This is a genomic window from Streptococcus sanguinis (assembly GCF_026781265.1).
Taxonomy (GTDB): Bacteria; Bacillota; Bacilli; order Lactobacillales; family Streptococcaceae; genus Streptococcus; species Streptococcus sanguinis_T.
Genome location: NZ_JAKUVC010000002.1, coordinates 288,358 through 346,028, shown reverse-complemented (window position 1 = coordinate 346,028; position 57,671 = coordinate 288,358). Strand labels below are relative to the sequence as shown.

The following is a 57,671-nucleotide window of genomic DNA, read 5'->3' as shown; positions in this document are numbered from 1 at the left end:
AAGTCATGGACAGTTTCTAAGGACGGTCTGACCTATACTTATAAGCTGCGTGATGATGCTAGATGGTACACATCCGATGGTGAAGAATATGCAGAATTGAAGGCCCAGGACTTTGTGACTGGCTTGAAGTATGCAGCAGATGAAAATTCTGAAGCTATTTATCTAGTTCAGGATTCTGTGAAGGGCTTGGATGCTTATATCAAGGGGGAAGATAAGAATTTTGACAATGTTGGTGTCAAGGCTATTGATGACCATACCCTGCAATACACTCTGGCTCGCCCTGAGCCATATTGGAACTCTAAAACGACCAGCACGATTCTTTTCCCAGTCAATGAAGAGTTTCTGAAAGCAGAAGGAAGCAACTTTGGATCAGTCAAGCCATCTAGCATCCTCTATAATGGTCCTTACTTGCTTAAGTCTCTGACTTCTAAGTCTGTGATGGAATTTGTCAAGAACCAAAACTACTACGATAAAGATATTGTCACTCTGGATAGTATCAAGCTGACCTATTATGATGGAAATGATCAGGAAGCACTGATTCGTAACTTCAGCGATGGCGTTTATAGCACAGCTCGTCTCTATCCGAATAGCTCAGGCTTTGCTTCAGTCAAGAAGAAATATGCGGACAATATCGTATACAGCCCGCAGGATTCTACTTCTTATTACTATAATTTCAACTACAACCGTCAGTCCTACAATCATACTTCTAAAACAACAGACGCTCAAAAGTCTGCGACCAACGAAGCAATCATGAACAAAGACTTCCGTCAGGCTATCAACTTTGCTTTTGATCGTACATCTTATGGTGCGCAAGGGAATGGTGAAGACGGAGCGACTAAGGTCTTGAGAAATACCTTGGTACCGCCTAGCTTTGTCCAAATTGGCGACAAGGATTTTGGAACTGTTGTTGGGGAAAAATTAGTTAATTATGGCAGCCAATGGCAAGGAATTGACCTCTCTGACGCTCAAGATCCTTACTACAATCCTGAAAAAGCTAAGGCGAAATTTGCAGAAGCGAAGCAAGCCTTGCAGGCTAAGGGAGTTGAATTCCCAATTCACTTAGATATGCCAGTGGATCAGTCTAGTACGATTGGTGTTCAATGGGCTAGCTCAACCAAGCAGTCTATCGAATCGGCTCTTGGAGCGGAAAATGTCGTCATTGACCTGCAAAAGATGAGCACAGACGATCTTAATAATATCACCTATTTTGCTAACTCTGCTGCTCAAAAAGACTATGATATGTCTACTGGTGGTTGGACTGGTGACTATCAAGATCCATCTACCTACCTTGATACTCTCAATATCAAGAACGGCGGAAGCTTGCAAAACTTTGGTTTTGAACCAGGTCAAGACAATGATAAGATTAAAGAGTTAGGCTTGGATACTTATACTAAGATGCTGGAAGAAGCCAATGCTGAAACCAACGATGTGCAGCTGCGTTACGAAAAGTATGCAGAAGCGGAAGCTTGGTTGCTAGATAGCGGCTTGATTATCCCGACTGTTTCACAAGGTGCAACACCGTCGGTTACTAAATCAGTACCATTTACAAAGGCCTACTCACCAGTTGGTGTCAAAGGTTCAGCCTACAACTTCAAGCTGACCCAGCTTCAGAAGGATGTTGTAACGACCAAGGAATACGAAGCGGCTAAGAAAAAATGGAAAGAAGAAGCTACTGCGGCAAATAAAAAAGCCCAGGAAGAACTTGCTGACCACGTTGAAAAATAAAAAACGATTCACTTAGCGACATTGGGGCTGGATTTTTCCAGTCCCTTTTTGAATGGCTTGACTAAGGTTTTTGTAGTAAAATAGAAAGAAATACTGGAAGGAAGTGAGACGGATGCAGATAAGAATTTATAGTGCATTACCTGAGAAAGAAAAGCAGGAATTGTTTGAATTAATTCAAGAGTGTAATAAGGTGGACGGAGGATATAGACTGCCCTACCTGGATAATAATTATAATGCAGATCCTGAAATGCCAGCCTTCTTCTTGGCTGAGATGGATGGCCAGACCATCGGCTTTTTATCAGTCTACGCGGATGAACCTGGCCAAGCTGAGGTTTCTCTCTATGTTCTGCCGATGTATCGCCGTCAGGGTGTGGCTAATCTGCTTCTGGCTGCTTTTGCAAAAGTAGCTGATCAGTATGATTTGACCGAGATTGAGTATGTAGCGGAGCTGGTCTTTTTGAATGGTCATCCCGATTTTGCTAGGAGATTTGATTACCAAACAGATGAAGCGGAAATTTGGCTGGCACAGCCTGCTCAAGCTTTTCCTCTGGAAGAAAGAGAAGGGATTGAGGTTTTGCAGGGGAGTTTGGACTTGGCTGAAGAGATTGCAGCCTTTCAGTCCCAAGTCTTTGAGACACCGCTAGATGTTGCCTTGAAATACGCCAGAGAAGCCGTTAGCAGTGGTTCCAGTCTGCTTTACATCTTGAAGAAAGATGGTAGAGTTGTAGCTTCTGTGTCGGTTGATACGGATTTTGGCACTAATTATTTCTTTGGCTTGGCGGTTAATCAAGATTTTCAAGGGCAGGGGTTAGGAAGTTATCTCTTGCTTGCAAGTATGCAGGATTTGAATAAACTCAATGGACAGGAGTTTCAGATTGTCGTAGAAAAGCAGAATACCCGAGCTTTGAAACTTTATAAAAAGCTAGGCTTCAAAGAGATGACAGAGGTTGTCTATCTAAAAGAAAAATAGCAAATTTGTCTCAGATTACTCATTAACTTAAAAGGAGAAACTGGCTTCTTACAGTTGGTTTCTTTTGTTCTGCCTTGGTTTATGGTATAATGAGACGATATGTAAAGAAGGAAAATATTATGAATATTCAACAATTGCGTTATGTGGTCGCCATTGCTAACAGTGGGACTTTTCGAGAAGCTGCGGAAAAAATGTATGTCAGTCAGCCTAGTCTGTCTATCTCTGTCCGTGATCTGGAAAAAGAGCTGGGTTTCAAGATTTTTCGTCGGACCAGCAGCGGGACTTTTCTGACACGCCGAGGAATGGAGTTTTATGAAAAGGCTCAAGACTTGGTCAAGGGTTTTGATGTTTTTCAAAATCAATATGCTAATCCTGAAGAGGAGCGGGATGAGTTTTCTATTGCCAGCCAGCACTATGATTTTCTGCCACCTTTGATTACACAATTTTCTCAGACCTATCCAGAGTATAAGAATTTCCGAATTTTTGAGTCAACAACCGTGCAGATTTTGGACGAAGTAGCGCAGGGCCATAGTGAAATTGGCATTATCTACCTCAATAATCAAAATACCAAGGGGATTATGCAGCGGGTGGAAAAGCTAGGCTTGGAAGTAGTAGAGCTGATTCCTTTTCAGACCCACATTTACTTGCGGGAAGATCATCCTCTGACACAAAAGGAGGAGCTTGTCATGGAAGATTTGGCTGCTTTGCCGACTGTTCGCTTCACTCAGGAAAAGGACGAGTATCTCTATTATTCAGAGAACTTTGTCGATACCAGTGCCAGCTCCCAGATGTTTAATGTGACGGACCGGGCGACTTTGAATGGGATTTTGGAGCGAACTGATGCTTATGCGACTGGTTCTGGCTTTTTGGACAGCAACAGTGTGAATGGTATTACTGTCATCAAGCTCCGTGACAACTTGGACAACCACATGGTCTATGTCAAGCGTGAAGATGTAGAGCTGACTCAGGTCGGAGAAGACTTTGTATCGGTTATGAAAGAATATTTTGCACAGAAAAAATAAAGTATGAAAAGAAAAATTATTATTCCTTTTGCAGTCTTGGTTCTTATTGCTGTGGACCAGCTGGTCAAGTTATATATTGTCAGCGATTTTAAGCTAGGGCAGGTCAATAGTTTTATTCCGCATCTGGTGAGTCTGACCTATCTCCAGAATACAGGCGCAGCCTTCTCCATGCTGGAAAATCAGCAATGGCTCTTTACTTTGGTGACATTTTTGGTCATCGGCGGAGCTGTTTACTACCTCATCAAGCACCTCCATGCCTCAAAGTGGATGCTGACCGGGCTGACCTTGGTGATTGCTGGCGGTTTGGGGAACTTTATTGATCGGATTCGGCAAGGTTTTGTCGTGGACATGTTTCAGTTAGATTTTATCAATTTTGCTATTTTCAATGTGGCAGATATGTATCTGACCTTTGGTGTAGCTATTTTACTGTTGATGATTTTGAAGGAAGAAAAAGATGGAAGTAAAAATTGAGGCCTCAGCAGCTGGTCAGCGATTGGACAAGGCGATGGCAGAGCTGACGGACCTATCGCGGAGTTTGGCTAATGAGCAGATTAAGGACGGCCTGATTTTAGTCAATGGACAAGCCAAAAAAGCTAAATACGCTGTCAAAGAAGGCGATGTCATCTCCTATGAGCTGCCTGAGCCGGAAGTGGTTGAGTATGTGCCTGAGGATATTCCGCTAGAAATCGTCTACCAAGATGAGGATGTGGCAGTCGTCAATAAACCACAGGGAATGGTGGTCCATCCTTCTGCAGGCCATACAAGCGGTACGCTAGTCAACGCCCTTATGTACCACATCAAGGACCTCTCTGGCATCAACGGAGTTCTCCGGCCGGGCATTGTTCATCGAATTGACAAGGACACTTCAGGGCTTCTCATGATTGCTAAAAATGACCAAGCCCATGTGGCTCTGGCTGCTGAGCTCAAGGATAAGAAATCTCTACGCAAGTATTGGGCTATTGTTCATGGAAATCTGCCTAATGATCGTGGTGTGATTGAAACACCGATTGGCCGTAGTGAAAAAGATCGCAAGAAGCAGGCTGTGACAGCAAAAGGCAAGCCAGCTCTGACGCGTTTCCAAGTCTTGGAACGTTTTGGTGACTATACTTTAGTTGAGCTTCAGCTGGAAACAGGGCGTACTCATCAAATACGCGTTCACATGGCCTACATCGGACACCCTGTGGCTGGTGATGAGGTCTATGGGCCACGTAAGACCTTAAAAGGACATGGCCAATTTCTGCACGCGCGAACGTTGGGCTTTACCCATCCTCGAACTGGTGAAGTGCTGGAATTTACAGCTGAAGCACCAGCCATTTTTCAAGAAACTTTGGAAAAGCTACGACAAGGATAGCAAGTTCATTCATTATTAAAATACAAATTTTCCTCTGACCGCTTCAATTGCGGTCGTTTTTATTTTCCGTAAATCGTGGTATAATAAGACAATCTAGCAGTGTAAGACAATCTAGCAGTTAAGGAAAAGGAAATGAAAGCAAAGCGAATTGTATTTAAGGTGGGGACTTCGTCATTAACCAACGCAGATGGCAGTCTGTCACGCGCCAAGGTAAAGGAAATTACTCGGCAGTTGGCTCTCTTGCACGAGGCGGGACGTGAGTTGATATTGGTCTCATCAGGAGCTATTGCCGCAGGTTTTTCTTCTCTAGGCTTTAAAAAGCGACCGACCAAGGTAGCGGATAAACAAGCTTCAGCTGCAGTTGGACAAGGTTTGCTTTTGGAGGAATATACAAGCAATCTTCTTTTGAAGCAAATCATTTCTGCACAGATTCTTTTGACGCAGGATGATTTTGCAGATAAGCGACGTTACAAGAATGCCTATCAAGCCTTATCTGTCTTATTGAATCGCGGAGCTATTCCCATCATCAATGAAAATGACACGGTGGCTATTGAGGAGCTCAAAGTCGGGGATAATGATACACTGAGTGCGCAGGTAGCGGCTATGGTTCAGGCAGACCTCTTGGTGCTTCTGACAGATGTAGATGGACTCTACACGGCTAATCCCTCTACCAATCCAGATGCCCGCCGGCTTGAAAAGATTGAGAAGATCAGCTCTGAGTTGATTGATATGGCAGGAGGTGCAGGAACGAGCAATGGAACTGGCGGCATGCTGACAAAGATTAAAGCTGCAACACTGGCTACCATGTCTGGCGTCCCGGTTTATATCTGTTCCTCACTCAAGACGGATGCTCTGCTGGAAGCTGCGGAGGAAACCAAGGATGGCAGTCTCTTTTTGGCCGAGGAAAAGGGGCTAAAAACGCAGAAGCAATGGCTGGCTTTCTACGCTAAAAGTCAAGGGGAAATCTATGTTGACCAAGGAGCAGCCAACGCTCTCAGAAATAAGGGAAAAAGTTTGTTGGTGTCAGGTCTTGTATCTGTATCGGGTAGCTTTACCTATCAGGATACGGTGACCGTTTATGAAGAAGGCAGCAGAGCTATTCTTGGTAAAGGGCGCGTGCGTTTTGGCAAGTCAGCTCTTAAAGATATGCTCAAGTCCAATAAACCTAAAGGTGTTGTCATTCATCGGGATGACTGGCTTTCTCTGACACCGGAGTTGAATGATTTATTTGCAGTATTTTAGAAGACGAGGAAAGGAGAGGCTATGACCTCAACACAAGCAATTTTTGAAAAGGTTCAGAAAGTCAAGAAGACGATCAATACGGCCACAACAGCTGAGAAAAACCATGCTTTGGAAGAAATGGCAAAGCAGCTCTGGCTTTCTCGTGCTGATATTTTAGCGGCCAATGAATTGGATATGACCGCAGCAAAAGGTAGGATTTCAGATGTGATGCTGGATCGCATCTATCTGGACGAGGATCGGATTGCTGCTATGGCAGAGGGCATTCGCCAGCTGATTGACTTAGAGGATCCCGTAGGGCAAGTCTTGGAAAGAACCGAGCTTGATAACGGCCTTGTCATCAGTAAGAAGCGGGTGGCCATGGGCGTGATTGGGATTATCTACGAAAGCCGGCCTAATGTCACCTCTGACGCTGCTGCTCTAGCTCTAAAAAGTGGTAGCGCAGTCGTTCTCAGAAGTGGTAAGGATGCTTATCAGACAGCGCTAGCTATTGTCACAGCTTTGAAAGAAGGCTTGGCTCAGACGAGGATTTCGCCGGATTGTATCCAGATGGTTTCTGATACCAGCCGAGCTTCAGCTCAAGCTATGATGAAGGCCAAGGGCTATCTGGATTTGCTCATTCCTCGTGGAGGTGCGGGACTGATTCAGGCGGTTGTGGAGAATGCGACTGTGCCGGTTATTGAGACAGGTACTGGAATCGTCCATGTCTATGTAGATAAGGATGCTGATCAAGATAAGGCTTTGGCCATTATTGAGAATGCCAAGACCAGTCGCCCTTCTGTCTGCAATGCCATGGAGGTACTACTGGTTCATGAAGAGATTGCAGCAGAGTTTTTACCACGTTTGCAAAAGATGCTGGTGACAGATCGTGATGCTGCGCAAGAAAATTCTGTTGAATTACGTTTGGATGAGAAAGCAGCTCAGTATATCTCTGGCTCGCAAGCTAGATCGGAAGATTTTGATACGGAATTTTTGGACTATATCTTAGCGGTCAAGGTGGTTTCTTCGCTGGAAAAAGCGGTGGAGCATATTGAAGCTCACAGTACTCATCACTCGGACGCTATTGTGACAGAGAAGGCTGCAGCGGCAGCTTACTTTACAGAACAGGTGGATAGCGCAGCAGTTTATGTCAATGCCTCGACCCGCTTTACAGATGGCGGTCAATTTGGCCTTGGTTGTGAAATGGGGATTTCTACTCAAAAACTGCATGCCAGAGGTCCTATGGGGCTGAAAGAGCTGACCAGCTATAAATACGTCATCCAAGGAACTGGTCAAGTGAGGAAATAATGATGAAAATTGGATTTATCGGTCTGGGAAATATGGGCGGCAGTTTAGCCCGTCTAGTTGCCCAAGATGAAAGATACAGAAGCGATTTACTCCTGGCTAATCGCAGTCGTGACAAGGCTGAAAAGATTGCTGCGGAAGTTGGTGGCCTGCCGGTCAGTAATGCAGAAGTTTTTGCTCAGGCAGAGGTGATTTTTCTGGGAATCAAACCAGCTCAATTTGCTGACTTGCTGGCTGAGTATCAGGAAGTTCTAGAAAAACGGGATTCTCTGCTGCTGGTTTCAATGGCTGCGGGTCTGAGCTTGGAAATATTAGAAAAATTGACACCTAGCCACCATCGTTTGATTCGAATGATGCCTAATACTCCAGTAGCCGTAGGTGAGGGCGTTATTACCTATGCCTTATCCCAGCAGGCAAACCCAACGGATGAAGATTTGTTACAGGAGCTTTTGTCTTCGGCTGGTCTTTTGGTCAAACTAGAGGAAAAACAGCTGGATGCTTCCACGGCACTTGCTGGCTGTGGACCAGCTTTCGTCTATCTATTTATAGAGGCCTTAGCGGACGCTGGTGTCCGAGCAGGACTCAGTCGCGACATATCGCTTGAACTGGCCAATCAAACTCTCTTAGGCGCTGCCAAGCTAAGTCAGGTCAGTGGGCAACATCCGGCTCAACTCAAAGATCAGGTCTGCAGTCCGTCTGGTTCAACTATCGCCGGGGTAGCCAGTCTGGAAGAAAATGCCTTTCGGGGAACGGTCATGGATGCCGTTCAAGCTTCCTACAAGAGGACGCAGGAGTTGGGGAAGAAGTGATTTAGAACTTCAATTTTTTAGATTATAAGAAAGAGTGTGACTTGCGAGGACAATTTTTGTTTTTACAGGTTCACTCTTTTTTCCTTTGTTTAATAATCAAATAAGTCCTCTCTTTAAAACTGTGGTATAATAAGTACTATGCAAACCAAACCGACTTCTGCTTATGTGCACATTCCTTTTTGTACTCAGATTTGTTATTACTGCGATTTTTCCAAGGTTTTTATCAAAAACCAGCCTGTAGATTCTTATCTGGAGCATTTGATTGAGGAGTATCATTCGTACGATATCAAAAAGCTCCGTACCCTCTATATCGGTGGAGGGACTCCGACGGCTCTATCTGCGCCTCAATTAGCCTTTTTGCTGGAAAAGCTGACGGACAAGTTAGATTTATCTTATCTAGAAGAGCTGACCATTGAAGCCAATCCTGGGGATTTGGACAAGGAGAAGATTGCTGTACTTAAAGACTCGCCTGTCAATCGTGTTTCGCTGGGTGTACAGACTTTCAATGACCGCATGCTCAAGCAGATTGGCCGCAGTCACTTGGAAAAGGACATTTATGATAATATTGCCAATCTCAAAAAAGCGGGTTTTGATAATATCTCGATTGACCTGATTTATGCCCTGCCCAAGCAGACCATGGAAGATGTGAAAACCAATGTAGCCAAGGCTATTGCTCTGGACATTCCCCACATGAGTTTGTACAGCTTGATTTTGGAAAATCATACGGTCTTCATGAATCGGATGCGGCGAGGGAAACTGCCTCTGCCCAAGGAAGATTTGGAAGCGGAGATGTTTGACTACATTATAGCTGAGCTCGAAAAGGCCGGCTTTGAGCATTATGAGATTTCAAACTTTTCCAAGCCAGGCTTTGAGAGCCGTCACAACCTCATGTACTGGGACAATGCGGAATATTATGGTATTGGAGCGGGAGCGTCTGGCTATGTCAATGGTGTTCGCTATAAAAACCACGGCCCCATTCGTCATTATCTGCAGGCGGTGGAAGCAGGCAATGCCCGTGTGCAGGAAGAAGTGCTGACGCTGAAAGAAAAGATGGAAGAAGAAATGTTTCTAGGATTGCGCAAGAAATCAGGCGTGTCTAAAAAACGTTTTGAGGAAAAATTCGGTCTTTCCTTTGAAGATCAGTACGGAGCTGTCGCGGCTGAACTGACTGAGCAGGGCTTGCTAGTACCAGACAGAGATATCGTGCGCATGACCAAACAAGGCCTCTTTTTGGGCGATACGGTTGCTGAGAAATTTATATTGGAGTAAATCATGGGCTTAACTTATCAAATGAAAATGAAAATTCCTTTTGATATGGCGGATATGAATGGCCATATCAAGCTACCAGATGTCATCCTGCTGTCCTTGCAGGTATCGGGCATGCAGTCGATTGAGCTTGGTGTCAGCGACAAGGATATGCTGGAGCAGTATAACTTAGTCTGGATTATCACGGACTATGATATTGATGTTACACGTCTGCCACGATTTGCCGAGGAAATTACCATTGAAACAGAAGCTTTGACCTACAATAGGCTCTTTTGCCACCGTCGCTTCACAATCTTTGATGAAGCAGGCGAAGCCATTATCAAGATGTTGGCAACCTTTGTTCTTATGGATCGAGATAGCCGCAAGGTTCGTGCCGTTGATCCGGAGATTGTAGCGCCATATCAATCTGAGTTTTCCAAGAAATTACTGCGCGGTCCTAAGTATCCAGACTTGGAAAATCCTGTCAGCAAGGACTACCATGTACGCTTTTACGACTTGGATATGAACGGGCATGTCAATAATAGCAAGTATCTGGACTGGATCTTTGAGGTCATGGGTGCAGACTTCCTCACCCAGCACATTCCCAAGAAAGTCCATCTTAAGTATGTCAAGGAAGTTCGACCGGGTGGCATGATTGCTTCTAGCTACGACCTAGAAGGTCTGCAGAGCAATCACCAGATTTCCAGTGACGGCGAAGTCAATGCCCAGGCTTTAGTGACATGGCAAGAGTTTAAACAAGAGAATTAGGAAGAGCAGACATGACTTATAAAGGATATTTGATTGATTTAGACGGGACGATTTATAAGGGCAAGAGCAGGATTCCAGCTGGTGAAGCTTTTGTGCATGACTTGCAGAAGCGTAAGATTCCCTACCTTTTCGTGACCAATAATACCACACGCACGCCAGAAGCAGTGCAAACCATGCTGGCTGAAAATTTCAATATTGAGACGCCGCTTGAGACAATTTACACAGCGACTCTAGCTACCATTGATTATATGCAGGAGAAAAATCTGGGCAAGAAAGCTTACGTTATCGGTGATGTGGGGCTTAAACACGCTATTGAAGAATCTGGCTATACAGAAGACACAGAAAATCCTGACTATGTGGTTGTGGGGCTGGACTGGGAAGTGGACTATGAGAAGCTGACAATAGCGACTCTGGCCATTCACAAAGGTGCTCACTTTATCGGGACCAATCCTGATCTCAATATTCCGACGGAGCGAGGTCTGCAGCCGGGAGCGGGTGCTATCAACGCCCTTTTGGAAGCAGCCACTCGGGTTGAGCCCACCTTTATCGGCAAGCCAAATGCCATCATCATGGAAAAAGCCATAGAGCATCTAGGACTGGCGCGTGAAGAAGTGGTCATGGTGGGTGATAACTATCTGACAGATATTCGAGCGGGAATTGACAACGGCATTCCAACCCTCTTGGTTACAACAGGTTTTACCCTGCCAGAAGAGGTGCCCAATCTGCCTATCCAACCGACGCATGTCTTGTCCAGTCTAGCGGAGTGGGACTTCGATGCGTGATAAATTGAGATTTTCAGCAAGCGTCTTGTGCTTGCTGGCAACAGTGATATTGCTAACTATTTATCTGGCTTGGTTCTTATACCCGATGGAGATTTCTTATTTCAACCTACCAGATAAAGTTTATTTAAAATCAGAGACCATCCAGTATAATTTTAATATTTTGATGAATTACCTGACCAATCCTTTTAGTCAGAAACTGGCGATGCCGGATTTTCACTCGTCGGCAGCTGGACTGCATCATTTTCAGGCGGTCAAGTATCTTTTTCACTTGGCGCAAGCTATTTTTTTAGTTACTCTGCCGGCTTTGATCTTCTTTATCAAAAAAGTGGTTAAAAAGGGATTTTTAGGTCTCTACAGACGGGCTTTTCTAGTGATCAGTATATTGCCGCTTGTTCTAGCTGGACTGGCCATTCTGATCGGTTTTAACAATTTTTTTACACTCTTTCATCAAGTTCTCTTTGCAGGAGACAATACCTGGATGTTTGACCCAGCCAAGGATCCAGTCATTTGGATTCTGCCAGAAGAATTTTTCATGCACGCCTTTATTCTTTTTGCCTTGCTTTATGAGGGAATCTTTTTGACCTTGTATTTCCTGAGCAGAAGGGGTAAAGAGCAAACTTAATATAGGAGATTTTATGTATTATATACCCGAACCTTTAAATCCTAAAAAAGATCTAGGACGATTTTCAGCGACCTGCTTTACTTATTTATGGGTTATGCTTGGTTCTGTTTTCATTTATGCATTTGTGGCTTTTTTCGTTATCATGCCTGGTCAAGGCATGGATATTCAAAAAACGCAAGACATTGTCACCAAATTCATGGAAAAGGACGGTGGAGCCTATATTCTAGCTTCCTGTCTTGGTGTTCTTACTTTTACAGTGTCTCGAGGAAAGCAGCTCTTCAAATATGACCTTCGTCGCAAAGGACGGAAGATGACTCCTAAAGTTTTCTTTTACATGATTTGCTTCCTTTTATTCGCCCAAATGTTTACAGCTGTTGTCAATCAGATCATGCAGGCTATCATGCAACTCTTCAATCTAGATCTATCTAGTATGGAATCAGGGAGCGGCGGGTCTGAGACACTGACTATGCTGATTTATTCATCTTTGATGGCTCCAGTTACAGAGGAAATTATTTTCAGAGGTGCTGGTTTGCGAGCGTTAGAGAAGCATGGAAAGGTTTTTGCCATTCTTCTGACTTCGATTTTATTTGGCCTTTTTCACGAAAACCTATATCAGCTTTATTTTGCTAGTTTGATTGGTTTAGGTTTTGGCTATATCGCTTTTGAGTATTCGATTATCTGGTCTATCATTTTTCATGCTCTCAATAACTTTGTCATAGCAGAAGGTATAGCTTTTCTTTCAAAAAAAGCTCCAGAGCCTATAGTTAACATCTTTTTTTACGGCCTATTAATTGCTGGCAGCACAGTATTTCTTTTGCTCTTAATCTTGAAATGGCCAAAATTTAAGGAATACATTGATGCTAATCGTTCGCTCCCAGGGACCTACCGACAGGCTTTTAAATCAGTCTGGTTCTGGGTTCTGGTTGTGTTTACTTTTCTTGGAACCTTTCTGCCTGTTATGGCAGCCTATCTTGTATCCTTGATCAATAAAAGCTAATTGCCTTTTATTTGGCAGCTATGCAACGATATGAAAGGAGTTGGATATAGTCCAGCTCTTTTTTGTTCGGTAAAAAGATAGAAAATGAAAGATTTTGATAGAAAGTGCTTGACATTGAAAAATAAAGAGGTATAATAATAATCGTAAACGATTCCAAAGGAGGTGCTTTATGTTGAAGTCGGAAAGAAAGCAGGTTATTCTAGAGACAGTCATAAGAGAAAAATTTGTTTCTTTAGACTATCTAGTACATGCTTTAAACACTTCAGAATCAACTATCAGAAGAGATTTGGATGAACTGGAGAGCGAGCATAAACTGCGACGAGTTCATGGTGGAGCTGAAAGCTTTCATTTTCTGCAGGAAGAGGAGAGCAATCAGGAAAAATCTATCAGAAGCATTCAAGAAAAGACAGCTATTGCAAAGATGGCAGCAAGCTTGATTCAAGAGCATGATGTGATTTTTATTGATGCGGGGACAACCAATGAGCTTTTAGTCAATGAGCTGCATGATCCAAGAGTGACAGTCGTCACCAACTCCATTCACCATGCGACCAAGTTGGTAGAGCGCAATATCCCGACGGTTATTATCGGCGGAAAGGTCAAGCGCTCAACGGATGCCAGCATTGGCGGTGTTGCCCTAAATCAAATCGGTCAGTTGAATTTCGATAAGGCCTTTATTGGAATGAATGGCATTGACGATGGGTTCTTTACCACTCCAGATATGGAGGAAGGAGCTGTTAAAAGAGCGATTTTGGAGAACGCTAAGAAGACTTATGTCTTGGCTGATCTTTCTAAACTAGGTCAGACGTCCTTTGTCAAGGTTGCTCCTCTCGCCAAAGCAAGCATTATTACTAATCAAAATGAATCAGAAGTGATTCAAGCGCTCAAAGAAAAAACGGAGGTGATTGAAGTATGATTTATACTGTCACACTAAACCCTTCCATCGACTATATTGTCCGTCTGGACAAGGTCCTTATAGGAAGCGTCAATCGGATGGACAGTGACGACAAATTCTCTGGCGGAAAAGGAATCAACGTTAGCCGAGTTCTCAAACGTCTAGGTATTGAGAATAAAGCGACTGGCTTTATCGGTGGTTTTACTGGCAAGTTCATCACAGATACTCTGAAAGAGGAAGGGATTTCCAGCCATTTCGTAGAGGTTGAGCAGGATACTCGTATCAATGTCAAGATTAAAGCAGATGCTGAGACAGAGATTAACGGACCAGGTCCAGAAATTTCTCATCAGAAACTAGAAGAACTGGAGTCATTTCTTTCTTCTCTGACTTCAGAAGATACAGTGGTTTTCGCTGGCAGCAGTCCTAAAAATCTAGGAAATGTTGTCTACAAGGAGCTGATTGGCTTAACCAGAAAGACGGGAGCACAAGTCGTCTGCGACTTTGAAGGTCAGACGCTGCTGGATTCTTTAGAGTTTGAGCCGCTCTTGGTCAAACCTAACAATCACGAGCTAGGTGATATTTTCGGAGTCAAGCTCGAAAGTTTGGATCAGATTGAGAGTTATGCCCGTCAAATCTTAGACAAGGGTGCCCAGCATGTGATTATTTCCATGGCTGGTGACGGTGCCTTGCTGGTAACTCAAGAGGGTGCTTACTTCGCCAAACCTATCAAGGGCAATGTTAAAAATTCTGTAGGTGCTGGCGACTCTATGGTGGCTGGATTTACCGGAGAGTTTGTCCTCTCTGGCGATGTTATTCAAGCTTTCAAATGGGGAGTGGCCTGCGGAACGGCAACCACCTTCTCAGACGATTTGTCAACAGCTGAGTATATAAAAGAAATCTATGAAAAAGTAGAGGTAGAAAAAATATGAAAATTCAAGACTTACTAAGAAAAGACGTGATGTTGCTGGACTTGCAGGCAACAGAGAAAAAAGCCGTTATCGAAGAAATGATTCAAAGACTAGTGGATCATGGCTATGTGACAGATTTCGAGATTTTCAAAGAAGGGATTTTGGCTCGTGAAGCCTTGACTTCTACTGGTCTAGGTGACGGAATCGCTATGCCCCACAGCAAAAATACTGCAGTGAAAGAAGCGACGGTTCTTTTTGCCAAGTCAAATAAAGGCGTAGATTATGAAAGTTTGGATGGCCAGCCAACTGATCTTTTCTTCATGATTGCAGCTCCAGAAGGTGCTAACGATACTCACTTGGCTGCCTTAGCTGAATTGTCTCAATACCTTATGAAGGATGGTTTTGCGGATAAATTGCGACAAGTGACATCACCTAATCAAGTGATTGAGCTCTTTAACCAAGCTTCAGAAAAAGCAGAAGAACCTGCTGTTGTTGAACCTGCTAATGATGGCGGGGACTTCCTTGTAGCTGTAACAGCTTGTACGACAGGAATTGCACATACCTACATGGCTCAAGAGGCTTTGCAGAAGGTCGCAGCTGAAATGGGTGTCGGCATCAAGGTTGAAACCAATGGTGCCAGCGGTGTTGGAAACAAGCTGACAGCAGAAGATATCAAAAATGCCAAGGCTGTTATCATCGCAGCTGATAAGGCCGTAGAGATGAATCGCTTTGACGGCAAGCCGTTGATCAATCGTCCAGTTGCAGACGGTATTCGTAAGACTGAAGAACTGATTAATCTGGCTCTTTCAGGAAATGCTGAGATTTACAAGGCTGCTAATGGCGACGGTACTGCAGAATCAAGCAATGAAAAACTTAGTCTGGGCGGCGCTTTTTACAAACACTTGATGAGCGGTGTTTCCCAAATGTTGCCATTCGTTATTGGTGGCGGTATTATGATTGCCATTGCTTTCTTACTGGATCAGATCTTAGGTGTACCAAAGGAACAGCTTTCTAATCTGGGGAGTTATCATGAGATTGCAGCGCAGTTTAAAGCAATTGGTGGAGCAGCTTTTGGTTTCATGTTGCCGGTATTAGCTGGTTATATCGCTTACTCAATCGCTGAAAAGCCAGGTCTAGTTTCTGGTTTCGTAGCTGGTGCCATTGCAAGCAGCGGTGCATCATTTGGCGCTGTTGCCTATGCTGAAGGCGGTCAGAAGACTCTTGAATTAACTGGTGTATCATCTGGTTTCCTTGGTGCTTTGGTAGGAGGATTCTTAGCCGGTGGTGTTATTCTGGTTCTTCGCAAGCTTCTTGCAGGTCTGCCTCGCTCACTTGAAGGTATCCGTTCAATCTTGCTCTTGCCTCTTCTGGGTGTTCTTGTGACTGGATTTGTAATGTTGGCGATTAATATTCCAATGTCAGCAATCAATACAGCCCTGAATGATTTCTTGGCAAGTCTGAGCGGAAGCTCTGCTGTCCTCCTTGGTCTCTTAGTCGGTGGTATGATGGCTGTCGATATGGGTGGGCCAGTTAATAAGGCCGCTTACGTATTTGGTACTAGTACACTGGCAAGCACTGTTTCAACTGGTGGTTCTCCTGTTATGGCAGCGGTAATGGCAGCTGGTATGGTTCCGCCTTTGGCAGTATTTATTGCGACTCTTTTGTTCAAACATAAATTCACTGAAGAAGAACGCGATTCAGGTTTGACCAACATTGTCATGGGTCTGTCTTTCATCACAGAAGGAGCTATCCCGTTTGGAGCTGCTGACCCAGCCCGTGCTATTCCAAGCTTTATCGTAGGTTCAGCTCTTACAGGTGCTCTTGTAGGATTGTCTGGTATCAAGCTCATGGCTCCTCACGGAGGAATCTTCGTTATCGGTTTGACAAACAATCCAATCCTTTACTTGGTATATGTATTGATTGGTGCAGTAGTCAGCGGTATTATCTTTGGTTACCTGCGCAAACCACTTAAAAAATAATATTTAAAGAATCTCGCTTGTCAGTGAGATTCTTTTTTGTGTTTTCTGGCCTGTAAATTTTAGCATGGAAACTTCGCTCGATATATGGTATAATGGGCCTATCGCATATTTTTAGGAGAATAAAAATGAACATACAGCGCGAAAAAGAATTTGTTAGTCAGTACCATTTTGACGCCCGAAATTTTGAGTGGGAAAAAGAAAATGGAACACCTGAAACCAAGGTTGATGTGAATTTCCAATTGGTCAAAAGAGATGTCGAAGCCCACACAACTTCATTGATTGTGATTGTGACCTTTATGATTGTTTTTGAGAATTTTGTTATCAGCGGAACTATTTCACAAGCTAACCATATTCACGGTCGTCTTATTGAGGAACCGAGTGAATTTGACCACGATGAAGTAGAAGAGCTTGCTCGGCCTTGCTTAACCATGCTCAACCGCTTGACTTATGAAGTGACAGAAATTGCTCTGGATTTGCCAGGCATTAATTTGGAGTTTTAATCATGAAGTTAGCGGTTATCACAGATTCATCGGCCTATCTGCCGGCTTCGCTGCTGGAGAATGAAAATCTTTTTGTCTTGGATATTCCAGTCGTGATTGCAGGTGAGACTTATGTCGAAGGCAGAAACTTAACAGCTAGTGAATTTTATGAAAAAATGGCTCAGTCAGATGAATTGCCCAAGACCAGTCAGCCTAGCATTGCTGAGTTAGAAGAGATTCTCACTATTCTAGACGGAAAGAACTATACCCATGTTCTGGGGCTCTTTCTATCTAGCGGTATTTCTGGTTTTTACCAAAATATTCAGTATCTGAAAGATGAGTTTCGTGGTTTGAAAATTGCCTTTCTGGATTCTAAGATTACTAGCGCTCCGCTCGGTATCATGGTCCAATCAGCTCTAGAGTGGGCAGCACAAGACTTGGAATTTGAAGCAATTTTAGACAATGTCCAGAAGCAGATAGATGGCACCAGCGCTTTTATCATGGTGGACGATTTGGACCACTTGGTCAAAGGAGGACGCCTTTCTAACGGTGCTGCTATTCTGGGAAATCTGCTGAGTATCAAGCCTATTCTGTATTTTAACGATCATGGTGTAATAGAAGTTTTTGAAAAGATTCGGACGGAGAAGAAAGCTATCAAGCGTATGCTGGAACTTGTCCGAGAAAGAACATCAGGCGGTGCTTATCAGATTATGGTTATCCATGGCAATACGCCAAAAAAAGCAGCCGAGCTTCAGAAAAATCTGCTAGACAGCGGTATTGCTAGTGAAGTTCCTATCGCAACCTTTGGCAGTGTCATTGGAACGCATCTAGGCAAGGGGAGCGTTGCACTTGCTTATATTCCTGTGATTTGATTGTCTGAATATCTGAGCTTGTCTCTGTAAGGAGGAAAACATGAGTATCAAAGTTATTATTGCTGGTTTTAAAGGGAAAATGGGTCAAGCAGCCTATAAAATGGTAACAGAAGATTCTGAACTAGAATTAGTTGGACTGCTGGATCCCTTTACGGATGAAAAAGAAGTGGCTGGTGTTCCCGTCTTCAATGCCAAGGAAGAATTGGCTGGACTGGAAGCCCATGTCTGGGTTGATTTTACAACCCCAAAAGTAGCTTATGACAATACTCGCTTCGCCCTAGAACAGGGATTTTGCCCAGTGGTCGGAACTACAGGTTTTACTCCTGAGCAGTTGGAAGAGTTAATCACACTGTCTAGGGAAAAGAAGCTGGGTGGATTGATTGCTCCAAACTTTGCTTTGGGGGCTGTTTTACTAATGCAGTTTGCAGCTCAGGCAGCTAAGTATTTTGCAAATGTAGAAATTATCGAGTTGCATCATGATCAGAAAAAGGATGCTCCGAGTGGGACGGCTATCAAGACAGCCGAGCTCATCAGTCAAGTCAGACCAAGCAAGCAGCAGGGAGCTGCTGATGAGGAAGAGTCTATAGTTGGCGCCCGCGGAGCTGATTTCGATGGCATGCGTATTCATTCGGTCCGCTTGCCAGGTTTGGTTGCCCATCAAGAAGTAATCTTCGGCAGCCAGGGAGAGGGATTGACCATGCGACATGATTCCTATGACCGTGCTTCCTTTATGACAGGGGTTAATCTTGCCATTAAAGAAGTTGTCAAACGCTCAGAATTAGTCTATGGATTGGAACATTTACTATGAGATTAGAAACTCTGCCTTCTGAATTTCAGGAGGCTTTGCCAGTATTAGAGAAGATAAAAGCGGCTGGCTTTGAAGCTTATTTTGTTGGGGGCTCTGTTCGAGATGCCCTTTTGCAGCGACCTATTCACGATGTGGATATCGCTAGCTCCAGCTATCCTGAGGAAACCAAGCGTATCTTTGACCGGACAGTTGATGTGGGGATTGAGCATGGAACTGTCTTGGTTCTGGAAAATAACCGTGAATATGAAGTGACAACTTTCCGGACCGAGGATGTCTATGTGGACTACCGCAGGCCCAGCAAGGTTTCTTTTGTGCGCTCGTTGGAAGAAGATCTCAAGCGGCGCGATTTCACCATCAATGCTCTAGCATTGGATGAAAACGGCCAAGTTATTGATCTTTTCCAAGGCTTGGATGACTTGGAAAATCAGATTTTGCGGGCAGTTGGAACTGCTGCAGAGCGTTTTAATGAAGATGCTCTCCGTATCATGCGGGGTTTTCGTTTTCAGGCTGCCTTAGATTTTGATCTGGAGCAAGATACTTTCGTAGCTATGAAGGATTGTGCTCCCTTGTTGGAAAAAATTTCAGTTGAACGAATTTTTATCGAGTTTGACAAGCTCTTGCTGGCTCCGTTTTGGCGCAAGGGTTTAGAGGCACTCTTGACAAGCGGTGCCATAGAATTTTTGCCAGATTTGAAGGGAAGCAGAGCTAAGTTAGAACGGCTCTTTGACTTGGCTTCAGATTTTTTCTTTTCAGCATCCGAGCAAGCTTGGGCAGCACTTTTATTGGCTTTGGATGTGCAAAATGTTAAAGACTTTCTAAAAAAATGGAAGACTTCTCGTGAATTTGCTAATAAAGTACAAGATTTAGTTGAGATTGCGGCCATTCGCTCAGAACGAGACTTGACCAAGCGAGACTGCTATGACTATGATATTGACTTATTGCTACAAGCAGAGGAGCTTCGACAGGCGCAAGGTTTGGCAGTTGATTTCTCCGCAATTCAGAATCTTGATGCCAGTCTGACTATTCATAACAAACAGGAAATGGTGGTCAATGGCGGCATGCTGATGCAGGTGTTCGGCTTTGAGCCAGGACCAAAACTTGGTCAAATTCTAAAAGAGTTGGAATACGCTATTGTAGATGGCCGCTTGCCTAATGAGCTAGAGGCTATTTACGCCTATATCGAGGAGAAGAAATGAGCGATTTTATCGTTGACAAGCTAACCAAATCAGTAGGAGATAAAACTGTTTTTCGGGATATTTCCTTTATCATTCATGACCTAGACCGGATTGGTCTGATTGGTGTCAATGGAACAGGTAAGACAACGCTGCTGGATGTGTTGTCGGGCAAGTCGCGCTTTGACGGCGATGTCAGCCCTTTTTCTGCTAAGACGGGCTATAAAATTACTTATCTGACTCAGGAGCCTGATTTTGATGAGGAGCAGACGGTGCTTGACACCGTTTTATCCAGTGATTTACGGGAAATGCAGTTGATTCGAGAGTATGAGCTGCTCCTGACGGCTTATGATGAAAGTCAGCAGTCTAGACTAGAAGCAGTTATGGCCGAGATGGACTCGCTCCATGCTTGGGAAATCGAAAGTCAGGTCAAGACGGTTCTGTCCAAGCTTGGTCTGACTAATCTGTCTCTCAAGGTTGGTCAGTTATCAGGAGGCCTTCGCCGCCGAGTGCAGCTGGCCCAGGTTCTCTTAGGTGATGCCGATTTGCTCTTGCTGGACGAGCCGACCAACCACCTAGATATTGATACCATTGAATGGCTGACGCATTTCTTGAAAAATTCAAAGAAGACCGTCCTTTTCATCACCCATGATCGCTATTTCTTGGATAATATTTCGACACGGATTTTTGAGCTGGATGGCGGTCGCTTGATTGAATACCAGGGAAATTATCAAGATTATGTCCGTCTCAAGGCAGATCAGGATGAGCGAGATGCAGCCTTGCTTCATAAGAAGCAGCAGCTATACAAGCAGGAGTTGTCCTGGATGAGACGGCAGCCTCAGGCTCGGGCAACCAAGCAACAGGCTCGGATCAATCGTTTTCATGACCTCAAGAAAGATTTGGCAGACCAGACGATTGACAGTAATCTGGAAATGAACTTTGAAACCAGCCGTATCGGTAAGAAGGTCATCGAGTTTCAAAATGTAGACTTTGCTTATGACCAGAAGACTATTCTCTCTCAATTTAGTCTTTTAATCCAGAACAAGGACCGCATAGGCATCGTCGGAGATAACGGTGTCGGCAAGTCAACCTTGCTCAATCTGATTGCCGGTAAACTTCAGCCTCGGGCTGGTCAGCTCATTATCGGAGAGACAGTTCGTGTGGCCTATTTCTCTCAGCAGATCGAGGGTTTGGATGAGTCTAAGCGGGTCATCAATTACCTGCAAGAAGTGGCTGAGGAGGTCAATATAGGCAGTGGAACGACTTCCATTGCAGAACTCTTGGAGCAGTTTCTCTTCCCTCGATCTACTCATGGGACTTTGATTGAAAAGCTATCTGGTGGAGAGAAAAAACGCCTTTATCTGCTCAAGCTTCTCTTGGAAAAGCCCAATGTCTTGCTTCTTGACGAGCCGACCAATGATTTGGATATTGCAACTCTGACGGTCTTGGAGAATTTTTTGCAGGGCTTTGCCGGGCCAGTTATTACAGTCAGCCATGACCGATATTTTCTAGACAAGGTAGCCAGCAAGATTTTGGCTTTTGAGGATGGAAGTATCAGAGAGTTTTTCGGAAATTACACAGATTACATAGATGAAAAAGCCTTTCTGGCTGAAAGCTCTGCCATTTCCCAAAAGACTGAAAAGGAAAAATCAACCAAAGTGCGTGAGGAAAAAAAGCGCATGTCCTACTTTGAAAAGCAGGAGTGGGAGACTATCGAAGCTGATATCGAGGCGCTGGAAGAGCGGATTTCTGAGATTGAAGCGGCCATGCAGGAGAATGGCTCTGACTTTGCTCGACTGTCTCAACTCCAGCAAGAACTGGATGAGCAGAACGAAAAACTGCTGGAAAAATACGAGCGCTATGAATATCTGACCGGGTTAGATGGATGAAAGAAGAAGTGTTTAGGCAGAAATCTAAACGGAGGCATCTATGAAACTAAGATTGGAAAATACCGACTCGAAGAAAACACAAGAACTTGGAAACTTAATCAGGGCTTATAATCAATCTAAGAGGGAGCCATCCAAAAGTGAGCCTCTTAATATCTATGTAGAAGACGAACAAGGAAATCTGCTGGCTGGTATGGCGGCCGAAACTTTTGGAAATTGGCTGGAGATTGAGTATTTGTATGTGAGCGAGGATTTGCGAGGGCAAGGCATAGGTTCAAAAATACTGTGCAAGGTTGAACAGGAAGCTAGAGAAAGGAAATGCAAATATTCATTTGTAGATACGTATCAATTTCAAGCCCCGGATTTTTATAAAAAGCACGGCTATACAGAAGTGTTCGCGTTGAAAGAATACCCCTATACTGGTGAAAGATATTATTATACAAAAGACTTGTGAGTTTACTTTGGGAATAAAGAAGAATTCGATTTTCACTTTTCTTTATGCAAACCTTTTCCTTACTGGAAAAATCTGATATAATGATGATAAATAAAACACAGAGGAGAATATCATGTCGAAAAAAATAATCGGAATTGACCTTGGTGGAACATCTATTAAGTTTGCTATTTTAACCTCAGAGGGCGAAATCCAAGAAAAATGGTCCATTAAAACCAATATTTTGGACGAAGGTAGTCACATTGTAGATGATATGATTGAGTCAATCCTGCATCGTTTGGACTTGCTTCAGCTTTCTGCAGAGGATTTTATCGGGATTGGTATGGGCTCGCCAGGAGTAGTTAACCGTGAGAAAGGGACTGTTATCGGTGCTTACAACCTCAATTGGAAGGCGTTGCAGCCGGTCAAGGATAAGATTGAAAAAGCGACAGGGATTCCTTTCTATATTGACAACGACGCTAACGTTGCTGCTTTGGGTGAACGTTGGATGGGCGCTGGAGAAAACCAGCCTGATGTAGTCTTTATGACACTGGGTACAGGTGTTGGCGGAGGAATTGTTGCAGAAGGCAAGCTCTTGCACGGACTTGCTGGAGCAGCAGGAGAGTTGGGTCACATCACTGTTGACTTTGATCAGCCAATTCAGTGTACTTGTGGCAAGAAAGGCTGCTTGGAGACGGTTGCATCCGCGACTGGTATTGTCAATCTGACTCGCCGCTATGCTGATGAGTATGCTGGTGATGCTGAGCTGAAAAAACTGATCGACAACGGTGAAGATGTCAATGCAAAAGTTGTCTTTGACTTGGCGAAAGAAGGCGATGAGCTGGCTCTGATTGTCTATCGCAATTTTGCTCGTTATTTAGGAATTGCTTGTGCCAATATCGGCTCTATCCTCAACCCATCTACAATCGTTATCGGTGGTGGCGTATCAGCTGCGGGTGATTTCCTACTGGATGGCGTGCGCAAGGTTTATGAAGAAAATAGCTTCCCACAGGTTCGTACTTCAACTAAGTTGGCCTTGGCTACTCTTGGAAATGATGCTGGTGTTATTGGGGCAGCATCATTGGTTTTACAATAATTCAACAAGTTTGCTTTATTTGTTCTCCTGCAGAAAGGTCTGTAGGAGAATTTTTATAGAAAATTTGCTATACTAGAAAAAGCTCACTGAACGAAGGAGAAATCATGGCGTTAGCAGATACAATTTTCAAAGAGAATATTAAAAAAATTCTGGAGCAAGGTGTTTTTTCTGAAAATGCCCGTCCACGCTACAAGGATGGAAATGTAGCTAACTCTAAATATATCACTGGTTCTTTTGCGGAATACGATTTGAGCAAGGGCGAGTTCCCTATTACGACTCTGCGCCCTATTGCCATCAAGTCTGCCATCAAGGAAGTCCTTTGGATTTATCAAGACCAGTCTAATAGTCTGGAACTGCTCAACGACAAGTATAATGTTCACTATTGGAATGACTGGGAAGTTGGCGATACGGGGACTATCGGGCAGCGCTACGGAGCTGTTGTCAAGAAGCATGATATTATCCATAAAATTCTTCAACAGCTGGAAGCCAATCCTTGGAATCGTCGCAATATCATCTCTCTCTGGGATTATGAAGCTTTTGAAGAAACAGATGGCCTACTTCCATGTGCTTTTCAAACCATGTTTGACGTTCGTCGTGTGGAGGGAGAAATTTATCTGGATGCGACTCTGACTCAGCGGTCAAATGATATGTTAGTTGCTCACCATATCAACGCTATGCAGTATGTGGCCCTGCAGATGATGATTGCCAAGCATTTTGGCTGGAAGGTCGGCAAGTTCTTTTACTTTATCAATAACTTGCATATCTATGACAATCAGTTTGAGCAGGCGGCAGAGCTATTGCGTCGGGAACCTAGCTACTGTCAACCTCGACTCGTTTTAAATGTGCCTGATGGGACTAATTTCTTTGATATTAAAGCAGAAGATTTTGACTTGCTTGACTATGACCCCGTTAAACCTCAGCTGAAGTTCGATTTGGCTATTTAACGATTTTGATAAGTGTATGCGAAAACTGCCAACCTCTGCAAAAGTTCTGCTTGAATCATACTTTAAACATGCCTTTTTACAGCAAATTTGATAGAATAGAGTTACTAATACAAAGGATAAAAGGATGACAAAGAAGATTATTGCCATTTGGGCTCAGGCAGAGGATGGTCTGATTGGAAAAGACAAGGTCATGCCTTGGCATCTCCCAGCAGAATTGCATCATTTTAAGGCAACGACGACTGGACATGCTATTTTGATGGGCCGAGTGACCTTTGATGGTCTGCAGCGCCGCGTTTTGCCAAATCGAATCAGCCTGATTTTGAGCAGGGACAAGAACTATCAAGTTGACAATGAAAATGTTTTGCTGTTCAGCAATGTGGAAGATGTTTTGGAATGGTACCACAAGCAGGATAGAAACTTGTATATTATCGGCGGAGCGCAAATTATCAGAGCTTTTGAGCCGTATTTGGAAGAATTGATTCAGACTCAGATTTCTGCTAAGTTGGAAGGAGATACCTATTTCCCTGAGACATTTGACTGGACTCCTTATCAGGAAGTTAGCAGTGAATTTCATACCAAAGATGAAAAGAACCCTTATGATTTTACTATAAAAAGATATCAAAGGAAGGACTCGTAAGAATGGAACGTAGTATTTTTGGTTTTTTTACGGCCTTTTTATGTGTCATTTGTCTTATTTGTTCCGTTCAAACATTTCGGAAAAAGCGGTTTGGACTGGCAGCTTTATTTTTGCTGAATGCTTTTACAAATCTTGTAAATTCCATTCATGCTTTTTATATGACACTTTTTTAACATGTACGAAAGAAAATAAATAGATTTAGAATTTTAGAATTGGAGTAAACAATGCCTACAAGTCGTAATGATGATATGATGGTTTTTTGTTCTTTCTGTGGGAAGAACCAAGATGAGGTGCAGAAGATTATTGCTGGTAACAACGCCTTTATCTGTAATGAATGTGTGGAGTTGGCGCAGGAAATCATCCGTGAAGAGCTAGCCGAGGAAGTACTAGCAGATCTGTCTGAGGTACCAAAACCTCAGGAGCTGCTTAATATCTTGAACCACTATGTTATCGGGCAAGACCGAGCTAAGCGTGCCTTAGCAGTAGCGGTCTATAATCACTACAAGCGTATTAACTACCACGACAGCCGAGAAGAAGAAGATGTGGAACTTCAAAAGTCAAATATTTTGATGATTGGCCCGACCGGGTCAGGTAAGACCTTCCTGGCGCAGACTTTAGCTCGCAGCCTCAATGTGCCTTTCGCCATTGCGGACGCAACAGCTCTGACTGAAGCCGGTTATGTCGGGGAAGATGTGGAAAATATCCTCCTCAAGCTTTTGCAGGCTGCTGACTTTAATATTGAGCGTGCAGAACGCGGCATTATCTATGTCGATGAGATTGATAAAATTGCCAAGAAAGGTGAGAATGTCTCAATTACTCGTGATGTTTCGGGTGAAGGAGTTCAGCAAGCTCTCTTGAAGATTATCGAAGGAACAGTAGCTAGTGTACCGCCGCAAGGTGGACGCAAGCATCCGCAGCAGGAAATGATTCAGGTTGATACCAAGAATATTCTCTTCATTGTTGGCGGTGCTTTTGATGGTATTGAAGAAATTGTAAAACAGCGCTTGGGTGAGAAAATCATTGGTTTCGGTCAGAATAACCGAGCGATTGACGAAGATGGGTCCTATATGCAGGAAATTATCTCAGAAGACGTTCAAAAGTTTGGAATTATTCCTGAGTTGATTGGCCGTTTGCCTGTTTTTGCTGCTCTGGAGCAACTAACAGTTGATGATTTGGTTCGGATTTTGAAAGAGCCTAGAAACGCCCTTATTAAGCAGTATCAGGCACTTCTATCTTATGATGACGTTAAGCTTGAATTTGACGAGGAAGCTCTGCAGGAGATTGCCAATAAAGCGATTGAACGTAAAACAGGTGCTCGCGGTCTTCGTTCTATCATTGAAGAAACTATGATGGATGTCATGTTTGAAGTTCCGAGTCAGGAAAATGTCAAACTTGTCCGTATTACCAAAGAAGCAGTAGATGGAACAGATAAGCCTATTCTAGAAACTGCCTAACGAGGTGCTTATGGAAATCAATACCCACAACGCAGAGATTTTGCTGAGTGCAGCCAATAAATTGCACTACCCTCAAGATGATATTCCAGAGATTGCCTTAGCTGGCCGATCAAACGTCGGAAAATCCAGCTTCATCAATACACTTCTCAATCGTAAAAATTTAGCGAGAACCTCAGGAAAACCTGGAAAAACGCAGCTGCTAAACTTTTTCAACATTGATGACAAGCTGCGTTTTGTTGATGTGCCAGGTTATGGCTATGCCCGTATTTCCAAAAAAGAGCGTGAAAAATGGGGCCGGATGATTGAGGAGTATCTGACCAGTCGTGAAAATCTCAGAGCGGTTGTCAGTCTTGTTGATCTTCGGCATGATCCTAGCTCAGATGATGTGCAAATGTATGAATTTCTGAAATATTATGACATTCCAGTTATTCTAGTAGCGACCAAAGCTGATAAAATTCCTCGCGGAAAATGGAATAAGCACGAGTCAGCCATTAAGAAAAAGCTGGACTTTGACAAAAATGATGATTTCATTCTTTTTTCCTCAGTCACCAAAGATGGCTTAGATGCTTCTTGGGACGCGATTTTGTCAAAAATTTAATAATACGAATTAAATCCAACTCTTTCTCGAGTTGGATTTTTTGAAATAAAACGAAAAATGTCATATACTTGTAAATTATCAATAGTGTTTTTTTAATCTTTAGTATGTTACAATGGTATCATTAACATCTTAATCAGGAGAAGTGCTGTGAAAAAGAGAATTTCAAAAAAAGGTAAGAGAATCCTTTCAGCTTTATTCATCATGACAACAACGATTGCTGTTGGTTTCGTCTTGGCCAAGCATATTAACCCTGCTAGTGCCAATAATAGCGACCAGCAGCCTATGAATCAAACAGACTACTTCATCTCACAAATCGGTGAGCCAGCGCGTCAGTTGGGACAGGATAATGATCTTTATGCCTCTGTTATGATTGCACAGGCTATTTTGGAAAGTGGTTCAGGACAGTCTAGTCTGTCTGGTGAACCTCATTATAACCTTTTCGGTATCAAAGGTCACTATGACGGTCAGTCTGCTAATATGGAGACTTGGGAAGATGATGGAGAGGGAAATGCTTATACCATCAACGATAGCTTCCGTTCATATCCTAGCTATGTAGAGTCTCTGCAAGACTATGTTGCGGTTCTCAAACAGGGGCATTTTGCAGGCGCATGGAAGAGTAATGCACCAACCTATCAGGATGCAACGGCTGCCCTGACTGGTGTCTATGCGACAGATACCAGCTATAATACTAAATTGAATTACATTATTGAAAAATACGATTTGACTCGCTTTGATTCACCACTCTATGAGTCTGGTGCTGGCTATATCGTTTACAATCCTTATCGTCAGCAATACACTACTCAAGATATCTTGGATGTCGATACTGCTTGGGCGAATAGATTTTAATGAAGACGACAGAAAAGAGGGAGACCTCTTTTTATGTTTAATCGTAGATTCTAGGAGTATAGCATGGGAAAATTTAAAGATTTGCTTGACAAGCAAGAAATTATTATTTTAGATGGAGCCTTAGGTACAGAGTTGGAAAGCCGGGATTATGATGTATCTGGTAAGCTTTGGTCCGCTCAATACCTATTAGACCAGCCTCAGATTATTCAAGATGTGCATGAAAGCTATGTGAGAGCTGGCAGTGACATCATCACTACGTCCAGTTATCAGGCCAGTATTCCAGCATTTATAGAGGCAGGACTAACTCCTGAAAAGGGTTATAATCTTTTAAAAGAGACAGTCTTCTTAGCAAGGAGGGCAATCGAAAATGTCTGGCAAGAATTATCTCCTGAAGAGCAAAAGCAGCGACCCTATCCTCTGGTTGCAGGCTCGGTAGGGCCTTATGCTGCCTATTTAGCTGATGGTTCGGAGTATACGGGAGACTACCAGCTGAGCGAGGGAGAATTCCAAGAGTTTCATCAACCGCGTATTCAAGCTTTACTAGAAGCTGGGAGCGACTTGTTGGCTATTGAAACGATTCCAAATGGAGCAGAAGCGGCAGCAATCCTCCGACTTTTAGCTGAGGAATTTCCGCAGGCTGAGGCTTATTTGTCCTTTGTTGCCCAGTCGGAGAATGCTATATCAGATGGCACTAAGATTGAGGAATTAGGAAACTTGGCTCAAGAAAGTCCACAAGTCTTGGCAGTTGGTTTTAATTGTACAGCTCCGCATTTAATTGCTCCATTATTAGATGGGCTTGGACAAGTTTGCAACAAACCTTTTCTGACCTATCCAAACTCTGGCGAAACTTATAATGGCTTGACCAAGACTTGGCATGATGATCCAGAGCAGGAGCGAAGCTTGCTGGAAAATAGTAAACTTTGGCAAGAGCAAGGAGTGCGACTTTTTGGCGGTTGCTGTCGAACACGGCCAGAAGATATTGCTCAGTTAGCAAAAGGATTTAAGGGTTGAAAATAGATTTTCAATCCTTTTTTAGAAAATTTAAAAAGGTTCTCGAAAACGCTATCAAAAGAAAGAACTTTGTGATATACTATACATAGTTTACATTAATAGGAGATTTTTTTATGCCTGAATCGACATTTATCCCTAAAATTGAAGCAGCTTGCCGCAAGAAAGAAGCTTTGTTTGATACAAGCAAGGCCAAGTACGCTGTTCGTTCCATCTTTGCTGGAGCTTTCCTAACCTTTAGTACTGGTGCTGGAGCCATTGCGGCAGATTTGACGAATAAGATCGTTCCAGGAACTGGGCGTTTTCTCTTTCCTTTCATCTTTGCTTGGGGATTGGCTTACATTGTCTTTCTAAATGCAGAATTGGTGACTTCCAACATGATGTTTCTGACTGCTGGTACCTTTTTGAAGAAGATTGACTGGAAAAAAGCCTTGATGATTTTGCTTTATTGTACATTTTTCAATCTGATTGGCGCCTTGATTGCCGGCTGGCTCTTTGCTAACTCGGCTGCTTATGCTGGGCTTAGCAAAGGTAGTTTCATTTCTGGTGTTGTGCAGATGAAGCTTGCTCGATCTAATGAGTTGATTCTGCTCGAGGGAGTCTTGGCAAATATCTTTGTTAATATCGCTATTCTTTCCTTCGTTTTGGTCAAGGATAGTACAGCTAAGCTCTTCTTAGTTATATCAGCTATTTATATGTTTGTATTCTTGACTAACGAACACTTGGCAGCCAACTTTGCTTCCTTCGCTATCGTGAAATTCAGCTCAGCAGCAGCGGAAGTACAAAATTTTGGTATTGGAAATATCCTACGCCACTGGGGCGTAACCTTTATCGGTAACCTCATCGGTGGTGGCCTACTCATAGGTTTGCCATACGCTTGGTTTAATAAGGAAGAAAGTAATTATGTGGACTGACAAAAAAGGATTTTCGAATCCTTTTTTTGATGTCTCCTTAAATAAATAGAACCTTGTGGACAAATTTGATATCCCATTGTTATTTGTTTGTGATAAGCTACTTTACAATCATCAATCTCTTTACAGAGCAGTTTGTTGGAAGTTAATCAAATAGCTAGAGGAATGAGATGAAATTCCTCTAGTTTTTTATTTGACATTTGTAAAACTTTCTAAACACGAACTATAAAATTATAACACAATTAAAAGTTCGTATTTATCTACCAAATTGATTTACAAAATAATCAAAGTAATCTATAATAGGATGCAGGTTAATATGTTATAAAAGGAGATGTATGTAAAGAGTATAAAGATTTAGGAGATAGATTTCATATCCGTTACTATCATAGAAATAAATAGTTATTTTGTATTAGATAATGATGTTTATACTGATGATGTTAGCATGATTGCACGGACGCATTTTGTAGAATAGTAGATAACCAAGGGAGATGTTTACATATCATAAAAGTACAGCCAAGAATTCAAGGAACCCCTTGTTCGTTTACATGATTCATGTAAGCTATTCTCGGAATTAGTCAAAGAGTATGGCAACTCTAATCAGACAAATTATAAATGGATAAAACCCTGTGAAAAACCTGCTGGTAAGAATTCTATCAGTCTTTTCCTGCACCAAGTTCAAGAAATGCTTAAGGAAATGACCAAGATGAAGGAGGAGATAATGGAATAAAATCACAAGGATAAACCATGGTTTTTCAAACAATGGGATGATGGCTAAGGAAAAGGAGAAGGTTATGAAGAAATTTTTAAAAATATTCATTATAATTTTAGGAGGTTTAGTAATGATGACAAATTTGTTCGGTTGTGATAAAAATAGCCGAGCTCATGTGGAAAGTCAGTTTGTTGATTTAGAAAAGATTTATTCTACTGCAAATGTTTCGGACTTGTTTAAATTTTATCCAAAAGGATTTGAAATTATTTATACAGTTTCAAATTTTGACGAGACTGGGAAAGATGTTCAATATTCTATAAATGTTTCAGGGAATCCTATTGATAAATCCATTAAAGGATTTATTGAAAAAAAAACTGGACAGTTTTTTGAAGATGATACAACTAGTGAGATTGAGTACAAACACAATATTCAATATTCTGCTCAAGGGTGGGAGAGTTTAGATTCAGGTTATTTTATGGAGGAAGAAGCCAAAAACATCACTTTTCTCTTTCAATCCAATGTTTTTTCTGAAAAAATATTGGCCGGCTATAAATTGATTAATAGTCGATATACCCCTGAAGTTCCTGCCTATCATTTGGCATATTATTTGGATGAGGAATTAGCAAAAAAGAATCACTTGGATTCATCTTGGAGAAATCAAAATGAAAATTTTGTTCTTTCGTTTACCAGAAATATCAGTGATGATAGAAAATATGTTCAAGTTAATATGTCCACTTCGCGTTCCCTAAAATCAGAAACTATAATAAATGAATACAGAGAGGTGAATGATAATAAGTAGTGAATTGACAGCGTATGTGTTGCGCTTAACTTACCCAGTGGAAAATGCTTAAGTTTGTTAAATTAATTTGGTATATTATACAAACAAAAGAAGATGTTATGAATAAGAACACTGTTCAGGCGCCAGATGGAAACAAGTTTAAATACACAAGAGGGGGAATGCGATATAAAAGGAGGTAAAGAATTGAGTTTAGGAGGAACTGAGGGAAGTGGGAAAAAAATTTAAGTTTTCTCCGCTAAAAGCTAGAATTTTGATGATGATTGGTCCAATGTTGAGCCTCCTTCCCTTTGGCTTTGTTTTGTTTGTTTCTATTTATGCTACTGTGAGTTTCGGATTTTCATTTTGGTTGAAATTGATTCGTGAAACTTTTATGGGGTTTGTTCTTTGGATGTTGTTCGATTCAATGTTCGGAATACTTATCTATCGAATGATAAAAGGCAATCTTCGTATTAGTAGGAATGTGCGAGAATTGAAAGATTCTTACCCTGAGCTTGAGGAGGACTGGCAAAATCTTAATGATGCGGACTGCCTTGATAAACGTTTGAAAGTTTTGGTTTATGGCGATCATCTCATTTGTTACAGGACATTTGATATTGCCTACCTGCCAGAATGTTCTAAGATAGATGCATTTATGAAGATGTATCGTTTAGGTAGTCGTCATAAGGTGAGACGAGTTCATTTTTCTGCATGGTATCTTGATGGCAGTGAATCTGAACTCCGTACAAATGAGTTTCGAAGGTTTGTTGAAATGAATCAGAATGCTCATAAAGATGCCTTATTTGATTATTTAAGAGAGAACTTTGATTATATTGAACTCGAAACTTTCGAGTGAAGGAAATAAGTAGATATTAATCAAGTAAGAGATTTGCAGAAAATAATGACTAAATTTAAAAAGATTGTATAAAAAGCTTGCAATCTTTTTTTCTTTTGCTATAATTATCAATGGTTTGAAAAAACTGCCTAAGACAGTAGGGGAGCTCGACTCATAAAGATCCTACCGAGGACAAAACGTATCATTTAAAAAGAAGCGTATTGTACTTTCGTGTCTAGGTTTGGGCGCGTTTTTCTTTTGGAAAATTCCCCAAGCAAAATAATTACGGAGGTGAAACACTAAATGAGTGAAGCTATTATTGCTAAAAAAGCGGAACTGGTTGACGCAGTTGCTGAGAAAATGAAAGCTGCTGCATCTATCGTCGTTGTTGACGCTCGTGGTTTGACTGTTGAGCAAGATACCGTTCTTCGTCGTGAGCTTCGTGGAAGCGAAGTTGAGTACAAAGTTATCAAAAACTCAATCTTGCGTCGTGCAGCTGAAAAAGCTGGACTTGAAGACTTGGCATCTGTTTTTGTTGGACCATCTGCAGTAGCATTTTCTAACGAAGATGTTATCGCACCAGCGAAAATCATGAACGACTTTGCTAAGAACGCTGATGCACTTGAAATCAAAGGTGGTGCAATCGAAGGCGCTGTCGCATCAAAAGAAGAGATTCTTGCACTTGCAACTCTTCCAAACCGCGAAGGACTTCTTTCTATGCTCCTTTCTGTACTTCAAGCGCCAGTTCGCAACGTTGCACTTGCTGTCAAAGCAGTTGCAGACAACAAAGAAGACGCAGCTTAATCTTAAGCTACGCAGCGTAGCCTAGCTACGAAAAAAATATTATAAATTTAAAAATTATTTGGAGGAAATAACAATGGCATTGAACATTGAAAACATTATTGCTGAAATTAAAGAAGCTTCAATCCTTGAATTGAACGACCTTGTAAAAGCTATCGAAGAAGAATTTGGTGTAACTGCAGCTGCTCCTGTAGCTGTAGCTGCTGCTGGTGCTGGTGAAGCTGCCGCTGCTAAAGATTCATTCGATATCGAATTGACTGCTGCTGGCGACAAGAAAGTCGGCGTTATCAAAGTTGTACGTGAAATCACTGGTCTTGGCCTTAAAGAAGCTAAAGAACTTGTTGATGGTGCACCAAACGTTATCAAAGAAGGCGTTGCTGCAGCAGAAGCTGAAGAACTTAAAGCTAAATTGGAAGAAGCTGGTGCTTCAGTTACTCTTAAGTAATAGAGTTTCCAATCATAGGAATCAACCAAGTCGAAAGACTTGGTTTTTTGTACCTAAAATTTTTTCTTTTATGTTAAAACGCTAACAAAAAATAGGATTGTATGATATAATTTAGACAGATTATTGCGATTTTGGAGATATTATGAATAAGATAAAAGTTATATGAGATTGTTGATTAGGGAATTTTTGTTAGGGGATTTAGATGAATGAATGCAATGGCTCACTGTTGCACCTTCTCTGGTTAAAGGATTTGTTATTCTTTTTAGAATAATTTGAAAGGGATTTTATGAAAAGGTTTTTTGGGGAGAAGCAAACTCGGTTTGCTTTTAGGAAATTAGCTGTCGGGCTTGTTTCGGCTGCTATTTCTAGTTTGTTTTTTGGTTCTTTCGTTGGAGTTGACTCTGTTCAAGCGCAGGAGAAGTTGAATGTACACTATAAATACGTGACAGATACTGAAATAACTCCGCAAGAAAAGGAGTTGATTGTAAGTGGATTTCCTAAAATGTCAGAAGGAAACGAGGAGACTTACTATCTTGTCTACAGGTTAAACTCAAATACTGGAGCAAAAACCTTACCGAATACAGGCGACAGCAACAATTCCAATACAATGATGACGGCCGGTCTCTTAACGACGATAGGATTGGTTGTTTTTGTTGTGTCAAAAAGAAAGGTTAAAAGCAAGTTCCTATTGACTGTGTTGGTGGGTGCTGGTGTCGGAGGAGGTTTGATACTATCTGTCGATGCGTTGGAAAATGGGATCTTGCTGCAGTATAATGCCGAATATCAAGTGTCAGCTGGGGAAAGTCTGCCGTCACCAGGTGAAATCTCGGGCTATACCTATGTTGGCTACATAAAAGATGAATCGATTAAAAAATTATTAGGTAATAAGATTCCTGCTCATCAGCAGAATGCTAATCTAGATAAAGAAGTTTTAAACCAAAATAAGAAGCTAGATTATTCTGTTTCTTTCGATAAGAATGGACTAAAAAATCAAACGTTTAGCGTCAATACAATTGAGCCTCAAGATGAAGTCTTGTCTGGCCGAGTAGCTAAGCCGGAACTATTATATAAAGAAAAGACAATTGAAACTGAGATAGCCTTTGGAGAACAAATACAAGAGAATCCTGATTTAGCTGAAGGTACTGTAAGAGTAAAACAAGAAGGCAAATCAGGCCGTAAAATCGAAGTCGTTCGAATTTTTACTGTAGATAATGCGGAAGTTTCTAGAGAGGTTCTTTCGACTAAAATAGAGGAAGCGACTCCTAGAATAGTAGAAAAAGGGACTAAAAAGATTGAAGCGCCAAGTGAAAAACCAGTGGGTACTAACTTGGTCACTCCCGAGCAAGTCGCTCCCTTACCAGAATACACAGGCGTCCAATCCGGCGCAATCGTTGAGCCTGAGCAGGTGGCTTCATTGCCTGATTATTCAGGTACATTATCTGGAGCCATAGTTGAGCCTGAACAAATTGAACCGGAGGTTGGAGGTGTCCAATCCGGTGCGATAGTCGAACCCGATCAAGTTACACCATTACCGGAATACACAGGAACTCAATCCGGTGCGGTGGTCGCTCCCGAGCAAGTCGCTCCCTTACCAGAGTACACAGGAGTTCAAGCAGGTTCAGTAGTGTCACCTGAACAAGTGACTCCCTTACCAGAGTATACGGGAACTCAAGAAGGTGCTATCGTTGAGCCTGAACAAGTTTCTTCCTTGCCAGAATATACAGAAACCCAATCCGGTGCGGTAGTCGAACCTGAGCAAGTGACTCCTTTACCAGAATATACAGGGGTTCAAGCAGGAGCAATTGTTGAACCTGAACAAGTTTCTTCATTACCTGAATACACAGGAACTCAAGCTGGAGCCATAGTTGAGCCTGAGCAGGTAGAGCCTCCGCAAGAGTATACCGGAAACATCGAACCAGCAGTGCCAGAAGCGGAAAATCCTGCTGAAAAAGCTGAGGAGCCTAAAGAGCAGAAGCAAGAACCTGAAAAGAATATCGAGTTAAGAAATGTATCTGATGTGGAGTTGTATAGTCTAACTGATGGAAAATACAAACAGCACGTTTCTCTGGATACCATTCCAAGCAATCATGAGAATTATTTTGTGAAAGTGAAATCATCTAAATTTAAAGATGTTTTCTTGCCGATTTCTTCAATAGTCGATAGCACGAAAGATGGCCAACCGGTTTATAAAATTACAGCAAGTGCTGAAAAATTAAAACAGGACGTTGACAATAAGTACGAGGACAATTTTACTTTCTATCTAGCTAAAAAGGCTGAGAAAGAAGTCACAAACTTTACTTCCTTTAGTAACTTGGTTCAAGCTATAAATAATGATCTCGGTGGAACTTATTATTTAGGTGCTAGTCTGAATGCCAATGAGGTTGAACTAGAAAATGGCGCTAGCAGTTATATAAAGGGCAGATTTACTGGTAAGCTCTTTGGCAGCAAGGACGGAAAAAATTATGCTATTTATAATTTGAAGAAGCCTTTATTTGACACATTGAGCGCTGCTACTGTAGAAAATCTGACTCTTAAAGATGTAAATATCTCAGGGAAAACTGATATTGGTGCCCTTGCAAATGAAGCGAATAATGCAACAAGGATTAACAATGTCCATGTAGACGGTGTTTTGGCTGGCGAAAGTGGCATTGGTGGCTTGGTGTGGAAGGCTGATAATTCTAAGATTACGAACAGCAGTTTCAAGGGAAGAATTATCAACTCCTATGAAACGAGGTCTCCATACAATATCGGTGGATTAGTAGGTCAACTGACTGGAATCAACGCAGTAGTTGATAAGTCAAAAGCTACGATTGCCATCTCATCCAATGCGGATAGCACAAACCAAACTGTCGGCGGCCTTGCAGGTCTTGTCGAGAAGAATGCGCTTATCAGCAATAGTTATGCCGAGGGCAACATTAATAATGTGAAACGCTTTGGAAGCGTTGCTGGTGTGGCTGGCTATTTGTGGGATAGAGACTCTAACGAAGAGAGACATGCTGGAAGATTGCATAACGTTCTTAGCGATGTCAACGTTATGAACGGGAATGCGATTAGTGGTTATCACTATCGAGGAATGAGAATAACTGACTCATATAGTAACAAAGATAACAGAGTCTACAAAGTGACTCTTGAAAAGGATGAGGTTGTCACAAAGGAATCGCTCGAAGAGAGAGGAACAATCCTCAATGCTTCTCAAATCGCAAGTAAGAAATCTGAAATTAACTCTCTTTCTGTACCGACAGTCGAAACCTTGCTAACTAGCACTAATAAAGAAAGTGATTTTTCTAAGGTTAAAGACTATCAAGCCAGTCGAGCATTAGCGTATAAGAATATAGAAAAATTACTGCCGTTTTATAATAAGGCAACCATTGTCAAATACGGTAATCTGGTAAAAGAAGATAGCGCCTTGTTTGAAAAAGAAGTCTTATCTGCAGTCATAATGAAGGATAATGAAGTAATTACAGATATTGCTTCGCATAAAGAGGTGGCTAACAAGCTCTTGCTACACTATAAGGATCATTCATCTGAAACACTAGATCTCACCTACCAATCTGACTTTAGTAAGTTAGCAGAATATCGCGTGGGCGATACAGGTCTCATCTATACGCCAAATCAATTCTTGCATAGTCATAGTTCGATCATCAATGAAGTTTTGCCTGATTTGAAAGCAGTCGATTATCAGTCAGAGTCTATCAGAAACACCTTAGGTATTTCTTCAGGCGTTTCACTGACGGAATTATACTTAGAAGAGCAGTTTGCCAAAACCAAGGAAAATCTAGCAAATACACTGGAAAAACTGTTGTCTGCTGATGCAGTCATTGCCAGCGAAAATCAAACGATTAATGGTTACGTCGTAGATAAAATCAAACGAAATAAGGAAGCTTTGCTTCTAGGTTTGACCTATTTAGAGCGCTGGTACAACTTTAACTATGGTGACGTGAATGTCAAAGACTTAGTCATGTACCACATGGATTTCTTTGGTAAGGGTAACGTATCACCTCTAGATACAATCATTGAATTAGGTAAATCTGGCTTTAACAATCTTCTGGCCAAGAACAACGTAGATGCCTATAGCATCAGCCTTGCAAACAATAATGCTACAAAAGATTTATTCAGCACGCTGGCTAATTACCGAGAGGTATTTTTACCAAACAAAACAAATAATCAATGGTTCAAAGAGCAAACCAAGGCTTATATCGTTGAAGAAAAATCAGCTATTGATGAAGTGAGGGTCAAACAAAAGCAGGTTGGCAGCAAGTATTCTATCGGGGTGTATGATCGAATTACCAGCAACACTTGGAAATACCGAAATATGGTCCTTCCTTTGCTGACAATGCCTGAAAGATCGATCTTTGTCATATCGACTATATCCAGTCTTGGATTTGGCGCCTATGACAGATATAGAAATAATGAGCATAGAGCAGGGGCAGAACTCAATAAGTTTGTTGAGGATAATGCCCAAGAAACCGCAAAACGCCAACGCGACCATTATGACTATTGGTATAGAATATTAGACGAGCAGGGTCGTGAAAAGCTCTATCGGAACATCTTGCTTTATGATGCCTATAAGTTTGGAGATGATACTACTGTCGGCAAGGCTACAGCTGAGGCGCAATTTGACAGTGCTAATCCAGCTATGAAATACTTCTTTGGACCGGTTGGAAACAAGGTCGTACACAATAAGCATGGAGCTTATGCTACTGGTGACGGTGTTTACTACATGGGCTATCGTATGCTGGACAAGGACGGAGCCATTACCTATACCCATGAAATGACGCATGATTCTGATAATGAGATCTATTTAGGCGGATATGGAAGGAGAAGCGGTCTTGGTCCAGAATTCTTCGCCAAGGGCTTGTTGCAAGCACCGGACCATCCAGATGATGCGACCATCACGGTCAACTCAATTCTCAAATATGATAAGAATGATGCAACTGAAAAATCTCGTTTGCAGGTCCTGGATCCAACTGAACGTTTCCAAAATGCGGATGATCTGAAAAATTATGTTCACAACATGTTTGATGTCATTTATATGTTGGAGTACCTAGAAGGGATGTCAATCGTTAACCGTCTATCTGATGTACAGAAAGTGAGTGCTCTGAGGAAGATTGAGAATAAATATGTCCGAGATGCTGATGGAAATGATGTTTACGCAACCAATGTGATAAAAAATATTACAATGGCGGATGCACAAAAATTAAACTCATTCGACAGTCTCATTGAAAATGATATTCTTTCAGCGCGTGAATACAAAAATGGTGACGTTGAAAGAAATGGCTACCATACGATTAAACTCTTCTCTCCGATTTATTCTGCATTAAGCAGTGAAAAAGGAACTCCTGGAGATCTTATGGGAAGGCGTATGGCTTATGAGCTTCTGGCAGCCAAAGGCTTCAAAGATGGTATGGTCCCTTATATCTCTAATCAGTATGAAGATGATGCTAAGCAAAACGGGAAAACAATCAGTATCTATGGTAAGACCAGAGGTCTGGTAACAGATGACTTGGTTTTACGCAAGGTCTTCAATGGTCAGTTTAATAATTGGACTGAGTTTAAGAAGGCTATGTATGAAGAACGTAAAAACAAGTTTGACAGCCTGAACAAGGTCACATTTGATGATACGAGACAACCATGGACAAGTTATGCTACTAAGACTATAAGTACTGTAGAAGAGTTGCAAACCTTGATGGATGAAGCAGTTCTCAAAGATGCAAATGATAATTGGTATTCTTGGAGCGGCTATAAACCAGAACATGACAGCTCTGTCCACAAGCTTAAAAAAGCAGTCTTCAAAGCTTACCTCGATCAGACTAAAGATTTCAGAACATCAATCTTTGAAAACCAGAAGTGATTGGTTTGAGTATGTCAACTAGTCTGCAAAGTTGCAAGTCTGAAATGTTAGGGCAGAGATTGAATTACTCTTAGACTCAGACCTTCTTGCAGATAAGAAATGACGAACCTAGTGAAAACTAGGTTTGTTTTTCTACATAAGTCAAGCAATTAAAACTGTAGCTCCTCTGCTTTCATGTAGTTTGTTATTGACAGTCATTTATGGGGCTGATAATAAGCAGAAAAAAGTCTGAAATGACCTTTACCCTCCTTCATATTTTTGTTATAATATTCATATTAAAGCGTGCATTTGCGCGCTCTTTTCTGTGTTTAGAAAGCACTTGGGTGCTTTAGAGTGAGTTATTTTTGAATAGATGGTGAAGGAGGACTTATGTTGTACATTTGGTCTTATTTGAAGAGATATCCTAAGTGGCTGGTCTTGGACTTTGTTGCGGCAATCTTTTTTGTAATCGTCAATCTAGGTCTGCCAACGGTGCTGGCTCGAATGATTGATGAAGGAATCAATCCTAAGCAGACAGACCGGCTCTTTTTCTGGGCTTGGGTCATGTTTGGTGTCATTGTCTTAGGAGTGCTTGGGCGAATTGTTCTGGCTTATGCGGCTGGGAAGCTAACGACGACCATGGTGCAGGACATGCGCAATGATCTCTATGCTAAGCTGCAAGAGTATTCTCATCATGAGTATGAGCAAATTGGTGTATCCTCTTTAGTCACACGCTTGACTTCGGATGCTTTTGTACTCATGCAGTTTGCAGAGCAAACCCTGAAAATGGGTGTCATTACTCCCATGATGATGCTGTCCAGTATTCTCATGATTTTTCTGACTAGTCCGTCTTTAGCCTGGATTGTAGCTGTTTCAGTGCCTTTCTTGGCAGTCGTGGTCATTTATGTAGCGATTAAAACCAAGCCCCTGTCTGAAAAGCAGCAGAAGACCCTTGATAAGATTAATCAGTATGTGAGGGAAAATCTGACTGGTCTACGCGTTATTCGAGCTTTTGCAAGAGAGGAATTTCAAGAGAAGCGTTTTGCTGATGAAAATGAGGTCTATGCACAAAACTCCAATAAGCTCTTTAAGCTGACCGGTCTGACAGAGCCACTCTTTGTGCAGATTATTATTGCGATGATTGTGGCCATTGTCTGGTTTGCCCTAGATCCTTTGCGGGATGGAAGTCTTGAAATCGGGAATCTTGTTGCCTTTATCGAATATAGCTTTCACGCGCTGCTGTCCTTCCTCTTCTTGGCCAATCTCTTTACCATGTATCCTCGGACGGCGGTATCGAGCCAGCGGCTCAAGGAAGTCATGGACATGCCCATTTCAATTAATCCTAATGAATACGGTATAACCGAGACAGATACGCAGGGTTATCTGGAGTTTGACAATGTAACCTTCGCTTATCCAGGTGAGACGGAGAGTCCTGTATTGCATAATATTTCCTTCAAGGCCAAGCCAGGTGAGACTATTGCCTTTATCGGCTCTACTGGTTCTGGTAAGTCTACACTGGTACAGTTGATTCCGCGCTTTTACGATGTAACACTAGGTAAGATTTTAGTTGATGGTGTGGACGTCCGTGAGTACAATCTGAAGGCACTGCGTCAGAAGATTGGCTTTATTCCGCAGAAGGCTCTGCTATTTACCGGAACCATCGCAGCGAACCTACGCTATGGTAAGGAAGAAGCTAGCCAAGAGGAGCTGAGTCAGGCGGCCGAGGTTGCTCAAGCCAAGGACTTTATTGAGAGCAGGGAAGAGCGTTTTGAGACTCATCTGGCTGAGGGAGGCAGCAATTTATCCGGAGGGCAGAAACAGCGGCTCTCTATCGCCCGTGCGGTAGTCAAAAAGCCTGATATTTATATCTTCGACGACTCATTTTCTGCTCTGGATTACAAGACGGATGCAGTACTTCGTCGTCGTCTCAAAGAAGTGACAGGTCAGGCAACGGTGCTGATTGTAGCCCAGCGGGTGGGAACCATCATGGACGCTGACCAAATTATTGTTCTGGATCAGGGTGAAATCGTTGGACGCGGGAAGCATGAAGAGCTGATGGAAACCAATGATATCTATCGTGAAATTGCGGATTCGCAGCTGAAAAATCAAGCCTTGACAGAGGAATAGAAAGGAGACTGACATGAAAAACACATCTAGTTTTGCTCGTTTGTGGAGCTACCTAAAAGTTTATAAATTTGCAGTCGCCTTTGCGATTTTCCTCAAAATCATCAGCGTCGTTATGAGTGTCGTCGAGCCCTTTGTCTTAGGTCTAGCCATTACTGAACTGACAAATAATTTGCTGGATATGGCTAAAGGTGTGGCTGGTGCCCAGATTAATGTGTCCTATGTCGGCTGGGTCATGGTCTTGTATTTTGTGCGAGCGATTTTTTATGAAATCGGTTCTTACTATTCTAATTACTTTATGACCAATGCAGTACAGGCTACCATTCGTGACTTGCGAGATGAACTTAGTCATAAGATTAATCGTATTCCCGTTTCTTACTTTGATAAGCACCAATTTGGTGACTTGCTGGGGCGTTTTACCAGCGATGTCGAAGCTGTGTCCAATGCCTTGCAGCAGTCCTTTCTGCAGGTTATCAACGCAGTCTTTACTCTAATCTTGGTCATCGTCATGGTATTAGTACTCAATCTGCAGTTGGGTATCATTGTGGTAATTTCGATTCCGATTACCTACCTCAGTGCTCGCTTTATCGTGAAGAAATCCCAGCCTTACTTTAAACAGCAGGCAGATGCACTGGGAGCTATGAATGGCTTTGTTCAGGAAAATCTGACAGGCTTTAATATTTTGAAGCTCTATGTCAGAGAAGAAAGCTCCCAGGAGGATTTTCGTCAAATTACGCAAAATCTGCAGAAAGTAGGTTTTAAAGCCAGCTTTATCTCTGGTTTGATGATGCCTGTTTTGAATGTTATTTCAGATCTGACCTACCTCTTGCTGGCTCTGCTGGGCGGTCTTCAGGTTATCGCTGGGCGCTTGACAGTCGGGAATATGCAAGCCTTTGTTCAGTATGTCTGGCAGATTAATCAGCCCATTCAAAACCTGACTCAGTTAGCTGGTCAGCTGCAGAGTGCCAAGTCTTCTTTAGACCGGATTTTCCAAGTTCTGGACGAAGCAGATGAAGTAAATGATAGGACAGAAAAGCTGGATCAAGATCTGACAGGTCAGGTTAGCTTCAAGGATGTGGACTTCCAGTATGTGGCAGATAAGCCGCTTATTCGGAATTTCAATCTGGAAGTCAAACCTGGAGAGATGGTGGCTATTGTTGGTCCGACTGGTGCTGGTAAAACCACGCTGATTAACTTGCTCATGCGTTTCTACGATGTGACTAGAGGTGCGATTACAGTTGATGGGCATGACATACGTCATCTGTCCCGTCAGGACTACCGGAAACAGTTTGGTATGGTGCTGCAGGATGCCTGGCTTTATGAGGGGACTATCAAGGAAAATCTTCGCTTTGGCAATCTGCAAGCCACTGATGAAGAAATTGTAGAAGCGGCCAAGGCGGCTAATGTGGACCACTTTATTCGGACCTTGCCAGGCGGCTACAATATGGAAATGAACCAAGAATCCAGCAATATCTCGCTGGGGCAGAAGCAGTTGCTTACGATTGCGAGGGCTCTTTTGGCCAATCCTAAGATTCTGATTTTGGATGAAGCGACCTCATCTGTCGATACACGGCTGGAGCTCTTGATTCAGAAAGCTATGAAAACACTCATGCAGGGTCGGACCAGTTTTGTCATTGCTCACCGACTGTCGACCATTCAGGAAGCAGATAAGATTTTGGTGCTCAAGGATGGTCAGATTATCGAACAAGGCAATCATGAGAGTCTCTTGGCTGATAAAGGATTTTATTATGACCTTTATCAGAGTCAATTTTCTAAAAAAGCGGAATAAGCTTGATAATGCTTGCTAAATATTTTGACAACTGCTAGAATATAAGCAAAGTGAGGTAGCAATGTCTTTAACGAGTCAAATTATTACAGCAGAATTTCATGATTTGGATAAGGTTGAGACCTTAAACCGCGAGGCTTTTCCTGTAGAGGAAAGGGTTCCTATCAGCGAATTTCTTCGTTATACAAACGATAAACGTTCTCTTTTCTTTGCCTTCTACAATGAGGAAGAATTTGTTGGTTTTGCATTTGCAGTTTATAATGAAAAAATGTTCTATGTCAGCTTCTTTGCGATTATGCCGCACCTTCGCAGCCATGGCTATGGGGGAGAAATTATTCATAAACTGACAGAGTTTTATCAAAAAACTATGGTTCTAGAGGTAGAACGTGTCGATGAAGAATGTGACAATCTAGAGCAACGTCAAGCACGTATGGACTTCTATAAGCATAACGGCTTCCGAACGACCAATGCCTTTCTGGAATATGAAGGATTAAGCTTTGAAATCCTGTATTTGGGACATCATTTTGATGAGGAGGCTTATCGAGATATTTTCCATATGCTGCAAGAGAAGAACTTCTTTGAATTCGAAATTAAGTACAGAAGATTTAGCGATGTGTAAAGATTGCTAAATGATTTATAGCCATTTTTAAAAGGTTGAGATAAGATGTCTCAACCTTTTTGCTATGAAAAATCTCTTTTATTTTGTTTTGGATCAGGATGCACGATATTGTATTTCTCACGCATTAAGCGTCGGTAGCGCATACCTGTCTGCTGCATCAAAAAAGTCGAAATGACTAAGGATAGGCCTAGCAGAAAAAGCTTATGGCGTAGGATATAGAATAAGAAGCAAGAAATAAACAAGATAAGAGAGTACTGACTAATCAGCTTTTTATCAATCTGGTAGAAGTCGTGATTGTACCAAGAAGTTGCCAAAGTCCCGATAAAAAAGGCCGCAATGGAAAAGATAAAGAAATAAGTGCCTAATTCATGATGAGTTTTATTCGCAATGAACTGGAGACCAATAGTAAGAAACATGAGACTCAGTATGATAATCAAATGCGCATAGTGGAGCAGAAGCGGTGAAGCATTTTGATGGTGATTAACATTGATAAAGGTCTGGATAATATAAAAGACAAAGAGAAAACCTAAACCGAGAAAGAAGGCAACGCCTTCCAAAGGATAGTGAGTGAGGGGATAGGTACGGATAATGGTAACTACAGATTCGCCAAAAGTAAGGATTGTCAAAAGCTGCTTGCGCTCCAAAAAGTGAGCGAAATTGAAGCGATCTGTGAAAAGTTCTTTTCTAAAAAAGAGGGGCAAAATCAGAGGAAGATAGTAGACTGGAAACACAGAAAGGGAAAAAGGAATCAGAGTGGTTGCTAGTGGCAGAAGAGCTATAGAATAAATAAGCAAGAAGCTGATATGAAACTTCATGACTCGATTAAATCCTAGTTTTCGTCCCTTGAGATAATATTGGAGGGCAATGGTCAGGTAAGCTAGTATCAGAAAACTATTAAAGGCGATAACGATTAGCTGGTTATTGGCAAGGACTTCTAAATCAAAATTGATGTTGAGAGCCAGATTTCCTACCCAGAGCATAAGAAAAATCACAGAGTAAATGTCAATCATGCGCGAGTCACCGTATTTGTTGTAGTAATAAGCTTCATTACCCCAAATGCTAATCATGACAATGTTGATAGTAATAAAGGCCACGATTTGCTGCCAGTTTAAAGGCTCAATATGGATGGCAGAAGTCATTTGACTAATGGCTAAGACAAAAGATAAGTCAAAAAATAGTTCGTAGTTGGATACGCGTTTCGAAACAATCTTGGACATAGATCCTCCTATAAATAATTAGAAAAATTAAGCGAAGTCAATATAAAATAGACAAAGAGATAGGTAAGCTCTTTCTAACTTTTCTTCTCTTAGTATAACATAAAGAAGCCGCTCAAGAAAGATAGGTAAAGAAGAGATTGATAAGGAAAGAGAATACGATTTAAAACAAAAAATGTTATTTCGTTTTTAAAACATTCAAAAACTCCAAAAAATCTGTGGATAAGTCAGGAATTTGCTAAAAATCTCCAAAAATATTTCGATTTATTTCGTTTTTTAAACCAACTTACCGTGAAAAGTTAAAAGCCTTGCGGAGCGGGCTATTTCCGTATATAATGGTAAAGCATGAAAAAATTTAAAGGAGTTTCCCGTGATTAAAAAAGGTGCCTTGACAGGCTTGCTCTTATTTGGAATATTTTTCGGTGCTGGGAATTTGATTTTTCCGCCTTCGCTTGGAACATTATCTGGTCAGCATTTTTGGCCGGCTATTGCAGGATTTGTCCTGTCTGGGGTTGGACTTGCTGTTCTGACTTTGATTATTGGAACACTCAATCCTAAGGGCTATATCCACGAGATTTCTCAGAAGATTGCGCCTTGGTTCGCTATTGTCTATCTTGTAGCCTTGTATCTATCAATCGGGCCCTTCTTTGCTATTCCTCGGACTGCGACGGTGGCCTATGAAGTTGGTATCGCTCCTATGCTATCTAAAAATATGACAGGTATCGGATTAATTGTTTTCACGACCCTTTACTTTGCAGCGGCTTATCTGATTTCTTTGAATCCATCTAAGATTTTGGATCGGATTGGACGTATTCTGACGCCTGTCTTTGCAGTTTTGATTATTATCTTAGTTATTTTAGGAGCTTTGAAATACGGAACAACGACACCTCAGCAGGCATCAGAAGCTTATGCTACGTCAGCTTTTGGACAGGGTTTCTTGGAAGGTTATAACACTTTGGATGCCTTGGCTTCCGTGGCCTTCAGCGTAATCGCAGTAACGACTCTAAATCAGCTTGGTTTCAAGAATAAAAAGGAATATGTTTCAACTATCTGGGTCGTTGGTTTGATGGTAGCGTTGGGTTTTAGCGCCATGTATATCGGTTTGGCTTTTCTGGGCAATCATTTCCCAGTTCCAGCTGAGATTATTGCCAAAGGCAATCCAGGTGTTTATGTCCTATCGCAGGCGACACAGGCTATCTTTGGACCTACAGCACAGATTTTCCTTGCAGCTATGGTGACTGTGACTTGTTTTACAACAACTGCGGGACTTATTGTATCGACTGGGGAATTCTTCCATAAAACTTTCCCTAAGGTATCTTATAAAGTTTACGCAACTGTCTTTACTTTGATTGGATTTGCGATTGCCAATCTTGGCCTCAATGCCATTATTCAATATTCAGTTCCAGTACTGCAAATTCTTTATCCAATTACCATCGTTATCGTACTGATTGTTATTGTCAATAAATTCTTGCCACTGTCCAAAATCGGTATGCAATTGACGGTAGCAGCAGTGACTCTGATTTCCTTTGCGGGTATTCTTGGGCAGCAGTTCCACATTACAAAGGTAAGTGATATAGTAAATGCCCTTCCATTTGCTCAGGCTTCTTTTCCTTGGTTGGTGCCGGCTCTAGTTGGAATCCTACTTTCTCTCTTTTTGCCCAACAAGCAGAAGAGTGAGCGTTTTGAGATGGAGAGCTAATATATAACATCCGCCACAATGTGGTGGATGTTTTGCCAAATCCAGAAATCTCAGGCAATATAACATCAAATTCAAGTTTTTTCAAATCTATCTCCCTATTTTTAGGGGGATTTTTATTTTATACTAGAGTCAGAAATTGATAGAGAGGTTTTTGAAATGGCAACAAGTTTTTTGTTCTTTATTTCTGTTTTTTTGGCGGGGATTCTATCTTTTTTCTCGCCCTGTATCTTACCGCTGATGCCAGTCTATGTGGGGATTTTGCTGGATTCGGATCAGCCGAAAAAAGTTCGGTTTATGGGAAAAGATATTTCCTGGTATGGATTGGCTAAGACTCTATGTTTCATAGCTGGATTGTCAACTGTATTCTTGATATTGGGATATGGGGCTGGTGCTTTGGGGCAAGTCCTCTATGCACCTTGGTTTCGCTACGTTCTGGGTGGTATTGTCATTCTATTGGGAATTCACCAGATGGGGATCATTAATATCCAGCAACTGCAAAAGCAAAAGAGCATCCAACTTAAAAAGAATAGTAAAAGAAGTGATTTTCTTAACGCTTTTCTCTTGGGTATCACCTTTAGCTTTGGTTGGACGCCCTGTGTGGGACCTGTTCTGAGTTCCGTTTTAGCAATTGCAGCTTCAGGAGGCAACGGCGCTCTTCAGGGAGGCTTGCTTATGTTGGTTTATACACTTGGATTAGCCCTTCCTTTTCTAGCCATGGCTTTGGCTTCTGGCTGGGTATTACAGCGCTTTGCGAAACTCAAACCTTATATGGGAACGCTTAAGAAAATCGGCGGTGCACTCATCATTCTCATGGGAATTTTGCTAATGCTTGGAAATCTAAACGCTTTAGCATCATTATTTGGATAAAAATTATATAATTAAAGGAGACACATCATGAAAAAAATCACTACACTTACAATCGCTGCACTTAGTATCTTTGTCCTAGCTGCCTGCTCTAATCAAAAATCAGATTCTGACATGAAGAAGATGGATGACAGCAGCATGATGAAGAAAGACGATATGAAAAAAGACGACATGAAGAAAGAGGATATGAAAGACTCCAGCATGTCCGATGATAAAATGAAAAAGGATGATATGAAGGATTCTTCTATGATGTCCGACAATAAGTCTGATATGAAAGATGATATGAAATCAAGTGATTCAAGCATGAAGGATGACATGAAAGATTCATCCGAAATGTCATCTGACAAATAAGAATTCCCCATAGGAAAGAAAGTCGTCAGTTTTGCCGGCTTTCTCCTTATTTTGAAAGGAAAGAAAACGATGAAGAAGTTATCGATATTGACTGTCAGTCTGCTTTGTGTCGGCTTATTTGGGGCCTGTTCAAATCAGAAAATGAACTCGGAAGTTTCTAAAAGTGATAAAAGCAATATGCAAACAAAAGCTGATTCTGAGCAATCTACCAAGATGGCCAAGGACTTTAGTCTGCAAGGAGTAGATGGCAAGACCTACAAGCTGTCTGATTTCAAAGGCAAGAAAGTATATCTTAAGTTTTGGGCTTCTTGGTGCTCTATCTGTCTATCTACACTTGGAGATACTAATGATTTGGCTAAGGAGCAGTCAGGAAAAGATTATGTTGTCCTGTCGGTGGTGTCTCCGACTTTTAATGGAGAAAAGTCTGCCGATGATTTCAAGGAATGGTACAAATCTTTGGATTATAAAGACTTCCCAGTTCTCATGGACACCAAGGGTGAATTGCTGAAAGAATACGGTATTCGCTCTTATCCATCTGCTCTATTCGTAGGAAGCGACGGTTCTCTTGCCAAGACACATATTGGCTACATGAGCAAGGAAGATATTGAGAAAACATTGAAAGAAATCAAGTAGAAAGGAGCAATGAACATGGAAGGCAAATGGAAAATTCTTCTGGTTATGCTTGGTTTGCTTGTCTGCTTTGGACTGGTCTATGTGATTGCGGGGAATGGTAAGCAATCATCTCCTGAACAGATCAAGAAAGCCTCTATGAGCAAGACAGAAGCAGTAGCCAAACAAAAGCAAGAAGATGTCAAGGAAGAGGATAAGCGGGAAATTTATCTGGCTGGCGGCTGTTTCTGGGGAGTAGAAGAGTACTTTTCTCGCGTGCCAGGTGTACTTGATGCAGTATCAGGCTATGCAAATGGTAAGGGAGACACGACCAAGTATGAATTGGTCTCTCAAACTGGTCATGCTGAGACTGTTCACATTACTTACAATGCCAAGAAAATTTCGCTAAAAGAAATTCTGCTTCACTATTTCCGCATTATTGATCCAACTTCTAAAAACAAGCAGGGAAATGATCAGGGTACCCAGTATCGGACAGGCGTTTATTATACGGACGAAGCTGATCTTGAGACTATTAATCAGGTCTTTGATGAGATTGCTAAGAAATATGATAAGCCTTTAGCTGTTGAAAAAGAAGCTCTGAAAAACTTTATCAAAGCAGAAGATTATCATCAGGATTACCTGAAGAAGAATCCTAATGGATATTGCCATATCGATGTCAATCAAGCTGCCTACCCTGTTATTGAAGCTATTCGCTATCCTAAGCCTAGCGATGAAGAGATTAAGTCCAAGCTCTCTCCAGAAGAATACGCAGTCACACAAAAGAATGACACAGAGCGGGCTTTTTCTAACCGCTATTGGGATAAGTTCGATGCTGGTATCTACGTGGATGTAGTGACAGGCGAGCCTCTCTTTTCATCAAAGGATAAGTTTGACTCAGGTTGCGGTTGGCCGAGTTTCACACGTCCTATCAGTCCAGATGTTGCGACTTACAAAGAAGACAAGAGTTTCAACATGACACGAACGGAAGTTCGCAGCCGAGTTGGAAATTCACATCTGGGCCATGTTTTCACAGACGGTCCTAAGGACAAGGGCGGCTTGCGTTATTGCATCAATAGTCTGTCAATCAAGTTCATTCCAAAAGCTGAGATGGAGGAGAAGGGCTACGGTTATCTTTTGGATTATGTTTAAGAGCATTTTGGTTGAAAATTTGCTATAATAAACTCAGTATAAATAAGGAGTTGAATCTTGTGTATTCAATTATGATTGTAGAGGATGAGTATCTGGTAAGACAGGGAATTGCGTCCTTGGTAGACTATGAACAGTTTGGTATGCAAGTTATTGCCCAGGCTGAAAATGGAAGAGAAGCTTGGCAGAAATTTCAGGAAAATCCTGCTGACATCCTGCTAACCGATATCAATATGCCACAGATGAACGGCCTCGAACTGGCCAAGCTAGTCAGAGATCAGGTTCCTACTTGCCATATCGTTTTTCTGACGGGATATGATGATTTTGACTATGCTCGAACCGCCATTAAGCTAGGCGCAGATGACTATCTTCTTAAGCCCTTTTCCAAGGATGATGTTGAGGAGATGTTGGCCAAGGTGCAGACAAAACTTGATAAGGAACGCAAAAAAGCCCAGATTCAAAACTTGGTCGATCAAGGGCAACGCTCTGAGTTGGAAGAGGCGATTCATGCGCGTCTAGCTGATTCAGAATTAAGCCTGAAAAGTTTGGCTTTCCAATTGGGGTTTAGTCCGTCCTACCTAAGTGTTCTCATAAAAAAAGAACTAGGCTTGCCCTTTCAAGATTATCTGATTCAAGAGCGGATGAAAAAAGCCAAACTCTTACTCTTAACTACAGATTTGAAGATTTATGAAATAGCAGAGCAGGTAGGTTTTGAAGATATGAACTATTTTTCTCAGCGCTTCAAGCAGGTGGTCGGGCTGACACCTCGGCAGTTTAAAAAAGGAGAGGAGAAATGAAACGATATCCGCTTCTTATCCAGTTGATTGTCTATATTTTTCTGCTGGTTCTTTTACTCTTGGGATTTGTTGGGAGTCTTTACTATCAGACTAGCTCGGGGACTATTCGACAGCTGACAGAGCGGACGACGCGTAATAGCATGGAGCAAAGTGGGCAGTTCATTGCTTCCTATTTGCAGAAATTAAAACAAACTACCTCCACACTGAGCAAGGAAGAAACGATTCGTAAATTTGCTCAGAATCAAGAAAGCAGCGAAACGGAAGTTCAGTCTTTGATGAAAACCATCATTGAGACAGATCCGGATTTGGTGTCGGCAGTATTGGTTACCAAGGACGGGCGCGTGGTCTCGACAGATTCTCAAATCAGTATGCAGACATCCTCTGATATGATGAATGAAAAATGGTATCAGGAAGCTGTCCATACTAGAGCCATGCCTGTCTTGACTCCTGCTCGCAAAGAGTCTCTGTCATCTGAGAAGGAGAAGTGGGTTGTTTCTGTCACTCAGGAAGTGGTGGATGAAGCAGGGCAGAATCTCGGTGTTTTGCGTCTGGATATCGGCTATAACAGTCTCAAAGCCTATCTGGATCGGCTTCAGCTTGGGAAGAAGGGCTTCAGTTTTATTGTCAATAGCCAGCATGAATTTGTCTATCATCCAAAGAAGAGTGTTTATTCCTCCAGTCAGGAAATGAAAGCTATGCAGCCCTATATCTCGGTCAAGGACGGTTATGCAGACCAGAAACATGCTTTTGTCTACCAGATTGATATTGCGGACAGCGACTGGACTTTAATTGGCGTTGCTTCTTTAGAGCAATTACAGATGCTTCAGTCACAGATGCTTTATTCATTTGTGGGAATGGGTGTTTTAGCACTCCTGATGTGTTTGACTGGTATTTGGTTTGTCCTACGTTTGTGGATTAAGCCTCTGCAGAATCTACAGGCTGTTATTCTAAAAATTGGGGCAGGTGACTCAAATTTGCGAGCGGAAGCAAAGGGTTCTCCAGAGTTGGTTGACTTGGCTCAGCAATTCAATAAAATGTTGGACCAAATTGAACAACTAATGGAAGCTGTCAAGACTGAAGAACAAAATGTCCGCCGCTATGAGCTCCGAGCTCTCTCAGCTCAAATCAACCCTCATTTCCTTTATAATACCTTAGATACGATTGTCTGGATGGCTGAGTTTAACGACAGCAAGCGTGTTGTTGAGGTAACAAAGTCACTTGCTCAGTATTTCCGCTTGGCGCTCAATCAAGGACACGAACAGATTGCTCTTAGAGATGAGATTGATCACGTTCGTCAGTATCTCTTTATCCAGAAGCAGCGCTATGGTGACAAGCTCCAATATGAGATTAAAGAGGATGAATCCATAGCTGATTATAAACTGCCCAAGCTGGTACTTCAGCCTTTGGTTGAAAATGCCATTTACCATGGAATCAAGGAAATTGACAGACAGGGCATGATTCATGTTACTGCAGCAGAAGAAGAGGGGCATCTGATACTGTCTATCTATGATAACGGCCGTGGCTTTGATCTCAACGCCTCTATGGATGTTACACTCCTTCGCTTAGGTGGGGTTGGTCTGAAAAATGTTGATCAACGCTTAAGATTGCAGTTTGGAGATGACTACCATATGGAAATCGATTCTGAACCAGATAAATTCACTCGGATTAGTCTTTATTTACCGCTAGTTACAGATGATTAAATCTATTAAGTTTTAAAATATTCAAGCCGGTAGGATTTTCTCCGGCTTTTTACTGTTTGAAAAAATGTACTGGTTTTGCTTTTCATCAAGCAAAATTTTCTCTTTTCCGAGTCACACAATGTTTGCAAGAAAATTACCGTAGCGGATTTGTGAAAAATCTATAAGATTCATTTATAATGATAAGTGAATGTATATTCTACGTAAGTAGTTAGAGGAGAGAAAATGGAAGCACCTTTGTTTTTTGTTTCAGTTTTTTTAGCTGGTATTTTGTCCTTCTTTTCCCCTTGTATTTTTCCTTTGTTGCCGGTTTATATTGGCATTTTATTGGATGACAAGGAGGTCAAGACCCTGAAAGTATTTGGCCGGGAGCTTGCTTGGCAGGGCATGGTTAGAACGCTCTTTTTCATTGCGGGCATCTCAACAGTCTTCTTTTTGCTAGGCTTTGGAGCTGGCTTTTTAGGAACTATTATTTACAGTCCGACCTTTCGTTATGTGATGGGCGGCCTCATCATTCTGCTAGGTCTGCATCAGATGGAGCTTATTAATATTCGCCAGTTACAGATTCAAAAGAGCTTGACTTTCAAAAAGAACGGCCAGAAGCATCATTTTTGGTCTGCATTTTTACTGGGGATTACCTTTAGCTTTGGCTGGACTCCTTGTATTGGTCCCATTCTCAGCTCAGTTTTAGCCTTAGCAGCTTCGGGTGGGAATGGTGCTTTTCAGGGAGCAATTCTGACCTTGATTTACACTTTGGGAATGGCCCTGCCTTTCTTAATCTTAGCTTTGGCATCTAGCTTTGTTATGCAGTATTTTAATAAAATCAAGCCTTATATGGGCCTGATGAAGAAAATTGGCGGAACCCTGATTATTCTGATGGGAATTCTGCTGATGCTAGGACAGCTCAACGCCCTGTCTGGACTTTTTGGATAAAAGGAGAAAGAAATATGAAAAAAATCGTTATATTATTAGCAACTGTGTCAGCTGTTGCCTTTTTGGCAGCCTGCTCAGAACAGGAAGAGAAGCCTATGACTATGCCTACAACCAGCAGTTCATCAAGTGAGGCCCCTCAGACAAGTATAGTCGCCCAAGCAGCTGTCGGTCAAGAGGCGCCCGACTTTACTTTGCAGTCTATGGATGGAAAAACAGTCAAACTTTCTGACTACAAAGGCAAGAAAGTTTATCTAAAATTCTGGGCTTCTTGGTGTGGACCTTGTAAGAAGAGTATGCCGGAATTGGTCGAGTTAGCTGGTAAAACAGATCGTGATTTTGAAATCTTGACAGTTGTAGCACCAGGCCTCCAAGGAGAGAAATCTGTCGAGGAATTTCCAAAATGGTTTCAAGAACAAGGTTATAAAGATGTACCAGTTCTATTTGACACTTCAGGAGAAATTTTCCAAGCCTATCAGATCCGCAGTATCCCGACTGAAATCCTCATTGACAGTCAAGGGAAAATCGGTAAAATCCAGTTTGGAGCTATCAGTAATGCTGATGCAGAAGCAGCTTTCAAAGAAATGAAATAAAGCAAAAAAGAATGGACTTATCATCCATTCTTTTTAGTTTGTAAGGTAATTAAGCGCTAGCACCTGATATCGCATCGGCTCCTCCGCCTCCATGACCTCCATCGCCTCCAGCATCAGAAGCACCAGAAGTAGCGTCTGCGTCTCCATGACCTCCGGCAGGAGCAAATGGTCCGCTGCCTCCAACCAAACGTTGACCAGTTTCTTTTAAGTACCAGTCAAGCCATGGTTGGAAATTAAAGACGATTTCATTGATTCCTGCGTATGATCCGTCAGGATAGTACATAGCTTGGTAGTTGTGGGTATTGATAACGCCTGCCGGTGAACCAGGGACGATTGTACGTACGTATTCTTGGTTTCCGTTGCGAAGTGTTCCGATAACCCACTCTACATTTTTCATCCGAGCTGGTGGAAGAGAGCCATGAACGGTTGACATGCGGCTACCTGATTGAGGTGGCACACGTTTGGCAAACATGGTGTCTGGATCTTGGTGGGCGTTGTTGTAGTAGAGGAATTGGTTGTTATCGTCAGCGTATGTCAATTCAAATGGCATAGCTTTCAAGAACATATCAATTTGATTAACGGTCAAGATACCATGGTCAAGTTTGACATAAGTATCGCCTGAAACAGCGCCAGTGATTTCAGCGACTTTTTCCACCCATTCTGGATCATCTGGATCAACTTCCGTAATTGTCGTAGCGATTGGTTTTCCGCAGTCTAAGTCTTCAGGTTCAATTGGTTTTGGTTTTTTCAATTTTGAAACGACCTCTACATATTTGATAAAGTTATCTAAGCATGCTTCAAGGAAATTCACAGTTCCCTCGTTGGTGATATTGCCATCATTGTCAAAAGCTTCCTTGGCTTTGCCCAACAAGAACTCATTGCCTGGAAGAGTGTAAGCATTGACACCAGGAGCGTCTAGGATTTTACGCAGGTGAACTTGAGCACGAGAAGTTCCTTGGTCGTAGTAAGAAGCACCGACAATCATGACAGGCTTGTTTTCGAAAGGATGAACCTCATAAGAGAGCCATTCTAAGACACTCTTCAAAGGAGCACTGATAGTATGATTGTGCTCAGGGGTTGCGATGATGACACCGTCCGCACGTGTGATTTTGTTATACAAATAACGCAATTGGAAGCTTTCATTCCATTTTTCATCCTGGTTAAACATTGGGACTTCATCTATTTCTAAGACTTCCAATTCAAATTTTATTTTGAACTGACGACGGATGAATTCCAATAATTTTCGGTTATATGATTGTTCGTAGTTTGATCCTACAATTCCAACAAATTTCATTCTTTCAGTCTCCTATCTTACAATTTTTCCCAGTTAAATTCTTCAGCATCTTTGCGAAGCAATTCTTGTGCATTGCGCAATTTTTCAGTGATTTTGACAAAGATACGGAAGTCATCAAAGATAGCATCCAATTTTTTGACAACGTCAAGATCTACCAAGTCTCCGCTTTGGTCAAAAGCTTGAAGAGAATGTGAAAGCAAGAACTCATCTGGAAGAACAGTTGCCTTGATTTCTGGAGCGTTCAAAATTTGACGGAGCTGCAATTGGGCACGAGAGGAGCCAAGTGTACCATAAGAAGCACCAGTAATCATGACCGGCTTGTTCAGCAGTGGATAGATTCCGTAAGAAAGCCAAGCTAGGGCGTTCATGAGCACAGCTGGGATAGAATGGTCGTATTCAGGTGTGCCGATAACTACGCCATCCGCTGCATCGATTTTTTCAGCAATTTCTGATACCAACTCAGGGACATTTCTGTCAGCAGGTTTATTAAACATTGGGATATCTTTAATCTCTACTAGCTCGATTTCAGCCTTATCAGCAAAGTGCTTAGACATATATTGAAGAAGTTGCCGGTTTGTAGAACGGTTAGAATTTGTTCCAACAATTGCAATAAGTTTTAACATGAAATTTCCTTTCTGAAATTAAGATACAGAGCCCTCGTGTGTGCATTTATTTTTCTTAAGGCAAGTAAAACCTAGAAGAAAGAGAGAGCGTTTTTTAATGACATGTTTATAAAAGATAGGGTGATAGAGGTGCCGCTTGGTGTGGCAACAAAGTTATCACTTTTAAGAATTAAGAAGCAGGAATTATCTGCTCTAAAAGTCCTGAGCTGCAGAAGAGCTGACTGTCTTGGGTGATAATCAAGGCTTCAATCCCTGTTTGCTCTTCAATCTGGGACAGAATTGATGTCGGACTTTCACCAAATAGGCGAGTTGTCCAGATTTCGCCATCTACCGACTTGTCTGAAACAATGGTCAGACTAGCCAATTGATTTTCGATTGGATAACCTGTTTTGCGATTCAGAATGTGATGGTAGTTTTGTCCATCCACTGTAAGGGTTCGCTCGTAGATTCCTGATGTAACCACTGACTGATTGGTGACGGCTAGTATAGCTGAGTGATTGCCGCGTAACAGCTTGGGATTTTGGATGCCAATTCGCCAGGAACGCTGGCTGGCTGCATTTTTCCCAATCGTCAGAACATTGCCACCGAGATTGATAAGAGCAGAAGTCACTCCCTGGCTCAGCAAATAGTCCTTAATTTTATCAGCGATATAGCCTTTAGCCAAGGCGCCTAGATCCAACTTCATGCCTTTCTTAGCCAAAAAGACACTGCGGTCTTCTGGATTCAGCTCAAGCAAGTTTGGGTCGGTCAAGCTCATAGCTTGCTGAATCTCCTCCGTACTTGGGAGATGAGCGTCTGAAAATCCTATCCGCCAGGTCTGGACGAGAGGGCCAATCGTGATATTTAAGTGGCTGCCTTCTGCTAGGCTGTGATATTTTCCCAGCTCAATCAGCTCAAAAAGCTCTGGATGAACTGAGACACTTTTAATTCCTGCCAGATGGTTGATAGTCATAAGTTCAGAGTCTTCATCATTGGCACTGAAGCGATTTTTATAGAAATGAAGCAGTTGGACCGCCTCATCTAAGAGTATTTCCGCTCGCTCATGATAGAGAGAGATGCAAATTGTACTCCCCATCAAATGAAGCGAGCGAGAAGCGAAGTCCACATTATCACAACCTTTCTAAAATCAACCTCTCTAGCCTTATTATATCAAAAAGATACCGGTTTCACAATCTTAAAATTGTTATATTTTCAGAAAATGAAACTTTGGAAAAGGTAGTTTTTCTGAGGTATTTAGACTGCAGTGCTACAGCTTTTTAGGTGGTCTAAGAATTTTTGAAAATTTCGAGCAAATTTCTTGTAAACGCTCACAGGAGATGATATACTTATTTAGTAAATTATAAATTAAGGTAGGACTATTCTTATGAGTAAAATCGTTGTAGTTGGTGCAAACCACGCAGGTACAGCGTGTATTAATACAATGTTGGATAATTATGGTGCAGAAAATGAAGTAGTTATTTTTGACCAAAACTCAAACATTTCATTTTTGGCATGCGGAATGGCCCTTTGGATTGGACAGCAAATCAGCAAGCCAGATGGACTTTTTTATGCAGACAAAGAAACTTTTGAAGCAAAAGGCGCAAAAGTTTATATGAATTCACCAGTTGAGTCAATTGATTATGATGCGAAAAAAGTTACAGCTATTGTAGACGGTAAAGAACATGTAGAGTCTTATGACAAATTGATTTTAGCTACAGGTTCTCAGCCAATTCTGCCTCCGATTAAAGGTGCTGAGCTGGATCCTAATAGCCGCGAATTTAAGTCAACCTTAGAAAATCTGCAATTCGTAAAATTGTATCAAAATGCTGCAGATGTTATTGAAAAATTGCAAGACAAGAGCAAACATATCGAACGTGTGGCAGTAGTAGGTGCTGGTTACATTGGGGTTGAGTTGGCAGAAGCCTTCAAACGTCTTGGTAAAGAAGTGATTCTGATTGATGTTGTGGATACTTGCTTGGCAGGTTACTATGACCACGACTTGTCTGATATGATGCGTCAAAACCTTGAAGACAATGGTATTCAATTAGCTTTCGGTCAAACTGTTCAGGCTATTGAAGGTGAAAGCAAAGTAGAACGCATTGTAACAGATAAGGCTAGCTACGATGTAGATATGGTTGTCTTGGCAGTTGGCTTCCGTCCAAACACTGGTCTTGGTGCTGGCAAGCTAGAAACATTCCGCAATGGTGCTTTCTTGGT

52 protein-coding genes and 1 other annotated feature (2 of these 53 only partly in view) are annotated in these 57,671 nt (G+C 41.9%); of the genes, 48 read left to right on the top strand and 4 right to left on the bottom strand.

Translation table 11 applies throughout. The features are described 5' to 3' along the window. The 38 genes from MK370_RS02530 to MK370_RS02345 form a co-directional block, all read left to right on the top strand. A protein-coding gene (locus MK370_RS02530; RefSeq protein ID WP_268684022.1) for a peptide ABC transporter substrate-binding protein crosses the window boundary here: on the top strand, nt 1-1,725 show its 3' portion. It extends 237 nt beyond the left edge of the window; the window shows 1,725 of its 1,962 coding nt (coding positions 238-1,962); its start codon lies off the left edge, out of view; its stop codon occupies nt 1,723-1,725. 112 nt (nt 1,726-1,837) lie between these two features. After that, the gene (locus MK370_RS02525; protein ID WP_268684021.1) at nt 1,838-2,695 is read left to right on the top strand and encodes a GNAT family N-acetyltransferase; all 858 of its coding nucleotides are present in this window, start codon (nt 1,838-1,840) and stop codon (nt 2,693-2,695) included. A 119-nt stretch (nt 2,696-2,814) separates the two neighbouring features. Then, nucleotides 2,815-3,717 (top strand): LysR family transcriptional regulator, encoded by a 903-nt coding sequence (locus tag MK370_RS02520; protein WP_268684020.1) that lies wholly within the window; start codon nt 2,815-2,817, stop codon nt 3,715-3,717. Nucleotides 3,718-3,720: 3 nt separating this feature from the next. Beyond that, nucleotides 3,721-4,188, top strand: coding sequence for a signal peptidase II (lspA, locus tag MK370_RS02515; RefSeq protein ID WP_268684019.1), 468 nt, complete (start codon nt 3,721-3,723; stop codon nt 4,186-4,188). Beyond that, entirely contained in the window at nt 4,172-5,068 is an 897-nt protein-coding gene (locus MK370_RS02510) for an RluA family pseudouridine synthase (protein ID WP_268684018.1), read from the top strand. The genes lspA and MK370_RS02510 overlap by 17 nt, the downstream gene beginning before the upstream one ends. Before the next feature lie 132 nt (nt 5,069-5,200). After that, entirely contained in the window at nt 5,201-6,310 is a 1,110-nt protein-coding gene (gene proB, locus MK370_RS02505; protein ID WP_268684017.1) for a glutamate 5-kinase, read from the top strand. A gap of 21 nt (nt 6,311-6,331) precedes the next feature. Beyond that, nucleotides 6,332-7,594 carry a glutamate-5-semialdehyde dehydrogenase gene (locus tag MK370_RS02500; protein WP_268684016.1) on the top strand — a complete coding sequence of 421 codons (1,263 nt, stop codon included), beginning with the start codon at nt 6,332-6,334 and terminating at the stop codon, nt 7,592-7,594. 2 nt (nt 7,595-7,596) lie between these two features. Then, nucleotides 7,597-8,400, top strand: a complete 804-nt coding sequence (gene proC / locus MK370_RS02495) for a pyrroline-5-carboxylate reductase (RefSeq protein ID WP_268684462.1) — start codon at nt 7,597-7,599, stop codon at nt 8,398-8,400. Nucleotides 8,401-8,538: 138 nt separating this feature from the next. Then, on the top strand, nt 8,539-9,669 hold the full coding sequence (gene hemW / locus MK370_RS02490; RefSeq protein WP_268684015.1) for a radical SAM family heme chaperone HemW: 1,131 nt from the start codon (nt 8,539-8,541) through the stop codon (nt 9,667-9,669). Between the two features lie 3 nt (nt 9,670-9,672). Beyond that, on the top strand, nt 9,673-10,413 hold the full coding sequence (locus MK370_RS02485) for an acyl-[acyl-carrier-protein] thioesterase (RefSeq protein WP_268684014.1): 741 nt from the start codon (nt 9,673-9,675) through the stop codon (nt 10,411-10,413). Between the two features lie 11 nt (nt 10,414-10,424). After that, nucleotides 10,425-11,195, top strand: coding sequence for a TIGR01457 family HAD-type hydrolase (locus tag MK370_RS02480; protein ID WP_268684013.1), 771 nt, complete (start codon nt 10,425-10,427; stop codon nt 11,193-11,195). Continuing rightward, nucleotides 11,188-11,817, top strand: a complete 630-nt coding sequence (locus tag MK370_RS02475) for a TIGR01906 family membrane protein (RefSeq protein WP_268684012.1) — start codon at nt 11,188-11,190, stop codon at nt 11,815-11,817. Before MK370_RS02480 ends, MK370_RS02475 begins: the two co-directional genes overlap by 8 nt. 13 nt (nt 11,818-11,830) lie before the next feature. Next, the gene (locus MK370_RS02470) at nt 11,831-12,814 is read left to right on the top strand and encodes a CPBP family intramembrane glutamic endopeptidase (RefSeq protein WP_268684011.1); all 984 of its coding nucleotides are present in this window, start codon (nt 11,831-11,833) and stop codon (nt 12,812-12,814) included. Nucleotides 12,815-12,983: 169 nt separating this feature from the next. Continuing rightward, nucleotides 12,984-13,727 (top strand): DeoR/GlpR family DNA-binding transcription regulator, encoded by a 744-nt coding sequence (locus MK370_RS02465; RefSeq protein ID WP_268684010.1) that lies wholly within the window; start codon nt 12,984-12,986, stop codon nt 13,725-13,727. Continuing rightward, complete coding sequence (gene pfkB, locus MK370_RS02460; RefSeq protein WP_268684009.1) at nt 13,724-14,635, top strand: 1-phosphofructokinase; 912 nt, start codon at nt 13,724-13,726, stop codon at nt 14,633-14,635. Before MK370_RS02465 ends, pfkB begins: the two co-directional genes overlap by 4 nt. Continuing rightward, nucleotides 14,632-16,593, top strand: a complete 1,962-nt coding sequence (locus MK370_RS02455) for a PTS fructose transporter subunit IIABC (RefSeq protein ID WP_268684008.1) — start codon at nt 14,632-14,634, stop codon at nt 16,591-16,593. Before pfkB ends, MK370_RS02455 begins: the two co-directional genes overlap by 4 nt. A gap of 125 nt (nt 16,594-16,718) precedes the next feature. After that, on the top strand, nt 16,719-17,093 hold the full coding sequence (locus MK370_RS02450) for a DUF1149 family protein (protein WP_268684007.1): 375 nt from the start codon (nt 16,719-16,721) through the stop codon (nt 17,091-17,093). Between the two features lie 2 nt (nt 17,094-17,095). After that, nucleotides 17,096-17,944, top strand: a complete 849-nt coding sequence (locus MK370_RS02445) for a DegV family protein (protein ID WP_268684006.1) — start codon at nt 17,096-17,098, stop codon at nt 17,942-17,944. 40 nt (nt 17,945-17,984) lie between these two features. Continuing rightward, the gene (gene dapB / locus MK370_RS02440; RefSeq protein ID WP_002897644.1) at nt 17,985-18,752 is read left to right on the top strand and encodes a 4-hydroxy-tetrahydrodipicolinate reductase; all 768 of its coding nucleotides are present in this window, start codon (nt 17,985-17,987) and stop codon (nt 18,750-18,752) included. Beyond that, nucleotides 18,749-19,948 carry a CCA tRNA nucleotidyltransferase gene (locus tag MK370_RS02435; RefSeq protein WP_002897643.1) on the top strand — a complete coding sequence of 400 codons (1,200 nt, stop codon included), beginning with the start codon at nt 18,749-18,751 and terminating at the stop codon, nt 19,946-19,948. The genes dapB and MK370_RS02435 overlap by 4 nt, the downstream gene beginning before the upstream one ends. Further along, nucleotides 19,945-21,813: an ABC-F family ATP-binding cassette domain-containing protein gene (locus tag MK370_RS02430; RefSeq protein ID WP_268684005.1), complete on the top strand. Its 1,869-nt coding sequence runs from the start codon at nt 19,945-19,947 to the stop codon at nt 21,811-21,813. The genes MK370_RS02435 and MK370_RS02430 overlap by 4 nt, the downstream gene beginning before the upstream one ends. Nucleotides 21,814-21,853: 40 nt before the next feature. Continuing rightward, nucleotides 21,854-22,264, top strand: coding sequence for a GNAT family N-acetyltransferase (locus MK370_RS02425; protein WP_268684004.1), 411 nt, complete (start codon nt 21,854-21,856; stop codon nt 22,262-22,264). 112 nt (nt 22,265-22,376) lie between these two features. Continuing rightward, nucleotides 22,377-23,336 (top strand): ROK family glucokinase, encoded by a 960-nt coding sequence (locus tag MK370_RS02420; RefSeq protein WP_268684003.1) that lies wholly within the window; start codon nt 22,377-22,379, stop codon nt 23,334-23,336. 104 nt (nt 23,337-23,440) lie between these two features. Further along, on the top strand, nt 23,441-24,280 hold the full coding sequence (locus MK370_RS02415) for a thymidylate synthase (RefSeq protein WP_268684002.1): 840 nt from the start codon (nt 23,441-23,443) through the stop codon (nt 24,278-24,280). A gap of 124 nt (nt 24,281-24,404) precedes the next feature. After that, complete coding sequence (locus MK370_RS02410; RefSeq protein ID WP_268684001.1) at nt 24,405-24,917, top strand: dihydrofolate reductase; 513 nt, start codon at nt 24,405-24,407, stop codon at nt 24,915-24,917. A 224-nt stretch (nt 24,918-25,141) separates the two neighbouring features. Beyond that, complete coding sequence (gene clpX / locus MK370_RS02405; protein WP_002924853.1) at nt 25,142-26,371, top strand: ATP-dependent Clp protease ATP-binding subunit ClpX; 1,230 nt, start codon at nt 25,142-25,144, stop codon at nt 26,369-26,371. A 10-nt stretch (nt 26,372-26,381) separates the two neighbouring features. After that, complete coding sequence (gene yihA, locus MK370_RS02400) at nt 26,382-26,969, top strand: ribosome biogenesis GTP-binding protein YihA/YsxC (protein ID WP_268684000.1); 588 nt, start codon at nt 26,382-26,384, stop codon at nt 26,967-26,969. 147 nt (nt 26,970-27,116) lie between these two features. Continuing rightward, nucleotides 27,117-27,815, top strand: coding sequence for a glucosaminidase domain-containing protein (locus tag MK370_RS02395; RefSeq protein WP_268683999.1), 699 nt, complete (start codon nt 27,117-27,119; stop codon nt 27,813-27,815). 63 nt (nt 27,816-27,878) lie between these two features. Next, nucleotides 27,879-28,826, top strand: coding sequence for a homocysteine S-methyltransferase (mmuM, locus tag MK370_RS02390; protein WP_268683998.1), 948 nt, complete (start codon nt 27,879-27,881; stop codon nt 28,824-28,826). Nucleotides 28,827-28,939: 113 nt separating this feature from the next. Then, nucleotides 28,940-29,737, top strand: a complete 798-nt coding sequence (locus MK370_RS02385) for a formate/nitrite transporter family protein (protein ID WP_268683997.1) — start codon at nt 28,940-28,942, stop codon at nt 29,735-29,737. Between the two features lie 788 nt (nt 29,738-30,525). Continuing rightward, nucleotides 30,526-31,242, top strand: coding sequence for a hypothetical protein (locus tag MK370_RS02380; protein WP_268683996.1), 717 nt, complete (start codon nt 30,526-30,528; stop codon nt 31,240-31,242). 208 nt (nt 31,243-31,450) lie between these two features. Then, entirely contained in the window at nt 31,451-32,074 is a 624-nt protein-coding gene (locus MK370_RS02375; RefSeq protein ID WP_268683995.1) for a hypothetical protein, read from the top strand. Between the two features lie 109 nt (nt 32,075-32,183). Then, nucleotides 32,184-32,319, top strand: a sequence feature (ribosomal protein L10 leader region). A 37-nt stretch (nt 32,320-32,356) separates the two neighbouring features. After that, a complete protein-coding gene (gene rplJ / locus MK370_RS02370) occupies nt 32,357-32,857 on the top strand; it encodes a 50S ribosomal protein L10 (protein WP_268683994.1) in 501 nt (166 codons plus the stop codon). Between the two features lie 73 nt (nt 32,858-32,930). Next, a complete protein-coding gene (gene rplL / locus MK370_RS02365) occupies nt 32,931-33,299 on the top strand; it encodes a 50S ribosomal protein L7/L12 (RefSeq protein ID WP_002900419.1) in 369 nt (122 codons plus the stop codon). Nucleotides 33,300-33,585: 286 nt separating this feature from the next. Continuing rightward, nucleotides 33,586-39,150 carry a ZmpA/ZmpB/ZmpC family metallo-endopeptidase gene (locus MK370_RS02360; protein ID WP_268683993.1) on the top strand — a complete coding sequence of 1,855 codons (5,565 nt, stop codon included), beginning with the start codon at nt 33,586-33,588 and terminating at the stop codon, nt 39,148-39,150. 369 nt (nt 39,151-39,519) lie between these two features. Further along, entirely contained in the window at nt 39,520-41,256 is a 1,737-nt protein-coding gene (locus tag MK370_RS02355; protein WP_268683992.1) for an ABC transporter ATP-binding protein, read from the top strand. Nucleotides 41,257-41,269: 13 nt separating this feature from the next. Next, nucleotides 41,270-43,042 carry an ABC transporter ATP-binding protein gene (locus MK370_RS02350; protein ID WP_268683991.1) on the top strand — a complete coding sequence of 591 codons (1,773 nt, stop codon included), beginning with the start codon at nt 41,270-41,272 and terminating at the stop codon, nt 43,040-43,042. 61 nt (nt 43,043-43,103) lie between these two features. Then, complete coding sequence (locus MK370_RS02345; protein WP_268683990.1) at nt 43,104-43,658, top strand: GNAT family N-acetyltransferase; 555 nt, start codon at nt 43,104-43,106, stop codon at nt 43,656-43,658. Nucleotides 43,659-43,720: 62 nt separating this feature from the next. Here the strand turns inward: MK370_RS02345 and MK370_RS02340 are convergent, their stop codons facing one another. Further along, nucleotides 43,721-44,875: a low temperature requirement protein A gene (locus MK370_RS02340; RefSeq protein WP_268683989.1), complete on the bottom strand. Its 1,155-nt coding sequence runs from the start codon at nt 44,873-44,875 to the stop codon at nt 43,721-43,723. Nucleotides 44,876-45,242: 367 nt separating this feature from the next. Here MK370_RS02340 and brnQ point away from each other — a divergent pair, with 367 nt between their 5' ends. From brnQ to sdbB, 9 genes are all read left to right on the top strand, one after another. Next, the gene (gene brnQ, locus MK370_RS02335; protein ID WP_268683988.1) at nt 45,243-46,571 is read left to right on the top strand and encodes a branched-chain amino acid transport system II carrier protein; all 1,329 of its coding nucleotides are present in this window, start codon (nt 45,243-45,245) and stop codon (nt 46,569-46,571) included. A gap of 156 nt (nt 46,572-46,727) precedes the next feature. After that, a complete protein-coding gene (gene ccdA2 / locus MK370_RS02330) occupies nt 46,728-47,438 on the top strand; it encodes a thiol-disulfide oxidoreductase-associated membrane protein CcdA2 (RefSeq protein WP_268683987.1) in 711 nt (236 codons plus the stop codon). Between the two features lie 27 nt (nt 47,439-47,465). Beyond that, a complete protein-coding gene (locus MK370_RS02325) occupies nt 47,466-47,786 on the top strand; it encodes a hypothetical protein (RefSeq protein WP_004186994.1) in 321 nt (106 codons plus the stop codon). 69 nt (nt 47,787-47,855) lie between these two features. Then, nucleotides 47,856-48,419, top strand: a complete 564-nt coding sequence (locus tag MK370_RS02320) for a redoxin family protein (protein WP_268683986.1) — start codon at nt 47,856-47,858, stop codon at nt 48,417-48,419. 15 nt (nt 48,420-48,434) lie between these two features. Next, nucleotides 48,435-49,544, top strand: coding sequence for a peptide-methionine (R)-S-oxide reductase MsrB (msrB, locus tag MK370_RS02315; RefSeq protein WP_268683985.1), 1,110 nt, complete (start codon nt 48,435-48,437; stop codon nt 49,542-49,544). A gap of 59 nt (nt 49,545-49,603) precedes the next feature. Further along, entirely contained in the window at nt 49,604-50,338 is a 735-nt protein-coding gene (locus MK370_RS02310) for a response regulator transcription factor (RefSeq protein ID WP_268683984.1), read from the top strand. Continuing rightward, nucleotides 50,335-52,038 carry a cache domain-containing sensor histidine kinase gene (locus tag MK370_RS02305; protein WP_268683983.1) on the top strand — a complete coding sequence of 568 codons (1,704 nt, stop codon included), beginning with the start codon at nt 50,335-50,337 and terminating at the stop codon, nt 52,036-52,038. Before MK370_RS02310 ends, MK370_RS02305 begins: the two co-directional genes overlap by 4 nt. Before the next feature lie 222 nt (nt 52,039-52,260). After that, nucleotides 52,261-52,968 carry a thiol-disulfide oxidoreductase-associated membrane protein CcdA2 gene (gene ccdA2, locus MK370_RS02300; RefSeq protein WP_268683982.1) on the top strand — a complete coding sequence of 236 codons (708 nt, stop codon included), beginning with the start codon at nt 52,261-52,263 and terminating at the stop codon, nt 52,966-52,968. A gap of 14 nt (nt 52,969-52,982) precedes the next feature. After that, nucleotides 52,983-53,558 carry a thiol-disulfide oxidoreductase-associated lipoprotein SdbB gene (gene sdbB, locus MK370_RS02295; protein WP_268683981.1) on the top strand — a complete coding sequence of 192 codons (576 nt, stop codon included), beginning with the start codon at nt 52,983-52,985 and terminating at the stop codon, nt 53,556-53,558. A 49-nt stretch (nt 53,559-53,607) separates the two neighbouring features. On the opposite strand, the gene MK370_RS02290 is transcribed toward sdbB, so the two are convergent. From MK370_RS02290 to MK370_RS02280, 3 genes are all read right to left on the bottom strand, one after another. Next, complete coding sequence (locus tag MK370_RS02290; protein WP_268683980.1) at nt 53,608-54,852, bottom strand: NAD(P)H-dependent oxidoreductase; 1,245 nt, start codon at nt 54,850-54,852, stop codon at nt 53,608-53,610. Between the two features lie 17 nt (nt 54,853-54,869). After that, the gene (locus MK370_RS02285) at nt 54,870-55,475 is read right to left on the bottom strand and encodes an NADPH-dependent FMN reductase (RefSeq protein ID WP_268683979.1); all 606 of its coding nucleotides are present in this window, start codon (nt 55,473-55,475) and stop codon (nt 54,870-54,872) included. 169 nt (nt 55,476-55,644) lie between these two features. Further along, entirely contained in the window at nt 55,645-56,580 is a 936-nt protein-coding gene (locus tag MK370_RS02280) for an FAD:protein FMN transferase (protein ID WP_268683978.1), read from the bottom strand. 258 nt (nt 56,581-56,838) lie between these two features. Here MK370_RS02280 and nox point away from each other — a divergent pair, with 258 nt between their 5' ends. Beyond that, nucleotides 56,839-57,671, top strand: the 5' portion of a protein-coding gene (nox, locus tag MK370_RS02275) for a H2O-forming NADH oxidase (RefSeq protein ID WP_268683977.1). It continues 544 nt past the right edge of the window; the window shows 833 of its 1,377 coding nt (coding positions 1-833); it begins with the start codon at nt 56,839-56,841; its stop codon lies beyond the right edge, outside the window.

Bases quoted from the DNA above. Each gene is read 5' to 3' on its own strand.
- MK370_RS02345 (WP_268683990.1), top strand. From the start codon at position 43,104: ATGTCTTTAACGAGTCAAATTATTACAGCAGAATTTCATGATTTGGAT.
- MK370_RS02500 (WP_268684016.1), top strand. From the start codon at position 6,332: ATGACCTCAACACAAGCAATTTTTGAAAAGGTTCAGAAAGTCAAGAAG.
- MK370_RS02285 (WP_268683979.1), bottom strand. From the start codon at position 55,475: ATGTTAAAACTTATTGCAATTGTTGGAACAAATTCTAACCGTTCTACA.
- proC (WP_268684462.1), top strand. From the start codon at position 7,597: ATGAAAATTGGATTTATCGGTCTGGGAAATATGGGCGGCAGTTTAGCC.
- dapB (WP_002897644.1), top strand. From the start codon at position 17,985: ATGAGTATCAAAGTTATTATTGCTGGTTTTAAAGGGAAAATGGGTCAA.
- MK370_RS02425 (WP_268684004.1), top strand. From the start codon at position 21,854: ATGAAACTAAGATTGGAAAATACCGACTCGAAGAAAACACAAGAACTT.
- MK370_RS02355 (WP_268683992.1), top strand. From the start codon at position 39,520: ATGTTGTACATTTGGTCTTATTTGAAGAGATATCCTAAGTGGCTGGTC.
- MK370_RS02325 (WP_004186994.1), top strand. From the start codon at position 47,466: ATGAAAAAAATCACTACACTTACAATCGCTGCACTTAGTATCTTTGTC.
- yihA (WP_268684000.1), top strand. From the start codon at position 26,382: ATGGAAATCAATACCCACAACGCAGAGATTTTGCTGAGTGCAGCCAAT.
- MK370_RS02520 (WP_268684020.1), top strand. From the start codon at position 2,815: ATGAATATTCAACAATTGCGTTATGTGGTCGCCATTGCTAACAGTGGG.
- MK370_RS02290 (WP_268683980.1), bottom strand. From the start codon at position 54,852: ATGAAATTTGTTGGAATTGTAGGATCAAACTACGAACAATCATATAAC.
- MK370_RS02430 (WP_268684005.1), top strand. From the start codon at position 19,945: ATGAGCGATTTTATCGTTGACAAGCTAACCAAATCAGTAGGAGATAAA.
- pfkB (WP_268684009.1), top strand. From the start codon at position 13,724: ATGATTTATACTGTCACACTAAACCCTTCCATCGACTATATTGTCCGT.
- MK370_RS02435 (WP_002897643.1), top strand. From the start codon at position 18,749: ATGAGATTAGAAACTCTGCCTTCTGAATTTCAGGAGGCTTTGCCAGTA.
- MK370_RS02470 (WP_268684011.1), top strand. From the start codon at position 11,831: ATGTATTATATACCCGAACCTTTAAATCCTAAAAAAGATCTAGGACGA.
- MK370_RS02455 (WP_268684008.1), top strand. From the start codon at position 14,632: ATGAAAATTCAAGACTTACTAAGAAAAGACGTGATGTTGCTGGACTTG.
- ccdA2 (WP_268683987.1), top strand. From the start codon at position 46,728: ATGGCAACAAGTTTTTTGTTCTTTATTTCTGTTTTTTTGGCGGGGATT.
- MK370_RS02415 (WP_268684002.1), top strand. From the start codon at position 23,441: ATGGCGTTAGCAGATACAATTTTCAAAGAGAATATTAAAAAAATTCTG.
- rplL (WP_002900419.1), top strand. From the start codon at position 32,931: ATGGCATTGAACATTGAAAACATTATTGCTGAAATTAAAGAAGCTTCA.
- MK370_RS02320 (WP_268683986.1), top strand. From the start codon at position 47,856: ATGAAGAAGTTATCGATATTGACTGTCAGTCTGCTTTGTGTCGGCTTA.
- msrB (WP_268683985.1), top strand. From the start codon at position 48,435: ATGGAAGGCAAATGGAAAATTCTTCTGGTTATGCTTGGTTTGCTTGTC.
- MK370_RS02350 (WP_268683991.1), top strand. From the start codon at position 41,270: ATGAAAAACACATCTAGTTTTGCTCGTTTGTGGAGCTACCTAAAAGTT.
- MK370_RS02360 (WP_268683993.1), top strand. From the start codon at position 33,586: ATGAAAAGGTTTTTTGGGGAGAAGCAAACTCGGTTTGCTTTTAGGAAA.
- sdbB (WP_268683981.1), top strand. From the start codon at position 52,983: ATGAAAAAAATCGTTATATTATTAGCAACTGTGTCAGCTGTTGCCTTT.
- MK370_RS02480 (WP_268684013.1), top strand. From the start codon at position 10,425: ATGACTTATAAAGGATATTTGATTGATTTAGACGGGACGATTTATAAG.
- clpX (WP_002924853.1), top strand. From the start codon at position 25,142: ATGCCTACAAGTCGTAATGATGATATGATGGTTTTTTGTTCTTTCTGT.
- MK370_RS02475 (WP_268684012.1), top strand. From the start codon at position 11,188: ATGCGTGATAAATTGAGATTTTCAGCAAGCGTCTTGTGCTTGCTGGCA.
- ccdA2 (WP_268683982.1), top strand. From the start codon at position 52,261: ATGGAAGCACCTTTGTTTTTTGTTTCAGTTTTTTTAGCTGGTATTTTG.
- MK370_RS02510 (WP_268684018.1), top strand. From the start codon at position 4,172: ATGGAAGTAAAAATTGAGGCCTCAGCAGCTGGTCAGCGATTGGACAAG.
- MK370_RS02305 (WP_268683983.1), top strand. From the start codon at position 50,335: ATGAAACGATATCCGCTTCTTATCCAGTTGATTGTCTATATTTTTCTG.
- MK370_RS02420 (WP_268684003.1), top strand. From the start codon at position 22,377: ATGTCGAAAAAAATAATCGGAATTGACCTTGGTGGAACATCTATTAAG.
- proB (WP_268684017.1), top strand. From the start codon at position 5,201: ATGAAAGCAAAGCGAATTGTATTTAAGGTGGGGACTTCGTCATTAACC.
- rplJ (WP_268683994.1), top strand. From the start codon at position 32,357: ATGAGTGAAGCTATTATTGCTAAAAAAGCGGAACTGGTTGACGCAGTT.
- MK370_RS02450 (WP_268684007.1), top strand. From the start codon at position 16,719: ATGAACATACAGCGCGAAAAAGAATTTGTTAGTCAGTACCATTTTGAC.
- MK370_RS02485 (WP_268684014.1), top strand. From the start codon at position 9,673: ATGGGCTTAACTTATCAAATGAAAATGAAAATTCCTTTTGATATGGCG.
- MK370_RS02385 (WP_268683997.1), top strand. From the start codon at position 28,940: ATGCCTGAATCGACATTTATCCCTAAAATTGAAGCAGCTTGCCGCAAG.
- lspA (WP_268684019.1), top strand. From the start codon at position 3,721: ATGAAAAGAAAAATTATTATTCCTTTTGCAGTCTTGGTTCTTATTGCT.
- MK370_RS02445 (WP_268684006.1), top strand. From the start codon at position 17,096: ATGAAGTTAGCGGTTATCACAGATTCATCGGCCTATCTGCCGGCTTCG.
- MK370_RS02380 (WP_268683996.1), top strand. From the start codon at position 30,526: ATGAAGAAATTTTTAAAAATATTCATTATAATTTTAGGAGGTTTAGTA.
- MK370_RS02340 (WP_268683989.1), bottom strand. From the start codon at position 44,875: ATGTCCAAGATTGTTTCGAAACGCGTATCCAACTACGAACTATTTTTT.
- mmuM (WP_268683998.1), top strand. From the start codon at position 27,879: ATGGGAAAATTTAAAGATTTGCTTGACAAGCAAGAAATTATTATTTTA.
- hemW (WP_268684015.1), top strand. From the start codon at position 8,539: ATGCAAACCAAACCGACTTCTGCTTATGTGCACATTCCTTTTTGTACT.
- MK370_RS02525 (WP_268684021.1), top strand. From the start codon at position 1,838: ATGCAGATAAGAATTTATAGTGCATTACCTGAGAAAGAAAAGCAGGAA.
- MK370_RS02410 (WP_268684001.1), top strand. From the start codon at position 24,405: ATGACAAAGAAGATTATTGCCATTTGGGCTCAGGCAGAGGATGGTCTG.
- MK370_RS02465 (WP_268684010.1), top strand. From the start codon at position 12,984: ATGTTGAAGTCGGAAAGAAAGCAGGTTATTCTAGAGACAGTCATAAGA.